This is a genomic window from Brevundimonas sp. TWP3-1-2b1, from assembly GCF_049896165.1.
GTDB classification, from domain to species: domain Bacteria; phylum Pseudomonadota; class Alphaproteobacteria; order Caulobacterales; family Caulobacteraceae; genus Brevundimonas; species Brevundimonas subvibrioides_B.
The window spans coordinates 45,687-98,275 of the sequence record NZ_JAFCTT010000014.1; the positions used below are offsets into that span (position 1 = coordinate 45,687).

At 67.5% G+C, this 52,589-nt stretch carries 47 protein-coding genes and 2 pseudogenes; 32 read left to right on the top strand and 17 right to left on the bottom strand.

Annotated elements, in window-relative coordinates; all coding sequences use genetic code 11:
• Positions 1-168 precede the first annotated feature (168 nt).
• The 5 genes from leuC to ACP7AB_RS13570 all read left to right on the top strand — a co-directional run bounded on the left by leuC (position 169) and on the right by ACP7AB_RS13570 (position 5,882).
• Positions 169-1,581, top strand: coding sequence for a 3-isopropylmalate dehydratase large subunit (leuC, locus tag ACP7AB_RS13550; protein WP_425988324.1), 1,413 nt, complete (start codon positions 169-171; stop codon positions 1,579-1,581).
• 167 nt (positions 1,582-1,748) lie between these two features.
• Complete coding sequence (gene leuD / locus ACP7AB_RS13555; protein ID WP_425988322.1) at positions 1,749-2,354, top strand: 3-isopropylmalate dehydratase small subunit; 606 nt, start codon at positions 1,749-1,751, stop codon at positions 2,352-2,354.
• On the top strand, positions 2,354-3,454 hold the full coding sequence (gene leuB, locus ACP7AB_RS13560; protein WP_425988320.1) for a 3-isopropylmalate dehydrogenase: 1,101 nt from the start codon (positions 2,354-2,356) through the stop codon (positions 3,452-3,454). Before leuD ends, leuB begins: the two co-directional genes overlap by 1 nt.
• 192 nt (positions 3,455-3,646) lie before the next feature.
• Positions 3,647-5,113 carry an ammonium transporter gene (locus tag ACP7AB_RS13565; RefSeq protein ID WP_425988318.1) on the top strand — a complete coding sequence of 489 codons (1,467 nt, stop codon included), beginning with the start codon at positions 3,647-3,649 and terminating at the stop codon, positions 5,111-5,113.
• An 82-nt stretch (positions 5,114-5,195) separates the two neighbouring features.
• A complete protein-coding gene (locus ACP7AB_RS13570) occupies positions 5,196-5,882 on the top strand; it encodes a TorF family putative porin (protein WP_425988316.1) in 687 nt (228 codons plus the stop codon).
• A 58-nt stretch (positions 5,883-5,940) separates the two neighbouring features.
• Here ACP7AB_RS13570 and ACP7AB_RS13575 read toward each other — a convergent pair whose 3' ends face one another.
• The 4 genes from ACP7AB_RS13575 to ACP7AB_RS13590 are packed head-to-tail and all read right to left on the bottom strand — an operon-like array spanning position 5,941 to position 12,900.
• On the bottom strand, positions 5,941-8,388 hold the full coding sequence (locus ACP7AB_RS13575; protein ID WP_425988314.1) for a glucan 1,4-alpha-glucosidase: 2,448 nt from the start codon (positions 8,386-8,388) through the stop codon (positions 5,941-5,943).
• A gap of 11 nt (positions 8,389-8,399) precedes the next feature.
• Positions 8,400-9,323 carry an alpha/beta hydrolase gene (locus tag ACP7AB_RS13580; protein WP_426046161.1) on the bottom strand — a complete coding sequence of 308 codons (924 nt, stop codon included), beginning with the start codon at positions 9,321-9,323 and terminating at the stop codon, positions 8,400-8,402.
• Positions 9,320-10,786 (bottom strand): MFS transporter, encoded by a 1,467-nt coding sequence (locus tag ACP7AB_RS13585; RefSeq protein WP_425988974.1) that lies wholly within the window; start codon positions 10,784-10,786, stop codon positions 9,320-9,322. The genes ACP7AB_RS13580 and ACP7AB_RS13585 overlap by 4 nt, the downstream gene beginning before the upstream one ends.
• 53 nt (positions 10,787-10,839) lie before the next feature.
• Positions 10,840-12,900, bottom strand: a complete 2,061-nt coding sequence (locus tag ACP7AB_RS13590; protein ID WP_425988308.1) for a glycoside hydrolase family 97 protein — start codon at positions 12,898-12,900, stop codon at positions 10,840-10,842.
• A gap of 253 nt (positions 12,901-13,153) precedes the next feature.
• Between ACP7AB_RS13590 and ACP7AB_RS13595 the strand changes: the two genes are divergently transcribed.
• Positions 13,154-14,167, top strand: coding sequence for a LacI family DNA-binding transcriptional regulator (locus ACP7AB_RS13595; RefSeq protein WP_425988305.1), 1,014 nt, complete (start codon positions 13,154-13,156; stop codon positions 14,165-14,167).
• Positions 14,168-14,169: 2 nt separating this feature from the next.
• Here ACP7AB_RS13595 and ACP7AB_RS13600 read toward each other — a convergent pair whose 3' ends face one another.
• Both ACP7AB_RS13600 and ACP7AB_RS13605 read right to left on the bottom strand, forming a co-directional pair.
• A complete protein-coding gene (locus ACP7AB_RS13600) occupies positions 14,170-15,807 on the bottom strand; it encodes an alpha-amylase family glycosyl hydrolase (protein WP_425988971.1) in 1,638 nt (545 codons plus the stop codon).
• Between the two features lie 11 nt (positions 15,808-15,818).
• Complete coding sequence (locus ACP7AB_RS13605; protein WP_425988302.1) at positions 15,819-17,624, bottom strand: alpha-amylase family glycosyl hydrolase; 1,806 nt, start codon at positions 17,622-17,624, stop codon at positions 15,819-15,821.
• Between the two features lie 287 nt (positions 17,625-17,911).
• Between ACP7AB_RS13605 and ACP7AB_RS13610 the strand changes: the two genes are divergently transcribed.
• Entirely contained in the window at positions 17,912-20,698 is a 2,787-nt protein-coding gene (locus ACP7AB_RS13610; RefSeq protein WP_425988299.1) for a TonB-dependent receptor, read from the top strand.
• A 210-nt stretch (positions 20,699-20,908) separates the two neighbouring features.
• Positions 20,909-22,195, top strand: coding sequence for a sugar MFS transporter (locus tag ACP7AB_RS13615; RefSeq protein WP_425988296.1), 1,287 nt, complete (start codon positions 20,909-20,911; stop codon positions 22,193-22,195).
• 157 nt (positions 22,196-22,352) lie between these two features.
• On the opposite strand, the gene ACP7AB_RS13620 is transcribed toward ACP7AB_RS13615, so the two are convergent.
• The 3 genes from ACP7AB_RS13620 to ACP7AB_RS13630 are packed head-to-tail and all read right to left on the bottom strand — an operon-like array spanning position 22,353 to position 24,069.
• On the bottom strand, positions 22,353-22,958 hold the full coding sequence (locus ACP7AB_RS13620; RefSeq protein WP_425992938.1) for a DUF1190 domain-containing protein: 606 nt from the start codon (positions 22,956-22,958) through the stop codon (positions 22,353-22,355).
• 7 nt (positions 22,959-22,965) lie between these two features.
• On the bottom strand, positions 22,966-23,376 hold the full coding sequence (locus ACP7AB_RS13625; protein WP_425992936.1) for a DUF350 domain-containing protein: 411 nt from the start codon (positions 23,374-23,376) through the stop codon (positions 22,966-22,968).
• 30 nt (positions 23,377-23,406) lie between these two features.
• The gene (locus tag ACP7AB_RS13630; protein WP_425992934.1) at positions 23,407-24,069 is read right to left on the bottom strand and encodes a YjfK family protein; all 663 of its coding nucleotides are present in this window, start codon (positions 24,067-24,069) and stop codon (positions 23,407-23,409) included.
• A gap of 94 nt (positions 24,070-24,163) precedes the next feature.
• Between ACP7AB_RS13630 and ACP7AB_RS13635 the strand changes: the two genes are divergently transcribed.
• The 4 genes from ACP7AB_RS13635 to ACP7AB_RS13650 all read left to right on the top strand — a co-directional run bounded on the left by ACP7AB_RS13635 (position 24,164) and on the right by ACP7AB_RS13650 (position 27,796).
• Positions 24,164-24,859, top strand: a complete 696-nt coding sequence (locus ACP7AB_RS13635; protein WP_426046162.1) for a YjfI family protein — start codon at positions 24,164-24,166, stop codon at positions 24,857-24,859.
• Positions 24,860-24,875: 16 nt separating this feature from the next.
• Positions 24,876-25,616 carry a PspA/IM30 family protein gene (locus ACP7AB_RS13640; RefSeq protein ID WP_425992930.1) on the top strand — a complete coding sequence of 247 codons (741 nt, stop codon included), beginning with the start codon at positions 24,876-24,878 and terminating at the stop codon, positions 25,614-25,616.
• 141 nt (positions 25,617-25,757) lie between these two features.
• A complete protein-coding gene (locus ACP7AB_RS13645) occupies positions 25,758-26,918 on the top strand; it encodes a glutathionylspermidine synthase family protein (protein WP_425992928.1) in 1,161 nt (386 codons plus the stop codon).
• 71 nt (positions 26,919-26,989) lie between these two features.
• Positions 26,990-27,796: a metallophosphoesterase gene (locus tag ACP7AB_RS13650; protein ID WP_425992926.1), complete on the top strand. Its 807-nt coding sequence runs from the start codon at positions 26,990-26,992 to the stop codon at positions 27,794-27,796.
• Here ACP7AB_RS13650 and ACP7AB_RS13655 read toward each other — a convergent pair.
• Positions 27,793-28,662 (bottom strand): WecB/TagA/CpsF family glycosyltransferase, encoded by an 870-nt coding sequence (locus ACP7AB_RS13655; RefSeq protein WP_425992924.1) that lies wholly within the window; start codon positions 28,660-28,662, stop codon positions 27,793-27,795. The genes ACP7AB_RS13650 and ACP7AB_RS13655 overlap by 4 nt on opposite strands.
• Positions 28,663-28,790: 128 nt before the next feature.
• Here ACP7AB_RS13655 and ACP7AB_RS13660 point away from each other — a divergent pair, with 128 nt between their 5' ends.
• The 3 genes from ACP7AB_RS13660 (at position 28,791) to ACP7AB_RS13670 (ending at position 32,403) form a co-directional block, all read left to right on the top strand.
• Positions 28,791-30,095 carry a UDP-glucose dehydrogenase family protein gene (locus tag ACP7AB_RS13660; RefSeq protein WP_425992922.1) on the top strand — a complete coding sequence of 435 codons (1,305 nt, stop codon included), beginning with the start codon at positions 28,791-28,793 and terminating at the stop codon, positions 30,093-30,095.
• Positions 30,096-30,100: 5 nt separating this feature from the next.
• Positions 30,101-31,069, top strand: a complete 969-nt coding sequence (locus tag ACP7AB_RS13665) for an SDR family NAD(P)-dependent oxidoreductase (protein ID WP_425992920.1) — start codon at positions 30,101-30,103, stop codon at positions 31,067-31,069.
• A 143-nt stretch (positions 31,070-31,212) separates the two neighbouring features.
• Positions 31,213-32,403 (top strand): TMEM43 family protein, encoded by a 1,191-nt coding sequence (locus ACP7AB_RS13670; protein WP_425992918.1) that lies wholly within the window; start codon positions 31,213-31,215, stop codon positions 32,401-32,403.
• Between the two features lie 170 nt (positions 32,404-32,573).
• On the opposite strand, the gene ACP7AB_RS13675 is transcribed toward ACP7AB_RS13670, so the two are convergent.
• On the bottom strand, positions 32,574-33,005 hold the full coding sequence (locus ACP7AB_RS13675) for a c-type cytochrome (RefSeq protein WP_425992916.1): 432 nt from the start codon (positions 33,003-33,005) through the stop codon (positions 32,574-32,576).
• A gap of 127 nt (positions 33,006-33,132) precedes the next feature.
• Here ACP7AB_RS13675 and ACP7AB_RS13680 point away from each other — a divergent pair, with 127 nt between their 5' ends.
• The 4 genes from ACP7AB_RS13680 (at position 33,133) to ACP7AB_RS13695 (ending at position 37,939) form a co-directional block, all read left to right on the top strand.
• Positions 33,133-34,899 (top strand): alkaline phosphatase family protein, encoded by a 1,767-nt coding sequence (locus tag ACP7AB_RS13680; protein WP_425992914.1) that lies wholly within the window; start codon positions 33,133-33,135, stop codon positions 34,897-34,899.
• 103 nt (positions 34,900-35,002) lie between these two features.
• Positions 35,003-36,436 (top strand): pyruvate kinase, encoded by a 1,434-nt coding sequence (pyk, locus tag ACP7AB_RS13685; protein WP_425992912.1) that lies wholly within the window; start codon positions 35,003-35,005, stop codon positions 36,434-36,436.
• A 142-nt stretch (positions 36,437-36,578) separates the two neighbouring features.
• Positions 36,579-37,613, top strand: a complete 1,035-nt coding sequence (locus ACP7AB_RS13690; RefSeq protein WP_425992910.1) for a DNA adenine methylase — start codon at positions 36,579-36,581, stop codon at positions 37,611-37,613.
• 56 nt (positions 37,614-37,669) lie between these two features.
• The gene (locus tag ACP7AB_RS13695) at positions 37,670-37,939 is read left to right on the top strand and encodes a hypothetical protein (RefSeq protein WP_425992908.1); all 270 of its coding nucleotides are present in this window, start codon (positions 37,670-37,672) and stop codon (positions 37,937-37,939) included.
• Between the two features lie 170 nt (positions 37,940-38,109).
• On the opposite strand, the gene ACP7AB_RS13700 is transcribed toward ACP7AB_RS13695, so the two are convergent.
• The 4 genes from ACP7AB_RS13700 to ACP7AB_RS13715 form a co-directional block, all read right to left on the bottom strand.
• Positions 38,110-38,781, bottom strand: coding sequence for a ribonuclease HII (locus ACP7AB_RS13700; RefSeq protein WP_425992906.1), 672 nt, complete (start codon positions 38,779-38,781; stop codon positions 38,110-38,112).
• 154 nt (positions 38,782-38,935) lie between these two features.
• Complete coding sequence (locus ACP7AB_RS13705) at positions 38,936-39,523, bottom strand: DNA-3-methyladenine glycosylase I (RefSeq protein ID WP_425992904.1); 588 nt, start codon at positions 39,521-39,523, stop codon at positions 38,936-38,938.
• A gap of 80 nt (positions 39,524-39,603) precedes the next feature.
• Positions 39,604-40,596 (bottom strand): ferritin-like domain-containing protein, encoded by a 993-nt coding sequence (locus ACP7AB_RS13710; RefSeq protein ID WP_425992902.1) that lies wholly within the window; start codon positions 40,594-40,596, stop codon positions 39,604-39,606.
• 144 nt (positions 40,597-40,740) lie between these two features.
• Positions 40,741-41,523 (bottom strand): YgfZ/GcvT domain-containing protein, encoded by a 783-nt coding sequence (locus ACP7AB_RS13715; RefSeq protein WP_425992900.1) that lies wholly within the window; start codon positions 41,521-41,523, stop codon positions 40,741-40,743.
• A gap of 83 nt (positions 41,524-41,606) precedes the next feature.
• On the opposite strand from ACP7AB_RS13715, the gene ACP7AB_RS13720 reads away from it, so the two are divergent.
• The 3 genes and pseudogenes from ACP7AB_RS13720 to ACP7AB_RS13730 all read left to right on the top strand — a co-directional run bounded on the left by ACP7AB_RS13720 (position 41,607) and on the right by ACP7AB_RS13730 (position 43,775).
• The gene (locus ACP7AB_RS13720; RefSeq protein WP_425992898.1) at positions 41,607-42,596 is read left to right on the top strand and encodes a glycosyltransferase family 9 protein; all 990 of its coding nucleotides are present in this window, start codon (positions 41,607-41,609) and stop codon (positions 42,594-42,596) included.
• A gap of 124 nt (positions 42,597-42,720) precedes the next feature.
• Positions 42,721-43,020 (top strand): annotated as a pseudogene (locus ACP7AB_RS13725) (dihydroorotase); the annotation flags it as partial.
• Positions 43,017-43,775 (top strand): 3-oxoacyl-ACP reductase, encoded by a 759-nt coding sequence (locus ACP7AB_RS13730; protein WP_425992896.1) that lies wholly within the window; start codon positions 43,017-43,019, stop codon positions 43,773-43,775. The pseudogene ACP7AB_RS13725 and the gene ACP7AB_RS13730, both read left to right, overlap by 4 nt.
• A 3-nt stretch (positions 43,776-43,778) precedes the next feature.
• Here ACP7AB_RS13730 and erpA read toward each other — a convergent pair whose 3' ends face one another.
• Positions 43,779-44,159: an iron-sulfur cluster insertion protein ErpA gene (gene erpA, locus ACP7AB_RS13735; RefSeq protein WP_425992894.1), complete on the bottom strand. Its 381-nt coding sequence runs from the start codon at positions 44,157-44,159 to the stop codon at positions 43,779-43,781.
• A 54-nt stretch (positions 44,160-44,213) separates the two neighbouring features.
• Between erpA and ACP7AB_RS13740 the strand changes: the two genes are divergently transcribed.
• From ACP7AB_RS13740 to ACP7AB_RS13785, 10 genes are all read left to right on the top strand, one after another.
• Positions 44,214-45,401: a deoxyguanosinetriphosphate triphosphohydrolase gene (locus tag ACP7AB_RS13740; protein WP_426046163.1), complete on the top strand. Its 1,188-nt coding sequence runs from the start codon at positions 44,214-44,216 to the stop codon at positions 45,399-45,401.
• 79 nt (positions 45,402-45,480) lie between these two features.
• On the top strand, positions 45,481-46,221 hold the full coding sequence (locus ACP7AB_RS13745; RefSeq protein WP_425992891.1) for an SPOR domain-containing protein: 741 nt from the start codon (positions 45,481-45,483) through the stop codon (positions 46,219-46,221).
• Positions 46,222-46,225: 4 nt separating this feature from the next.
• Positions 46,226-47,299, top strand: coding sequence for a beta-N-acetylhexosaminidase (gene nagZ, locus ACP7AB_RS13750; RefSeq protein WP_425992889.1), 1,074 nt, complete (start codon positions 46,226-46,228; stop codon positions 47,297-47,299).
• A gap of 9 nt (positions 47,300-47,308) precedes the next feature.
• On the top strand, positions 47,309-48,127 hold the full coding sequence (locus ACP7AB_RS13755; protein ID WP_425992887.1) for a segregation and condensation protein A: 819 nt from the start codon (positions 47,309-47,311) through the stop codon (positions 48,125-48,127).
• Positions 48,124-48,780, top strand: a complete 657-nt coding sequence (gene scpB / locus ACP7AB_RS13760; protein ID WP_425992885.1) for an SMC-Scp complex subunit ScpB — start codon at positions 48,124-48,126, stop codon at positions 48,778-48,780. The genes ACP7AB_RS13755 and scpB overlap by 4 nt, the downstream gene beginning before the upstream one ends.
• Before the next feature lie 160 nt (positions 48,781-48,940).
• Positions 48,941-49,066: a type B 50S ribosomal protein L36 gene (gene ykgO, locus ACP7AB_RS13765; protein WP_008263184.1), complete on the top strand. Its 126-nt coding sequence runs from the start codon at positions 48,941-48,943 to the stop codon at positions 49,064-49,066.
• Between the two features lie 208 nt (positions 49,067-49,274).
• Entirely contained in the window at positions 49,275-49,550 is a 276-nt protein-coding gene (locus ACP7AB_RS13770) for a DUF2312 domain-containing protein (RefSeq protein ID WP_303693971.1), read from the top strand.
• Positions 49,551-49,720: 170 nt separating this feature from the next.
• Complete coding sequence (locus tag ACP7AB_RS13775) at positions 49,721-49,981, top strand: hypothetical protein (RefSeq protein ID WP_303694247.1); 261 nt, start codon at positions 49,721-49,723, stop codon at positions 49,979-49,981.
• Positions 49,982-50,364: 383 nt separating this feature from the next.
• Complete coding sequence (locus tag ACP7AB_RS13780) at positions 50,365-51,285, top strand: hypothetical protein (protein ID WP_425992883.1); 921 nt, start codon at positions 50,365-50,367, stop codon at positions 51,283-51,285.
• Between the two features lie 133 nt (positions 51,286-51,418).
• Entirely contained in the window at positions 51,419-51,949 is a 531-nt protein-coding gene (locus tag ACP7AB_RS13785) for a GNAT family N-acetyltransferase (protein WP_425992881.1), read from the top strand.
• 80 nt (positions 51,950-52,029) lie between these two features.
• Here the strand turns inward: ACP7AB_RS13785 and ACP7AB_RS13790 are convergent.
• Positions 52,030-52,589, bottom strand: a pseudogene (locus ACP7AB_RS13790) (TonB-dependent receptor); the annotation flags it as partial.

Genomic DNA, 52,589 nt, shown 5'->3' on the forward strand with positions numbered 1-52,589 from the left:
CGGGCGGGCGGGGCGCCCGGGGCGCCCGGGCGCCGGCGCCCGGCGCCCCCCCCCCCCCCCCCCCCCCCCCCCCCCCCCCCCCCAACCCCGGACACCGGGTTCGCGGCGAGCCCCCTCCGTCGCTGCGCTTCGCTCCGCGCCACCTCCCCCAATGGGGGAGGATTTCGGATGAGCCCCCGCACCCTGTTCGATAAGGTCTGGGACAAGCACGTCGTCACGCCGGAGACCGCCGAGACGCCGGGCGTCCTCTATATCGACCTGCATCTGGTCCACGAGGTCACCAGCCCCCAGGCCTTCACCGAGATCGAGGCGAGGGGCCTGAAGGTCCGTCGCCCTGACAAGACCTTCGCGACGCTGGACCATTCAACCCCGACCCTGCCGGCCATCGACGGAGAGCGGCCCTATGTGACGGCGGAGGCGAAGTCGCAGGTCACGCGGCTGGAAGAGAACTGTGCCCGGCACGGCATCGACCTGGCTGGCTGGGGTTCGCCGGATCGCGGCGTGGTGCACGTCATGGGCCCGGAACTGGGCCTGACCCAGCCGGGCATGACGGTCGTCTGCGGCGACAGCCATACGGCGACGCACGGCGCCTTCGGGGCCCTGGCCTTCGGCATAGGCACGTCGGAAGTCGGCCATGTGCTGGCGACCCAGTGCCTGTTGCAGCGCAAGTCGAAGGCCATGCGGGTGACGGTCACCGGCGCCCTGACGTCGGGCGTGTCGGGCAAGGATATGGCCCTGGCCGTGATCGCCGAACTGGGCTTCGGCGGCGGCACCGGCTTCGTCATCGAATACGCCGGCGAGGCGGTGCGGTCTCTCGACATGGAAGGGCGAATGACCCTTTGCAACATGTCGATCGAGGCCGGCGCGCGGGCGGGAATGATCGCGCCGGATGCCGTGGCCATCGACTGGCTGCGGGGACGCAAGCACGTGCCGCAGGGCGAGGCCTATGAGGCGAAGGCGGCGGAATGGCTGGCGCTGGTCACTGATCCGGGCGCGGTCTTCGACGCGGAGATCGTGATCGACGGCGCCGCCATCCGCCCGATGGCGACATGGGGCACGACGCCGGACGCAGGCTCGCCGATCGGGTCGCGCGTGCCCGAGCCCAAATCCGACAGCGACCGCAAGGCCCTGGCCTATATGGGTTTCGAGGCCGGCGGGACGACGACGACCCAGGCGGTCGACGTGGTCTTCATCGGCTCCTGCACCAACGGTCGGCTGCCCGACCTGCGCGCGGCGGCCGAAGTGCTGCGGGGGCGCAAGGTGAAGCCGGGCGTGCGCATGCTGGTCGTGCCGGGCTCGGAGGCCGTGCGGCGCGACGCGGAGGCCGAGGGCCTGCACCATGTCTTCACCGAGGCGGGCGCCGAATGGCGCATCCCCGGATGTTCGATGTGCATTGCGATGAACGGCGACTTCGTCCTGCCCGGTCAGCTGGCCGTCTCGACCTCCAACCGCAATTTCGAAGGGCGTCAGGGCAAGGGCGCCCGCACCATCCTGGCCAGCCCCGCGACGGCGGCGGCCTCGGCCATCGCCGGGATGCTGACCGATCCGCGTGTTTATCTGTCGGAGGCGGCCGATGCCTGACCACACTCTCTTCAGTGCATCATTCTCCCTCCGTGCACCCCGGCGGAGGCCGGGGTCCAGATGGACGGCGAGATCTTGGACCCGCTTCCCAGGCGCGAAGTCCCTGCGCCCTGAGTCTGTGATCTGGACCCCGGCCTTTGCCGGGGTGCACGGTGTTGGGGGTAAGAATGCCTGAACCCCTGAAAGTCCTGACCTCGCGGACGCTGGTCCTCACGCAAGCAAACATCGACACTGACCAGATCATCCCGGCGCGGTTCCTGACCACAACCGAGACCACGGGTCTGGGTCAGAAGGCCTTCTATGACTGGCGCTACGAGGCCGACGGCTCGGCGCGGCCGGAAGCGGTGCTGAACCGGATCGATCCGGCCGAGCATCGCATCCTGGTGGCCGGCGACAATTTCGGCTGCGGCTCGTCGCGCGAGCATGCGCCCTGGGCTCTGTACGACTACGGCTTCCGGGCTGTGATCTCGACCTCGATCGCCGACATCTTCACCTCCAACGCCCTCAAGAACGGCTTCCTGCCCGTCGTCGTCGATCAGGCGACGTGGGAGGATCTGGTCGCCAATCCCGAGCAGGTCGTGACCGTCGATCTGGAGGCCGGAGAGGTCCGCCGGGGCAACCATGCGCCGGTCGCCTTTGCGGTCGAGCCGTTCGCCCGCCAGTGTCTGCTGGACGGCGTCGACACCCTGGGCTGGCTCCAGAAACACATGCCTGACATCGAAGCCTACGAACGTACCCCGTCTGAACAAGCCTTGGCCCCGGAGCCCACGTGATGCCGAACACCCAGACCTTCAACATCGTCCTGTTGCCCGGTGACGGCGTCGGGCCGGAGGTGATCTCGGCGGCGAGGGATGTGCTGCGCGTCATCGCCGACTTCTATGGCCACAGGTTCGAGTTCCAGGAGCATCTGATCGGCGGCGCCGCCATCGACGCGACCGGCGATCCCCTGCCGCCCGAGACGACCGAAGCCTGTCTGGCCGCCGACGGCGTTCTGCTGGGCGCGGTCGGCGGGCCGAAGTGGGACGGCGGCAAGCGTCGTCCGGAAGAAGGACTGCTTGGCATCCGCAAGGCCATGGGCCTGTTCGCCAACCTGCGTCCGCTGCAGGTCTCGCCGGTCCTGGCGCACCGCTCGCCGCTCAAGAAGGAGATCGTCGAGGGCGTCGACCTGATCGTCTTCCGCGAGCTGACCGGCGGGGTCTATTTCGGCGAGAAGACGCGCACAGATACGATGGCCTCGGACCTGTGCATCTACACCGTGCCCGAGATCGAGAGGATCACGCGCGCGGCGTTCAAGACCGCCCTGCAACGGCGCGGCAAGGTGACCTCGGTCGACAAGGCCAACGTCATGGAAACCTCAAGGCTGTGGCGAGAGGTCGTGACCCGCATCCATGCCGAGGAGTTCCCGCAGGTCCAGCTGGAGCACGCCCTGGTCGACTCCATGGCCATGCATTTGATCCGCAAGCCCCGCGAATACGACGTCATCCTGACCGAGAACATGTTCGGCGACATCCTGTCTGACGAGATCTCCGTGCTGGGCGGCTCGATCGGCCTGTTGCCGTCGGCGTCGCTGGGCGAATCGGGACCGGGCCTGTTCGAGCCGATCCACGGCTCGGCGCCGGACATCGCCGGGCAGGACTTGGCCAACCCGGTCGGAACCATCCTGTCGGCGGCGATGATGCTGCGTCACAGCCTGAACCTGGACGACGAGGCCTCGTCGATCGAAGCGGCGGTCGCGGCCGTGCTGGCGGCGGGCGCCACGACGGCGGATCTGGGTGGCGAACTGGGCACACGGGCGGCGGCGGAGGCGATCATCGACGCAATCCGGGCCATCCACTGGGCCGCCGCGCACCGGGTTCAGATGCACTGGGGTTAACCTTTTTATCGTAGTTGCGGCGCGCGGTACGATTGTGCACTGCAGCCATGGAAAAGGTAATAACTTGCCGTGTATGGGTGTGTAGCCCGCGACACGCACACGAAAATTGCACCGGATACGGTTCAGCCCCTTGCGTCTCTCGCATTTGCGGTAAACAGTTCGCAACTGCGAGATCACACAGGGGATGCATTCATGTCGCAGTTCTTCAATAGGCTACCGGGCATCCTTGCCCTCTGTCTTCTAACCATCGGACTCTTCTACGCGGGGGGCGCCTTCGCCCAGGAAGCCGCTGCGCCGGCCCCGACCACCGAGGCCGTAGTTCCGGCGACGCCGGTCGCGGAGGCCGCCGCTGCGGTCGAAGCCGCCGCCGCCGAAGTGGCCGAGGCCGTCGTTCCCGAGGAAGAAGAAGCCGCGCCCACGCTTCTGGCCCACCAGGCCGCGCTCGAGCTCGACGCCGCCGGCACCAGCTGGCTGGGTACCTCGACCGCACTGGTCCTGCTGATGACCCTCCCCGGTCTGGCCCTGTTCTACGGCGGCATGGTCCGTCGCAAAAACGTCGTGGCCACCATCACCCAGTCGGTCGGCGTGTTCGCCGTCGTGACCCTGGTCTGGTTCATCGCCGGCTATTCGATCGCCTTCAGCGCCAACCCCGACCCGGCGCTCCAGCCCTATATCGGGGGCTTCGACGCCCTGTTCCTGAACGGCATTTCGCTGCAGACGGCCAACGCCCTGCTGCCCGGGATTCCCGAATTCCTGTTCATCTCCTTCCAGATGACCTTCGCCATCATCACGCCCGCCCTGATCACCGGCGCCTTCGCCGAGCGGTTCAAATATTCGGCCCTGCTGCTGTTCACCGCCCTGTGGTCGCTGCTGATCTACGCACCGATCTGCCACTGGGTCTGGGGCGGCGGCTTCCTCGGTTCGGCCGGCGTGCTGGACTTCGCCGGTGGCGCGGTCGTTCACGTCAACTCCGGTGTCGCGGGCCTGGTCTGCGCCCTCTTCCTGGGTCGTCGTAAGGGCTACGGCACCGACGTCATCACGGCTCACAACCCTGTCCTGACCATGATCGGCGCCTCGCTGCTGCTGGTCGGCTGGATCGGCTTCAACGCTGGTTCGGCGGGCGCGGCCAACGAGCTGATGGGCGTCGCCCTGCTGAACACCATCCTGGCCGCCGCCGCCGCCGCCCTGACCTGGAAGATCGTCGAGGTCATCGAGAAGAAGAAGGTGTCGCTGATCGGCATGCTGTCCGGCGTCGTCGCCGGTCTGGTCGCCATCACCCCCGCCGCCGGCTTCGTCGATCCGAAGGGCGCGGTCATCATCGGCCTGATCGCCGGACCGGTCTGCTACATCTCCTCGGTGTGGATCAAGAAACTGCTCCGCTATGACGACTCTCTGGACGCCTTCGGCATCCACGGCGCAGGCGGTCTGATCGGCGCCCTGCTGACCGGCGTGTTCGCCACGACCGCGATCAACAGCCTGGGCGAAGGCGCCAACATCCCGACCCAGGCCCTTGGCCTGGCCTGGACCATCGCCTACTCGGCTGTAGGCACCTTCGTCATCCTGATCATCTGCAAGTTCACGACCGGGCTTCGCGTGACGGATGCGCAGGAAGCCGAAGGCCTTGACACCACCCTCCACGGCGAAGCCCTGGAACACTGAAGACGGACACGCCGGGCGCGGCTCTCCCTCGCGCCCGGCGACCAACTTGACAAACCCAAACAGAAAACACGGGGATACCGAGATGAGACTGCAAGCTTCCTGCGCGGCCCTGGCCGCCGCGATCGCCACCCTGGCCACGGCCGGCGCCGCTTCGGCCCAGGATGCGGAGTTCGCCTTCAACGCGGCGGCGACCAACGACTACGTCTTCCGCGGCGCCAGCCAGTCGAACGAAAACTTCGCCCTGTCGGGTGGTGTCGATATGACCATCGGCGGCCTTTACAGCGGCGTCTGGGCCTCGACCGTCGATTTCGGCGACGACACTTCGGCCGAGATCGACGCCTACGGCGGCTTCCGCTTCGAAGCGCAGGGCTTCGCCTTCGACCTCGGCGCGGTCGGTTATTTCTACGTTCATGACGACCAGGCCTCCGACTACGACTACGTCGAGGTGAAGGCCGCCGCGTCCCGCGCGATCGGCCCGGTGACCGCCGGCGTCGCCGTCTATTACTCGCCGGACTTCTTCGGCGTGGACGAGACCGCCACCTACGTCGAAGGCAATGTGGCGTTCACGCCGATCGACAAGGTCACGGTCTCCGGCGCCGTCGGCAAGCAGTGGCTGGACGTCACCGGCGACTACGTCACCTGGAACGTGGGCGCCGCCTACGCCTTCACCGATAGCCTGGTCTTCGACGTCCGCTATCACGACACCGACGTCGACAACGCGCCGCTGTACGATGGCCGCGCGGTCGCCACGCTGAAAGTCCTGTTCTAGTCTCCCGCTGGACCAGCCTGAAGACGCCGCCCCGGAGCGATCCGGGGCGGCGTTTTCGTTATCGGCCGTAGCGTTCTGCGACAGGCGCGTAGCGATCCCAGACCGCCCGGTCCGCCAGCGACCGCAACAGCTTCAGGTACTCCGCGTGGCTCCAGGCCAGGGGGGTGGCGGAGTTGGTGCCCTGGCCGGGCTGATAACGGTGGGCCGTCGGATCGCCGACCCCGTCCCAGATCTGTTCGGACAACAGGTAGCCGTCGTTGCCCATGGCTTCCATGCCCGCGACATAGGTCTCGCGGATGGCGCGGATCCCGGCCTCCGAGGCGCCGCCCTGAAGCGCCCGCGCCAGCTCGTAGTGACCCCGCTCGCCGGTGAAGATGGGCCAGAGCCGGCCGCGCTGACCCGGCGTCATGCCGCCCAGGCCGTAGTTGCCGCCAGTCTCCATGTTCTCGCCATAGCCGTCATTGCCGTAGCGTCTCCACGCCGGCGCGCCGCCGACGTCGTAGCGGACGCGCAGGCGATCCTCGCGCCTCTGATCGTCGTATTCGGGCAGGCTGGCCAGGACCGACGGCGCGTCAGCCCGGCGTACGCCATACCGCACCAACTCCAGGAAGCCGCCGTCGATGATCTGATCCTCCGGCAGGGCGGCCTGGCCGTTGTTCTCACCCAGCGGGGCGTGGTCGTTCGGGTCCTCGTTGCGGCTCAGGCGGACGAAATAGTCGCCGTCGCCTAGCGTCCCTTCGGTGGTGAACATCCGCGCCTCGACCTTCGACGCATAGTCGTCGGCGGCGGCCTGATACCGGTCGGCGGAGGCGGCGTCGCCGGACGCCCGCGCGATCTCGGCGGCGACGGTCAGGCCGGTGATGACGGCGGCTGTGGTCGAGGGGGAGTAGCCTTCCTGTTCTTCCCAGCGCTCCTGCTGCGACCACGGCGGGGTGATGGTGCGGTCGTTCCAGTCGAGGGCGATCGTGCCGCCGTCCACCAGGAAGTCGGCGGCCGGCTTGATCATCCGGGCGTACATCTGCGCCATCTCTGCGTCGGACACCTCGCCCGCCTTCCACAGCCGCCAGCCCAGCATGATCGGCATGGCGGTCTGGTCCAGCTGGACCCCGACCCATTCGATCTGGCCGTCGACATGGGTCTTCTGCAGGAACCAGCCGGTCGCGCCGGTATTGCCCGGCGTCCCGGCCGTCACCTGAACCTGGGGCAGGTAGCGGAAGGCGGCGACGGGGGTCTCCGCATCGCCCAGCGCCATCAGGGCCATGGCCACCTGATAGAAGTCGCGCGGCCAGACGGCCTTGTAGCCGGTCGAGGCATTGGTCGCATCGACCGTGTCGCCCCACGGATTGGACAGCGACGCGATCAGGGCACCGGCATAGGTGCGATCCTCCTGCACCTTCAGCATCAGTGCCGAGGCATAGGCCAGCTTGCCGCCGTCGGTGGCCTGCTCCGCCATCCGGGGCAGTTCGCTCAGGGAGCCGATCCAGTCTTCCCAGCCCACGGCCCCGCCCTGGCCGTTGTAGTTGACCGAGACAGTGTCCAGTCCCGTGCGGAAGCTGGCCATCGCGGCGTCCGAGGCGGCCTCTGCAGAGGCGCCGAAGCCGATGACCATGTTGTCGTAGTCCGTGTCCCCCTCCGCGACGGTCGGCAGGGCGGCGGTCAGCATGATGTTCCCGGCCGCATCGCCGGTGGAGGCCCAGGTCCAGTCCAGATCGCCGTCCGCCAGATCGGTCAGGCCGTCCGAGCCACCGACGAAGCCCACACTCGTCGCCGTGTACGGCTGCTGCGACACCAGGGCGAGGTGGGTCGATCCCTCGGAGGCGCGCAGGACGTCATATGGGCCGGTGGCGTCGTCGTAGCGCGGCGTGTCCAGCAGGCCGACCTCGCCCCGGTCGTTCACACCCGTGTTGGCCATGTGCGGCTCGAGCAGGACATAGGGGGTCACGGCGCCCTTGATCGCGCGGATGCTGGCGCGGATGATCAGGCTCTGGCTGTCGGGGTCGGTGAAGATGCGCTTGGTAATCTCGAACCGGTTCTGGTTGTCGCGCGTGACGACGAAATACATCGGCGACAGCGGCCGCCCCTCGTCGTCGGTGTGCCAATATTCGATGCGAGATGTGGTGTCGCGGCCTTCAACGGCGAGGCCCGTCTCGGTCATCACGGCGAAGCGGAGTTGCTTGATCTGGGCCTCGTGGATCAGGCCGTACATGGTCTCGGTCAGGACACCGTCGGCGATCGAGAACCAGACGCGCGAGACGTCTCCGGTCGCGCCGCCGTCGCGATAGTGGCCGTCGACATAGGCCTCGTAGGACGCGCCGACGCCCTGTTTGGCGGCATTGGCCCAGGTCGGAGTGTCGCCGGGCGCGCAGGGGGCTACGCCTGCCGGAGCGGCGCGGGGCGCGACAGGCCAGGGGGCCGCGTCGGCCATGACGGCGGGCTCCCGCATCGAGGCGCAGGCGGCCAGCGGCAGGAAGGCGGCGGACAACATCAGGGTGGTCAGGCTACGCATCGGGGTCACTCTCAGACGGGCGGAAGCAGGAATGTGAGGGGAACGTCGAGACGGCTGTTCCAGCTCTTCTCGTTGTGTTCGGCGGTCGGGAAAACGAGCGAGCGGAACCGGTCAGGGCCCCAGCCCTCGGCGCGAATCACGGTGTCGATGCGCGACTGGAAGAAGGCGTAGAACTGGTCCAGCGTCTCGTCGCCGCGATCCATGTAGAGGCGGTGCGTCGCCGGGTCGGGCAGGCCGGCGCGGATCACATCGGACCAGGCCTGGACTACGGCCTCGCGCCAGGTTTCCAATGCGCCGCCTTCCAGCCGCTCCAGCCGCAGCGGCCAGTGGGTCGACAGGCAGCCGGCCGAGCCGAACACCTCGGGATGTTTCATCATCGCATAGAGGGAGATCAGCCCGCCCATGCTGGAGCCGGCGATGACCGTGTCGTCGCGTCCGGGCAGGGTACGCCAGGCGCTGTCGATCATCGGCTTCAGATCATCCACCAGGAAGTGCAGATAGCCGTCGGACAGCGGCTCGCCGCCGTACAGGCCGAGCAGGCTGGAGCGGATCTCGGCGGGCAGGGCGGCGATCAGGTCGGCCGGGACGTATTCGCGCAGCCGAAGCGGCGTGTTCCAGACGCCGACCACGATCGGCAGGCGGACCTGACCGGTCTCGGCCAGCCGCGTCAGATGCTCGTCCACGCCCCATTCGCCGAACGCGGAGCGCGTGGCGTCGAACAGGTTCTGGCCGTCGTGCATATAGAGGACCGGATATCGCCGGGCACTCTCATCATATCCAGGTGGCAGCCAGACGGTGACGTTGCGGGGCGCCGCGTGGGCCGAGGTCATCTGCGGGTATTCGAACAACCGCCCTCCGGCGAGTGCGTCGGCTCGCGCCCCTCCCGCGAAGGGCAAGGCGGCCAGAACGCAAAGGAGGGCGCGCCGATCCATCATGCCGGCTTCGGCTCCCTGACGAACAGGGCGCACACGGCCGCGAGGAAGAAGGATCCGCCGCCGATGACCAGGGCCCAGATCGCCTCGCCGCCGAAGAAGTGTTTCAGCGTCAGGCCCAGGATGGTCGCGGCCAGAAGCTGGGGCACAACGATGAAGATGTTGAAGATGCCCATATAGACGCCCATCTTTCGCCCCGGCACCGCGCCCGACAGGATGGCGTAGGGCATCGACAGGATCGAGGCCCAGGCGAAGCCGACGCCGATCATCGCAACCCACAGCAGGGCCGGGTCGCGGATCACGGCGATGCCGATCAGGCCCAGTCCGCCCAACACCAGGTTGATGGCGTGCGCGCCCCGGCGGCCGGTCTTCCGGGCCAGCACCGGGATGACGAAGGCCGCCAGCGCCGCGACGCCGTTGTAGACGCCGAACAGGACTCCGACCCAGTTCGCCCCGGTGTTGTAGGCCGCCGAGGTGGTGTCGCTCGTGCCGTAGTGGACGGCCGTGACTGCGGCGGTGGTGTAGATCCACATGGCGAACAGGGCGAACCAGCTGAAGAACTGGACCACGGCCAGGCCGCGCATTGCCTCGGGCATGCGGAAGATGTCATCGACGATCTCGGTCACGCCGTTCGAGGCCTGCGCCGCATGCAGGGCGCCGACGGCGATCTGCAAAACCCCGAAGGCGGCGATGCCTCCGGCGGCGATATAGAGTTCCTTCTCCAGCCCGGTCAACGCGACGCCGATGAAGCCCGCGAAGCCGATGGCCGCCCAGATCAGACCGCCGAGGATGTAGGATTTCGAAGACCGTGCAGGGGCCTGTTCACCGTCGGGAAGCTGGCCCGGCAGGGCGCGGTGGGCATCGAAGGCGGCGACCTGTTCGGGGCTGTATTCCTTCGTCGAGAAGACGGTCCACAGCACGGCCGACAACAGGCAGGCGGCGCCGATATAGTAGGCCCAGCGGACGCTGTCGGGGGTGATACCCTCGGGCGCGACGGAGGCGACGCCGAGGTTTGACAGGATCCACGGAAGGCAGGACGCGAACACCGCGCCCGTGCCGATGAAGAAGCTCTGCATCGCATAGCCGGCAGTCCGCTGCTCGTCGGGCAGCAGGTCGCCGACGAAGGCGCGGAACGGCTCCATGGTGATGTTGATCGAGGCGTCCATGATCCACAGCATGGCGGCCGCGAACCACAGGGTCGGGCTGTTCGGCATAGCCACCAGAGCCAGCGACGTCAGCACCGCGCCGACCAGGAAATAGGGTCGCCGACGGCCCAGCGGCGTCCAGGTCTTGTCGCTGAGATGGCCGATGATCGGCTGGACCAGCAGGCCCGTCAGGGGCGCGGCGATCCACAGGATGGCGAGACTGTCGACCTCGGCGCCCAGGGTCTGGAAGATTCGGCTGGTGTTGGCGTTCTGCAGGCCGAAACCGATCTGGATCCCGAAGAACCCCACGCACATGTTCATGATCGCCAGGGCGTTCAGACGCGGGCGGAGCGTCAGGAGGGCGGAGGGGGCGGTCACCGGCGCGCGCTCCCGAGCGGCACGAACCGGATGGCCTGGCCGCCGCCGGGTGCGAGGCTCAGGGTCAGGGTCCCTGCCGAGGTCACCTCCTGCTGCTCGATGACGATGTCGGTTCGGCTTCGGCCGTCCCCGTCGCGCCAGTCGGCGTTGGGGCCGTCGCGGTAGATCTCCGCGCGATAGCGGACCCCGGGCTCAAGAAAGCTCAGTGACGCCTGCAGCACGCGCGAGTTCTCGTCGGTGATCGAGCCCAGGAACCACTCGCGGGTTCCGCGTTCCTTCCTCGCGATGGTGACGAAGTCGCCGACCTCGCCGTTCAGCACCCGGGTCTCGTCCCAGTCGACAGCGACGTCCCTGATGAACTGGAACGGGGCCGGATTGGCCTCGTAGTTGTCGAGCAGATCGGCTGCCATCTGGATCGGGCTGTAGATCGTCACATACAGCGCGAGCTGTTTCGCCCAGGTCGTGGCGATGCCGTCGGGAGCGCGGGTGACCATGCCGAAGATGCCCGGCGTGTAGTCCATTGGCCCGGCCAGCAGGCGGGTGAAGACCAGGTTGACCTCGTGCTCGGGCGGATTGCCCGGCTGGCCCCAGGCGCTGAACTCCGTGCCCCGCGCGCCTTCGCGAGAGATCATGTTCGGGTAGGTGCGACGCAGGCCCGTATCCTTGAACGGCTCGTGGGCGTTGATGGCGACATGGCGCTCGGCGGCCTCGCGCACGACGGCCAGATGGTGGCGGCTCATGGCCTGGCTTTCATGCCAGGCGAAGGTCGGCTGGCCGTCCGGGCCGGTGACCCGCGCTCCGCCGGCATCGGCGACATAGCCGGTCTTGACCGTCGTGATGCCGAGCCGCTGATCCAGATCGAAGGCGGCCTGCATCTGCTGTTCGTAGTGGTAGGCGTTGCCGCCGGTCTCGTGGTGCCCGATCAGCTGGACGCCGCGCTCGCGGGCGTAGGCGGCGAGGCCCTCGATGTCGAAATCGGGATAGGCTTCGGTGAAGGAATAATCCCAGCCGTTGCCGAACCAGTCGCCGTCCCAGCCGACGTTCCAGCCCTCGACCAGCACCCCGCCGAAGCCGTTGTCGGCGGCGAAGTCGATGTAGCGGCGGGTGTTCTCATTGGTCGCGCCGTGACGGGGGCCGGCGTTCCAGGTCTTCAGGTCGAGGTGCATTTCCCACCAGACGCCGACGTATTTCATCGGCCGGAACCAGCTGACGTCACCGATCGCATTGGGCTCGTTCAGGTTCAGGATCAGGGCGGATTCGACCAGGCCACCGGCCGTGTCGGTGATCTGCAGGGTGCGCCAAGGCGTGTTGAACGGCGCCTCGCGCTCCACCGCCGCGTTGGTGAAGCCGGGCGTCAGGTCGGCGACGAAGCGACGGGCCTCGGCGCGGCGCAGGTTCATGCCGGCATAGTCGATCAGGGCCGCTTCGTGGATCGAGACATGCAGACCCGAGTCCAGCCGCATCGTCATCGGCGTCTGGGTGTTCGACGCCTCCTGGATCGAGGTGCGGTGATACAGATATTCCTCGCGGTTCCACTCGTGCGAGGGGATCCACCAGGCCTCGCCGTCCTCGGCGATGTTGAACTCGGTCAGCTCCGAGCCGATGCGGACGGTGGGCAGGGCGTCCTGCTGCGGGAACTCGTAGCGGAAGCCCAGACCGTCGTCATAGACGCGGAAAACCACGTCGAAGACGCGCGCCAGAGCAGTGCGCTCGCGCAGGTGGACGCGCAGTTCGCGGTAGTGATTGCGGATGAACCGGCGCTCGCCCCAGGGCTGCTCCCAGGTATCGTCGTGATCGGTGACGGGTTCGGCCGAAACGACCAGACCACGCTCCAGCTTCGGCGCATCGGTCAGGATGAAGCCGAGGCGCGAGGGGGCGATCACAGGGCGGCCCAGGCGGCTGACGGCGTAGCTCGGGCGGCCGTCGCCGTCGGTCGTGACACTGACCCTCAGCGACCCGTCGGGCGAGGAGACCGTCGCCGGCGCCGGGGGCGGGGTCTGCGCCACGGCCGGCGAACAGAGGGCGACCAGCGCCAGCACAAGCAACGGAATACGCATCGGCTTCACTCCTCTAAAGCTTCTGGATCGAAGCTCTTGCCAAGCGCCGCGCAACGGATGCAGATGCGGCGATGACGTGGTTTGCAGCAAAATTTGCAGTCTCCTCCGTGCGCCGAAGGCGTGGGGAGGTGGCTCGCAGCGAAGCGGAGAGACGGAGGGGCTCTTGCCGCACGAAGAACCCCTCCGTCGGCCCGCAAGGGCTCGCCGCCACCTCCCCATTCGCCAAGCGGCGAACAGGGAGGAGACAAGAGGCATGAGCAAGCGATCCACCCGTCTGGAAGACATCGCGACCCTGGCCGGGGTGTCGATCTCCACCGCCTCGCGGGCGCTGAACGACAGCCCGGCGGTGAACGCGCGCACCAAACAGGCGATCTGGAAGCTGGCGCGCGAGCACGACTATCCGTTCCGCCGCTATATGCCCGCCGGCCCCATCGGCGCCTCGGGCACCATCGCCCTGGTGACGCCGCGACCGCAGGGGCGGGAAGGGCGTCTGAGCGATCCCTTCTTCCTGGAGCTTCTGGCCGGGGTGGGGGAGGCGGCGCGCGAGCGCGGCTGCGACCTTGTGATGAGCCACGTCTCGCCGGCGAACATCGATGATCTGAACGCGGCCATGAACACCAGCCGCGCGGACGGGGTGATCTTTCTCGGTCAGTCGACCCTGCATTCGGCCTTCAACCGGATGGCGGAGACGGACGGCCGGTTCGTGGTCTGGGGCGCCGAACTGCCGGACCAGAACTATTGCTCGATCGGCTCGGACAACATCAACGGCGGACGCCGGGCGACGGCGCATCTGGCGCGGCTGGGCAGGAAGCGCATCGTCTTCCTCGGCGACCTCGAACCGCCCGAGGCGATGCAGCGTCAGCGCGGCTATGCCGAGGCCTGCGAGGCGGCGGGTCTGGGCGTCGATCCCGACCTGATCGTCCCCGCCCATTTCGAGGTCGAGAGTGCGGAGGCTTCGGTCGATTCCATGATCCGTCGTGGGCTGGAATTCGACGGCATAGTCGCAGCGTCCGACCTGATCGCGCTTGGGGCCGTCCGCGCCCTGCTTCATGCCGGCAAACGGGTGCCCGAGGACGTGTCGGTGATCGGCTTCGATAATGTGCCCTTCAGCCGCTACAGCCGTCCGGCTCTGTCGACCATCTCCCAGGACACGATGAAGGCCGGCCGGCTGATGGTCTCCAAACTGCTGGACCACGCCGGCGAGGGCGGCGGGCGCTCCGAACGCATCCCCACCGACCTGATCATCAGGGAGACGTGCGGCGGCTGAGGTCATCCGGTCGGCCCGGAGAAGATCAGCCCCGCCATCGGCGCAAGCTGACCGGATCGTGCGTCCGGCTGGTTGACCGCCTCGACCACGGACCAGCCCGCGGGCGGCGTCCAGGCGATCGGATCGTGCCCCAGGTTGAAGGCGCAGAGCAGGGTCTCGCCGTCGCCCTCGCGCCGGAACAGCAGGAGTTCGCCGGCGTCCTTCAGCATCGTCATTGCGCCGGTGCGCAGCGCCGGATGGCTATGACGCAGGGCGATCAGGCGACGCGCCAGATACAGGGTCGATCCGGGATCCTTCTCCTGCACTTCGACCGCCAGGGCGCGATGACGCGGATCGACCGGCAGCCAGGGCTCGTGCTCCGAGAAACCGGCGAAACCGTTGTCGCTCTTCCACGGCATGGGGGTGCGGGCGCCGTCGCGGCCCAGGGTGTCGGGCCAGTTGGCGATTGCCTCGGGATCGACCAGCCGCTCGAACGGAACCTCGGCCTGGGGCAGGCCCAGCTCCTCGCCTTGATAGACGAAGACGTTGCCGCGCAGGCACATGAGCAGCAGCAGCGCCATCTCGGCGAAGGCCTTGGGGTCGCGACCCTCTGCCCAGCGCGACAGGGCGCGCGGCGCGTCGTGATTGGAGAAGCTCCAGGACGGCCAGCCCTCGCCCTCGGTCCCCGGCCACATTGCCGGGCCGCGATCGACCAGATCGGTCGTCAGCTTGTCGGCATACAGATAGAGGAAGCCATAGGCCGAATGCAGCCGGTCGGCGCCCTCGGTGTAGAGTTTCATCTCCTCGTTGGCCTTCTCGCCCCCGACCTCGGCCACCAGGAACCGGTCCCCGTCATAGGAATCGGTCGTCTGACGCAGCCGGGTCAGGAACGTCAGGATGTCGGGATGCGACTGGTTGTGGTCGTGGTGCTGGAAGTCGAACGATCGGGTGCGCTTGCCGGGCGTCAGGACCGGCGGATTGTCGGTCAGGGCGGGGTCGTGCATCGAGAAATTCAGGGCGTCACAGCGGAACCCGTCGACCCCCCGATCCAGCCAGAAGCGGGCCACGCCCAGCAGAGCCTCCTGGACCTCGGCGTTCCTCACGTTCAGTTGCGGCTGCTCCTTGAGGAAGTTGTGCATGTAGTACTGGTGCCGGCGTGCATCCCAGGTCCAGGCCGGGCCGCCGAACACCGACTGCCAGTTGGATGGTGGCGAGCCTTCCGGCCTGGCGTCGGCCCAGACGAACCAGTCGGCCTTGGGATTGGTCCGGTCCTGGCGGCTTTCCTGGAACCAGTCATGCAGGTCCGAGGTGTGGGAATAGACCTGGTCGATGATGACTTTCAGGCCCAGTTCGTGCGCTCGGGCCACCAGCCGGTCGAAATCCTCCATCGTGCCGAAGATCGGATCGATGCCGACATAGTCGGCGACGTCGTAGCCGAAGTCCTTCATCGGCGAGGTGAAGAAGGGCGACAGCCAGACCCCGTCCACGCCCAGCGAGGCGACATGCCCCAGATGCGCGGTGATGCCGGGCAGGTCGCCGATTCCGTCGCCGTTGGTGTCGGCGAAGCTGCGCGGATAGACCTGATAGATGACGGCCCCGCGCCACCACTCGCGATGCGGCGCGGCCTCGCCCCCGGGGAGGGCGTACAGGTCTTGGCTCAGGGGTTCAGCAGTCAACGCACACCTTCGGAACTACAGATCAGATAATCGAGCGCGGGCACGGTGACCCGGATACTGGCGGGGGCGGTCGCCGACATGGGGCAATCACCCCGCGAAGAGGACCAGTCGGCGGAGGCGGCGTCCACCTCGATGTTCGCCGTGATCGGCGTGGTCGAGGTGTTGTAGACGATCAGGGTCTCGCCCGCCGTGTCCGGGATGCGGCGCGACACGGCCAGAAGGCCCGGCGCCTCGGCGGCGAAACGCACGGTCTGCAGACCCCGGCGCAGGCGAACATCGGCCTGGCGCAAACGAGCCATCTCTGAGATCGCACGGTACAGCGGGGCCTCGGTCGAGAAGGCCGGCCTTTTCCCGCCGACGATGCGGTCGTCGCGGTAGGAGGCCACCTGGGTCTCGAACATGTCCTGACGCGCGCTGCCATAGCCGCCGTCGCCGGAAAAGCCCTGTTCGTCGCCGTAGTAGAGGGTCGGGGCGCCGCGCGAGAACATCATCATCGCGTGGGCCAGGGTCTCGCGCTGGAGCAGTTCGTCATTCGAGATGTCGGGCTTGGCCTTCAGGATGAAGCCGCCGATCCGGCCCATGTCGTGGTTGCCGAGGAAGGTCGGCAGGCCCAGTGCCCCGACCTCTCCGCCTTCGTAGAGGGCGTCCGAGGCGAACACCCTGGCCAGGCGATCGGGCGGCACGTCGCGGGCGACGATGTCTGTCACCGTGTACTGAAAGCCGAAGTCGAGCACGGCCGGATAGCCGTCCACCCGCGTGAAGCGGGCCGTCACCGCAGGATCGACGTCATAGACCTCGCCGAAGATGTGGAAGTTCGGAATGCCATTGGCCTCCGCGCGCGCGATCATCGCCGGGACGAAGGCCTGCCAGAACTCGGGGTTCACATGCCGGGCCGTGTCGATGCGGAAGCCGTCAATCTGGTAGCGGTCGATCCAGTCGCCAAAGATCTCGATCATACCCTCGACCACGCGCGGGTGTTCGGTCATCAGGTCGTCGAGGCCGGCGAAATCGCCGTCCAGAGAACTCTCGCCCCGGAAGGTCGTGTCGCCCCGGTTGTGATAATAGGCCGGGTCGTTGAGCCAGGCCGGCACCTTCACCGTCTCCTCGCCCGCGGGGACGTAGGGGGTCCAGGCGTAGTCGGTGTCGGTCAGCCGGTCGAAATTCCAGCCGGTGAAGCCGTCGTTGATCGCCGGGCCGTCGGCCCCGCCGCGACGCGTGAACGGATAGTCGGCGCGGCTGCGGTAGGCGCAGTCGTTGGCCGGGCATTCGCGGTAGCGGATCACGTCGGCCGTGTGGTTGGCGACGATGTCCATATAGACCTTCATGCCGCGCGCATGGGCGGCCTCGACCAGGGCGCGCATCGCCGCCTCGTCGCCGAAATGCGGATCAACGCGGGTGAAGTCGGTGATCCAGTAGCCGTGCGACCCCGCGAACTCGCGGCCCGGCTCGCCCTGCACCGGCTTGTTCTTGAAGATCGGAGCCATCCAGATCGCCGTCGCGCCGAGGCCCTGTATATAGTCCAGCCGACGCTCGACCCCGGCCAGGTCGCCGCCGTGATAGAAGCCTTCGTGCGTCGGGTCGAAGCCGTGGTCCAGCCGCCCGCCGGAAATGCCGCCCGTGTCGTTGGACACATCGCTGTTGTCGAACCGGTCCGGCATCAGGAAATAGATCACCTCGTCCTGCGGCAGGCGCGCCCGATAGTCCGGCGTCTGCGCAAGCGCGGTGGAGGCCAGCAGCGTCGTCATGAGACCCAGGGTCAGGCCCCGAGCCACGCTCGGGACGCGACGGGATGATGTGGTCATCGCTCTATCTCCTCCCTTCCTGGTCGCCGGATACAAGGCCCGGCAGAACTCTTTGCAAGATTTTGCAGGCCCGGTTCGCCGTGTCAATGCAGCAACGGTGACGCCTCTTCGCTCAGGCTGTGCATATGTTGCGCCGCAATATTGGGCGGAATCGCTGGATTTCGGGTTCGCCTTGTTTCGGACCCTCGCATTACAGGCTTGCAAGGTTGCGCATAGTTTGCATAGATTTGCGTAACAGGTCGGGATCGCTTCGTCAGAAACGCGAGATGGCCGCAGGGAGGAAGACGATGAGGAACCGCTTCAATACGCGTGCGCATCTGATGGCCGGAGGCGCGGCGAGCGTCCTGGCAATGCTGGTCATCACCGGCGGCGCGCAGGCCCAGACCACTCCACAGGACGATGACGCCACCCAGGTGGAAGAAGTCATCGTCACCGGCATCCGTGGCTCGATCGCCAGTTCGATCGCCGCCAAGGCCCGCAACACCTCCATCGTCGAGGTCATCACGGCCGAGGACATCGGCAAGCTGCCGGACGTCTCCATCGCCGAATCCCTGGCGCGCCTGCCGGGCCTGACGGTCCAGCGCCTGGACGGCCGGGGTCAGCTGATCTCGATCCGCGGCCTCGGTCCCGACTTCACCACCGCCCTTCTGAACGGTCGCGAGCAGGTCACCACCGGCGACAACCGCGGCGTCGAATTCGACCAGTATCCGTCGGAACTGCTCAGCGGCGTCACCATCTACAAGACCCCGGACGCCCAGCTGATCGGTCAGGGCCTGGCCGGCACGGTCGACCTGCAGACGATCCGCCCGCTGGCCTACGGCCGTCGCGCCATCGCCGCCAACGTCCGCTACGAGCAGAACGACATCGGCGCGCTCAACTCGGGCACCGAGGACAGCGGCGTCCGCTACAGCGTGTCCTACATCGACCAGTTCGCGGACGACACGATCGGCATCGCCCTGGGCTACGCCCACATCACCAGCCCCTATCAGTCCGAGCGCTACAACGCCTGGGGCTATCCGAACGCTGGGCCCGGCGGGTCCTTCGCACTGGGCGGCGTCAAGCCCTATGTGATGTCGTCGGAGCTGGAGCGCGACGGCTTCATGGGAACGGTCGAGTTCCGGCCGAACGACCGGTTCCACTCCACCATCGACGCCTTCTATTCCGAGTTCTCCAACACCCAGATCCTGCGCGGCATCGAATTTCCGCTGGCCTGGGGAGGATCGTCCGGAGCCTGCGGCACGCCCCAGGTCCAGACCCCGACCTGCCGCCCCGGCCCGACCCTACAGGCAGGCTCCACGGTGGCCAATGGCTTCCTGACCGCCGGAACGGTCAGCAACGTGAAGGGCGTCATCCGCAACGACGTGAACACCCGCGACAGCAACATCACGTCGCTGGGCTGGAATACCGTTTTCGACGCGACCGACGACTGGTCGTTCATGGCCGACCTGAACTACTCCAAGGTCGAGCGCGAGGACGTGGTTCTGGAAACCTACGCCGGCACCGGCCGTGACGTGGCGGGCGCGCTCGACACCCTCGGTTTCCGCCTGGACGGGAACAACGTCCCCGTCTTCACGCACCAGCTGAACTACGCCGATCCGAACCTGATCCGTTTGACCAGCCCGCAGGGCTGGGGCGGCGACATCATCCCGGGTGGTCAGGACGGCTACCTGAACAACCCGTCCATCGACGACGAGCTGAAGGCCCTGCGCCTGGAGGCCCGCCACGAGTTCAATGACGTGGGTCCGTTCTCCTCGATCAAGTTCGGCGTCAATATCTCCGAGCGCGAGAAGAGCTTCGTCAACGACCAGTTCTTCCTCGGCGTTCCGGGAGGCGGTTCGCCCGTCGTACCGACCGCCTTCCTGTTGCCGGCGACCCAGCTGACCTACCTCGGCCTGGGCGGTGTCATCAGCTACGACGCCCTGGGACTGGTGAATTCCGGCTTCTACAACCGGGTCCGCAACCCCAACGCCGACGTGCGTTCGGGCAACTGGCAAGTGACCGAGAAGGTCAATACCGCCTACGTCCAGCTGAACATCGACCACATGCTGGGTTCGATGCCTCTGACCGGCAATATCGGCCTGCAGTACATCGGTACGGATCAGAGCTCGAACGGCTTCGCTGCCTCGGGCAGCGGCGCATCGACCGTCTCGAGGGCCGTGTCCGGCGGTCGGGAGTACGAGGAGTTCCTGCCCTCCACCAACTTCATCCTGCAAGTTCAGGATGACATGTTCCTGCGCTTCGCCGCGGCCCGGACCCTGGCGCGGACTCGCATGGACGACATGCGCGCGTCGCGGAACTTCAGCTTCAACGTGACGAACAACACGCCGGCGGCGCGTCCGGACCTCAACTCGCCCTGGAGCGGCTCGGGCGGCAATCCGGACCTGATGCCGACCATCGCCAACGTCTATGACATCTCGTTCGAGAAATATTTCGCCGACCGTCAGGGCTATGTCTCGATCGCCGGCTTCTACAAGGACCTGGAGACCTTCGTCTTTACGCGGAACCAGATCTTCGACTTCAGCGGCTACCCATCGGGCTCCGTCGTCCCGGTGATCAACCAGGGCGTGGTCTCGGCCCCGGACAACGGCGAGGGCGGCTATATCTCGGGCGTCGAGTTCGCCCTGTCGATGCCGTTCGACATTGTCCACCCGGCGCTGGAAGGCTTCGGCATGCAGGCCTCGGTCTCGCAGACGTCCAGCGAGATCAAGCCGGACGGCCAGGCCGCGACGGCGCTGCCAGGCCTGTCGGAAACCGTCGCCAACCTGACGGTCTACTACGAGGCCAACGGCTTCCAGGCGCGGGTCTCGAACCGCTACCGCTCCGACTTCCTCGGCGAGGTCGCTGGCTTCGGCAACGGCCGCACCCTGCGCAGCGTCGCCGCCGAGAACGTCGTCGACGCCCAGGTCGGCTACGAGTTCCAGTCGGGCATGCTCGAGGGCGCTTCTGTGCTGTTCCAGGTCAACAACCTGACCGACGAGCCGTTCCAGACCTTCCAGAACGGCGACGAGCGTCAGGTCATCGACTATCAGACCTACGGCCGGACCTTCCTGATCGGTGTGAACTACAAATACTGATCCGATCATTGGTCGCCCCCTTCCCTTTGCCCCGAGGGGCGGGAGAGCGGCCGCCGCCTCCTGAGGCGTGAAACTGGCCGTGCGGGTCCGCCTGCACGGCCACTTTTCGTTACGGGCGGAAGTTCGCACTGGACGGCGCGGGCGATCCGCGTGACCCATGAGATGTAAGCGATTACGGGCGACCAACGCCCGACAGGAAACGAGGCCAGGATGACCGAGACGACGACCACCCCCGCCAAAGGCACAGGCCTGGCCTTCGCCTATGTGACGACCCTGTTCTTCGCCTGGGGGTTCGCGACCTCGTTGATCGATCCGTTGGTCGCGGCGGTGCGGCGGGTGTTCGATCTCAGCTTCACCGAGGCCTTCCTGACCACCTTCGCCTGGTTCATCGCCTACGGGGTCGCCTCCCTGCCGGCGGCCGCGGTCCTCGCTCGCCTCGGCTACAGCCGGGCCATCCTGGCGGCTCTGGCGACGATGGTGGCGGGCTGTCTGATTGTGCCGCTCTCGACCATGGCCGACTGGTATCCCGGCATCCTGATCGCCCTGTTCGTCATCGCCTCGGGCGTCACCCTGCTGCAGGTCGCCGCCAATCCGCTGGTCGCAGAGCTGGGGGCGAAGAAGAGCTCGCATCTGCGGCTGACCCTGTCGCAGGCCTTCAACTCGCTCGGCACGACGATCGGGCCGTGGCTGGGGTCGCACGTCCTCCTGACCGGCGGCGTGTTCGCGGCCGGCGCGGTGGTCACCGTCGCCACCCGCGGCGAGTCCATGCGCGCCATCGACCTGGCCTTTGTTGCGTTAGGCGGCTTCTTCGCCCTGGTCGCCGCCTTCATCTTCTCGGCGCGGAAACAGATCAATGCGGCGGCTCCGGCGACCGACGCGGCCGGTTCCAACTTCCTGACCGCCTTCCGCTCGCCCTGGGCGATCTTCGGCGCCGTGGCCATCTTCATCTACGTCGGGTCCGAAGTGGCTATCGGTTCGCTGATGACCAACTTCCTGGCCTCGGAGAGCATCCTCAACCGTCCGCTGGAGGAGGCCGGCAAGCTTGTCGCCCTGTACTGGGGCGGCGCCATGGTCGGCCGTTTCGTCGGCACGCTCCTGCTGCGCTTCATTCCCGCCGGCTGGTTGCTGGCGATGTGCACCGTGGCCGCAGGCATCCTGTGCTTCGTCGTCATCCAGACCGGCGGGACCACGGCCGCCTATGCAGCCCTGTCGATCGGGCTGTTCAACTCGATCATGTTCCCGACCATCTTCACCCTGACGCTGGAGCGGTCCTCAGCCCCGACCTCGGCGACCTCGGGCTTGCTGGTCTTCGGCATCATCGGCGGCGCCGTCCTGCCGCTCCTGGCGGGGCGGATCGCGGACGGTGCGGGCGGGGTGCTGAACCCGGCCTTCTGGGTGCCGCTGCTGGGCTATGTGGCGCTGACGGTGTTCGCCATCGCAGCGGCCCGGACCAAGGTGCGGGGCGAGGTCGCGGCAACGGTGAGCGGCGGGCACTAGAGGGTTCGGCGGTCAAGGGGAATCAAAGGAGCGCGGACCTCCAGGTCCGCTCTTGTCGCCGCCGAAGAGCGGACCTGGAGGTCCGCGCTCCAAGGGCGCCGCAACTCACCCGTCGAAAGCTCTAGAACAAGACCCTCTCCCGCAAGGGGAGAGGGGCCTACCCCCCGTAACCCCGTCCGCCGCCGCCGAAGCCGCCGCGCGAGACGACGGTCGTGCGGCTCTGCACGCGGCTCGGCGCCTGACGCGCGACGTCGGTCCCGTAGTCGCGACCGTTGGCGACCTGGCGACCGGTGCGATAGTCCCTGCTCAGATAGCCGCCGCCGTAGCCGTTCTGGAAATTGCCGTCGCGGTCGCGGTACAGGCCGCCGCCGCCGCGATAGCCGCCGCCGTTCAGCATCTGGCCGATGACGAACCCGGTCAGCAGGGGCATGAAGAACGAGCCGCCGGAGCTGTTCGGACGGCACTGGTCCGGACCCCACTGGCCTTCGCATTCCGACTGGGTCGCATAGCGCGGCGCAGTCGTTTCGGCCTGGGTGCGGGCGTTGGCCTCGGCGGCGTCGCACTCCGTGTCGGTGATGTCATTGGCGGCCTTGCACTCGTCCAGGGACGTATAGGCCAGGGCCGGCACGGGCTCCGGCACAGCGACCTGCGGCGCGCCGCAGGCGGCGAGCGAGAAGGAGGCCGTCGCCATCAGACTGGTGACCTGCAGCGTGCGCGATCGCTTGAGGCGGCGGATGGTGGTGGTTTCGGGAAGGTCGCTCATGTCTCCCTCACGTCGTCATGCAGGCGGCGTTCAGCAAGCCGACGCAGATGGAAATTGAGGCCAGATAGATGGCGGCGGCGATCTCGCCCGCCTCGATCCGCGTCGCGAGGTTTCGGAACGCCAGGCGGCTGATCAAAACGAAAACCCCGATCTGGATCACGCCCGCCAGCGTCGCCCAGGCGGCGAACTCCATCAGGCTGACCGTATGCGACAGGGCCGAGGCCAGTGGCAGGACGTAGCCGATCAGGGCGCCGCCCAGGGCAATGGCCGCCGCCGGATTGCCGTCCCGGATCAGGGTCCGCTCGTGATAGGGCGTGACCCACTGATAGATCAGCTTGAATGCCACGGTGAAGGCTCCCGCCGCGGCGAAGGCGATGACGAAGGCCGTGGCCCCCGTCTGGAATGCAAACCAGTCCATCGTCTCAGTGCTCCATTGTCGTGGGACGGCTCACGCCGTGAACTCGCCGACTTCCAGGGGGATGCCGACCATGATCTCGTGGCTGATGTCGGCGGATTTCCCTGGCGCCTTCTCGGGCTCCATCTCCAGCGCCAGCATCAGTTCGCGTCCGCCCGACAGGTCCCGCGCATACAGCATGCAGGTCTGGAAGATCCGGCCGTAAGGGACGGTCGCGGTGCGGTCGTCCCAGATCGATTCCCACAACGTCACCGGCGGCTGGCGCGCGTCGCTCTCGGCGAACCAGTAACGGGGGTAGGACGGCAGCTCCTCCGCCGTCCCGTCGAACACGGGCTCGCTCAGCCGGTCGGTCCAGATTCGGCGCTCCCGCGGACCGGGCGGATAGGCGCTCGTCCAGGGAATGAACAGGGAGAAATCATAGGCCTCGGCGCCGGTGGCGTCGTCGCTCATGGCCTGCAGCATCACATGGTCGTCGGTGTAGAAGCGGTGCACATGCTGGCCGCTGTCAAGGGCGATCGTGCCCTGCGCCGTGATCTCCAGCGCGTCGGTGTCCAGGTTGAAGACTGTCTCGGGCTGCAGCCGGCGCCAGGCCAGCGGGTCCAGCGACACCGTCCGTCCCACGGTGATGTTGCGCACGACCGCCAGCCGATTGGCGGGTTCTGAGGCAGGCTGTCCGCCGAAGAGACGCTTGAACATGGTTCGGTCTTTACGCCGCTCCGGCGCGGCCACGAACGAAATTCGCATCCTGCTTGTCGCAGGTCAAGTGTTCATGTTACGCGTTACATGCAACATGACCGACGCCGCGCATATCACTGCATCGTCCGGGACCGATCGCATTCGGGCCTGGAGACAGGCGCGCCGCGACGCCGGCATGATCAAGCTGGAGTTCTGGGTGCCCCAGGGCTGCCGGAACGATGTCCGCGCCGCCGTGCACGCCATCGTCACCGACTCGACCCGGGGCCCCGCCTTGCTCAAATCGCGGCTTGCGCCGCGTCGCCCACGTCCCACCTCTACATCAACCGGAGCCGAACCTCACATGGACGCCGTCATCGAAACCGCCTGGACCGTGCCCGCCATCAAGGCGGCGCTGGACCAGTCCGCCCTGGTCCGCGAGGGGGAAATGACCCTGCGCGTGCTGGAGGGGGCCGACCCCGTGCTTCTGGCGACCATGCATGAGTACGGCGACCTGCCGGTCTACCTCAGCGTCGGCGGTGCCCAGATCGTTTGTTCGGTCCTGTTGTGGCCGGTAGCGGAGCAGGCCGACACGGCCCGGTTCAACCAATTCCTGCTGAAGGCGCAGCGGCTGGTGCCCCTGTCGAACTTTGCCATTACGACCGTCGGCGACCAGGACGTCTATGAGTTGATGGGCGAACTCTCGTCCAAGACCACGCTCCAGACCATCCTGATCGAACTGCGCACCCTGGCCGAGAACGCCATCGACGCCACTGACCTGCGCGAAACCTTCGGCACCGAAGCCGCCGCCTGAACCGGAGACCAGACCCATGTCCATGCTCAGCAAACTCTCCGCCCTGTTCCGCGGCACCGCCCATGATACCGCCCAGTCGGTGGTTGACGCCAACGCCCTGAAGATCCTGGATCAGGAAATCCGCGACGCCGACACGGCCCAGGGCAAGGCCCGCGACGACCTTGCCGGCCTCGTCGCCCGCCGCCGCATGGCCGAAAGCGAGATGGGCTCGTTCCGCGACCAGATCGGCAAATATGAAAGCTCGACCCGCGCCGCGCTCGGCCAGGGCAAGACCGATCTGGCCCGCGAGGTCGCAGGCCGGATCGCCGAACTGGAATCCGAGATCGGCACGCGCGGTCCGCTGATCGACAACATGAAGGCCGCCGAGGCGCGTCTGCGCACCGCCATCGCCTCGACCGACCAGAAGATCGAGACCCTGCGTCGCGAGATCGATATCGTGAAGGTCAACGAAAGCGTCCAGCGTGCCCAGACCTCCGTCGCCCTGCAATCGGCCGGCGCCCATTCGCGCATCGGCTCCGCCGCCGACAGCCTGCAGCGCATCAAACAGCGCCAGGCGGTTCAGGAAGAGCGTCTCCGTGTCGGTCAGGAGTTCGAGGACAAGCGCACCGGCGCCGACCTCGACGCCAAGCTGAAGGAGGCGGGGATCCTGCCCGGTCATTCGTCGGCCGACGACGTGCTGGCGCGGCTGACGCAACAGGACGTTACGGTGGTCACGCCGCGCATCGGCCAGTCGACGCCGGATAAAGACCCAGCCTAAATCCTCCCCCTTTGGGGGAGGGGGACCGCGAAGCGGTGGAGGGGGCTGGCCCCAGACACCGCATTCGCGGCTGGCCCCCTCCGTCACGGCGCTGAAGTAGCGCCGCGCCACCTCCCCCGACGGGGGAGGATTGGAGTTAAAATGCAACGCCTTATCCTCCCCGAACGTCCCGACTGGCAGGCCAAGGCCGACAGCCTCGGCTTCACCTGGCACCACACGTCGGGCGAGCCCTACTGGTCCGACGAGGTCGCCTATGCCCTGACGCTCCAGGAAGTGGAGGAGGGGATCGAGGCGCCGACCGCCGAACTGCATCAGATGTGTCTCGATCTCGTCGACGAGGCGGTGAAGTCCGAACGGCTGATGGGCCTGCTCGACATCCCGGAAAAGCTCAGGGACTACGTCGCCGACAGCTGGAAGCGGGGCGACCCGTCGCTCTACGGCCGGTTCGACTTCGCCTACGACGGCCAGGGCCCCGCCAAGCTCTATGAGTACAACGCCGACACCCCGACCTCGATCTATGAGAGCGCGGTGTTCCAGTGGCTGTGGCTGGAAGACCGGATCGCCGACGGCTCGATCCCGGCCGCCGCCGACCAGTTCAACAGCCTGCATGAGAAACTGGTCGCCCGCTTCCGCGCCATCTTCCCGATGGGCGGGTTCGTGCATTTCTCGTCGGACCCCGATTTCGTCGAGGATCGCCAGACCGTCCGCTTCCTTGAGGATATCGCCAGACAGGCCGGTCTCGACCCGAAATTCGTGGCCATCGGCGACATCGGCCTGAACGCCGACGGGCGGTTTGTGGACGAGCAGAACTGGCTGATCCAGGCCATGTTCAAACTCTACCCGTGGGAACAGATGCTGCGCGACGACTACGCCGAGCCTCTGCCCCACGCCGATATCACGGTGCTGGAGCCGGCGTGGAAATCGATCCTGTCCAACAAGGGCATCCTGCCGCTGCTGTGGGAACGCCACGCCGGTCACCCTAACCTGCTGGAGAGCTGGTTCGAGGACGATCCCGGGGCCTCGGCCCTGTCCTCCGCCCACGTCCGCAAGCCGCTTTTCTCCCGCGAGGGCGACAACATCTCGATCATCGAGCCCGGCGGTACGGAACAGGGAAAGGACGGCGGCTACGACGGCCGCGCCATCCTCCAGGCCGTCCACGCTCCGCCCGTGTTCGACGGCCGTCACGCCATCATCGGCTCATGGGTGGTTGGCGAGGAACCGGCCGGCATGTCGGTGCGCGAGGACGAAGGCCGGATCACGCGAAACGTCTCGCGCTTCGTTCCCCACTTCATCCACGACTGATCCTCCGGCGTTAAGGTCGTCGCCCCCGGGTTCGGCTTGAACGTGGGGAAGCGAGGAGGCATGTGATCGGCATGCTCTCCCGCCTGTTCCCCAATCGGCCTGCACGGCCGGCGTCGCGCACGCCGCCCGACTGCGTGATCTGGGCGGTGGGCGACATCCACGGGCGTTCCGATCTGGCCGATCGGCTGATCCAGGCCATCCGCGCCGACCTGTATGCGGCCGAGGTCAAGCGCAAGGTCGTCGTCTTCCTCGGCGACTCTGTCGATCACGGTCTCGACTCAAAAGGGGTCCTGAATCAGCTGATCAATCTCGCGGCCGATCCGGGGCTGGAGGTTCGCTTCATCCGCGGCGCCCACGAGGACCGGATGGAGGCCTTCCTGCGCGATCCCCAGGTCGGCCCGTCCTGGTGCGACGACGGCGGTCGCGACACCCTGGTGTCCTACGGCGTCAGTCCGCCCCCGATGCGCGGCGATACGCTGGCCTGGGCCGATGCCTCGCGAGCGCTCGACGAGGCGTTGCCGGACTCCCACCGCGAGCTGCTGGCCAGCCAGGAGATGTCGACCTCGATCGGCGACTATTTCTTCACCCATGCCGGCGCCCGGCCTGGCGTCGCCCTGGCAGTCCAGTCGCCCCAAGATCTGATGTGGATTCGTGAGCCGTTCCTGGATCACGCAGGCCTGTTCGAGCAGGTGGTCGTGCACGGCCACAGCCCCGCCGAGACGGTCCATTCCGATGCGCGCCGGATCGGCGTCGACACCGGCGCCTATGCGACCAATGTGCTGTCGGCGGTCCGGCTCGAGGGCGAGACGCGGACCCAGGTGCAGGCGACGGGCCGTGCGGGCCGCGTCGCGATCACCACCTCGCCCCTGGCGGTCTAGGCCCGGCCGAACCGTTTCGTCCGGATCGCCGTCCAGACATCGGCGACGATCAGATGGCTCAGGCTCCACGGCTCGATCAGATAGCGGCGCGCCAGCCGCCTCGGGTCATGGACCAGGCGAAACAGCCATTCGAGGCCCATCCGACCCATCCAGCGCGGCGCGGCCTTCTGCTCACCGGCCTCATAGTCGAACGCGGCGCCGACCGAGAAAACGGCGCAGTCGGGCAGGGCGTCCAGATTGTCGAGGATCCACAGCTCCTGACGCGGCATGCCCATGCCGACGAACAGGATGTGCGGATCGAAGGCCTTCACCTCGGCGACCACGACCGCATTGTCGCGCGAGCCCGGGGTGGCGACGAAAAAGCCGTCACGCGCGCGAATGTCGGCGTTCGGGTACTCCGAAGCCAGACGGCCGCGCGCCCGCTCGACCACCGGCGGCGCACCGCCGATGTACATCACGCGCCAGCCCTTGCGGTCGACCAGGCTCCAGAAGTGGTCGCGCCAGTCCAGATAGGTGCAGCGGTGAAACGCCTTGCCCTGAAGGCCCAGCAGCCTTGCGAAATGGATCAGGGGCGTGGAATCGACCTCGACCAGATCGGCCCTGTCGTAGAAGCGCTGAAGCCTCGGGTGCTTCTGAAGCAGGGCGAGGCTGTTGAGGTTGTGATTGGCGATGAGGACCTTGCGGCGCGCCTCGACCCAGGTCTCGACGTGGTGCAGAACCTCCTCTGGCCTGACCAGGTCGACAGTCTGGCCCAGCAGGCGGACGCGCTCGTGCTCACGCCGCGCCTTGCGAAAGGGTGCCCGCGCCTGCTGGCGGCGATCGGTCGCAACAGCTTCGGGCAGGGAGAAGCGGGAGGCGTCGGTCATGCGCCTACCCTGACGGGTCCGGCTCAAGATCGGGTAAGGGGACAGGCTTAACAGGGCGTATCGCCCGCCTTTTGCGCCGCCGGGATGACTGGGCTAAGGCTGCCCGCGCTCTCGCTGGGAATGTTTTGATGCGCGTCACGATGATTGGCACCGGCTATGTCGGCCTGGTGTCCGGAGCCTGTTTCGCCGACTTCGGCCACACCGTGGTCTGCGTCGACAAGGATCCCTCGAAGATCGAGCGGCTGAATCGGGGCGAGATCCCGATCTTCGAGCCCGGCCTGGAACAGCTGGTGGCCGACAACGTCAGGGCCGGCCGTCTGGAGTTCACCCTGGACGGCGCCGAGGCGATCCGCTCAGCGGATGTCGTCTTCATCGCCGTGGGCACGCCGACGCGGCGCGGCGACGGCCATGCGGACCTGTCCTACGTCTATGCGGCCGCCGAGGAGATCGCGGGCCTGATCCAGGGCTTTACCGTCATCGTCAACAAGTCGACCGTTCCCGTGGGCACCGGCGACGAGGTCGAGGCCATCATCCGCCGGGTGAACCCGAACGCCGACTTCGCCGTCGTCTCGAACCCCGAGTTCCTGCGCGAAGGCGCCGCGATCGAGGATTTCAAACGCCCGGACCGCGTCGTGGTCGGTACGGACGATGATCGTGCCAAGGCCGTGATGGCCGAGGTCTATCGTCCGCTGAGCCTCAACGATTTCCCCGTCATCTATACCTCGCGCCGGACGTCCGAGCTGATCAAATACGCCGGCAACGCCTTCCTCGCTTTGAAGATCACCTTCATCAACGAGATCGCCGATCTGTGCGAAAAGGTCGGCGCCGACGTGCAGCAGGTCGCCAAGGGCATCGGTCTGGACGGAAGGATCGGCTCGAAATTCCTCAACGCCGGCCCCGGCTACGGCGGCTCCTGCTTCCCCAAGGACACCGTCGCCCTGGTCCGCACGGCCCAGCAATACGGCGCACCCGTCCGCTTGGTGGAGACGACGGTCGAGGTCAACGACGTCCGCAAGAAGACCATGGCGGAACGCGTCATCAAGGCCCTGGGCGGAGACGGTCGCGGCAAGACCGTCGGCATCCTGGGCCTGGCGTTCAAGCCCAACACCGACGATATGCGCGACGCCCCCAGCCTCGACATCGTGCCCGCCCTGATCGCCGCCGGGGTCAAGGTCCAGGCCTATGACCCCGAGAGCATGCACGAGGCGCGGAAGCTTCTGCCTGACGTCGACTACCGGGACGACGCCTACAGCGCGACACAGGACGCCGACGCGATCGTGATTCTGACGGAATGGGATCAGTTCCGCGCCCTGGATCTCGACCGGATCAAGCTGATGGCCAGGGCACCCGTCATCGTGGACCTGCGGAACATCTATCGTCCGGCGGAAATGCGCGCCCGCGGCTTCGCCTACACCAGCATCGGACGGGGCTGAGCCTCATGACTGTCGTTGTCACCGGAGCGGCCGGCTTCATCGGCATGCACGTGGCGCAACGCCTGCTGCAACGCGGAGAGACCGTCGTCGGCGTGGACGACTTCAACGCCTATTACGACGTCGCCCTGAAAGAGCTGCGGGCAGGGCGGCTGGCGACCTATCCGGGCTTCCGCATGGTGCGCGCGGATATCGCCGACGCCGAGGCCATGGCCGAACTGGTCCGCTCATCGGGCGCGAAACGGGTCGTCCATCTCGCCGCCCAGGCCGGGGTCCGCTACTCGATCGAGAACCCCTTCGCCTACCAGCGCTCGAACCTGCAGGGGCACCTGTCGATCCTTGAGGCCTGCCGCCACAACAGCGTCGAGCACCTGGTCTACGCCTCATCCAGCTCGGTCTATGGCGACCGGCCGCTGGCCGGGCAGGGCTTCCGCGAGGACGATCCGACGGTCAGCCCCGTCTCGCTCTACGCCGCCACCAAACGCTCCTGCGAACTGATGAGCCAGAGCTACGCCTCGCTCTACGGCTTCCCCCAATCGGGCCTGCGGTTCTTCACCGTCTATGGGCCGATGGGCCGGCCTGACATGGCCTATTTCAGCTTCACCGAGAAGATCATGGCGGGCGAGCCGATCCAGGTCTTCGGTGAGGGCCGGATGGCGCGCGACTTCACCTTCATCGACGACATCGTCGACGGCGTCATGGGCGTGCTGGACAGGCCGCCTGCCCGGGGTGGGCACGAGATCTACAACATCGGCGATTCCAGCCCGGTCGGCTTGATGGAGATGATAGCCACCCTGGAGACGGCGCTGGGTCGCGAGGCGGTCAAGGTCATGCGCCCGATGCAGGCGGGGGACGTCACCGCCACCTGGGCCGACGTGTCCAGGCTCACCGCCCTGACCGGCTATGCGCCCAGGGTCGCCCTGGCCGAGGGGCTGGGCCGGTTCGTGACCTGGTGGCGGGACTGGCGCGGCGTGTAAAAACACCGTGCTCCCTGCCTTCACGGGGATCGAAAGCTCTGTCAGCTTCCGTATGCGCGCCATCGCTATCTCAGCGATGAAGCGGTGCTATATCTGCGCGCCTGACGGCCGGGTTTCGGCCGGATAGCTCGTGGGGGGCTCACATGCCGGATCAAGTCACAGTCACCACCAAGAAGGGCTGGTTCAGCCGCATCGGCTCGGCCTTCGCCGGCGTTCTCGTCGGCATCGTCCTGATCTTCGCCTGCGTCTGGGGCCTGGCCTGGAACGAGGGCAACGCCGTCAAGGTCGCGCGCGGCCTGACCGAGGGCGCCGGCGCCGTGGTCGAGGCGCCTGCCTCTCCGATTGATCCCGCCAACGACCAGAAGCTGGTCCACGTCACCGGCCAGACCGTCGTCACCGCGCCGCTGGAGGACAATCAGTACGGCGTCGCCGCGACAGGCCTGAAGCTGTCGCGCACAGCCGAGATGTACCAGTGGCAGGAGGAGTCGAAGTCCGAGAGCCGCACCAAGCTGGGCGGCGGCGAAGAGACCGTCACCACCTACACCTACACCAAGGCCTGGTCCTCGACCGCGATCGATTCCAGCGCCTTCAACACCCCGGCCGGTCACGAGAACCCGGAGATGTCGGTCGAGAGCGCCGACATCTATGCGACTGACGCGACGCTGGGTGATTATCGGCTGGAAGAGAACGTCCTCAGCCAGGTCGGCGGCGCCGAGGCCGTGGACCTGACAGAACAGACCGACGCCATCGAGGCCGCCGCCGGCGAGGCTTCGACCCTGACGGTGTCGCAAGGCACGATCTTCTTCGGCGAGACCCCGCAGACGCCCGGCATCGGCGACACCCGCGTCTCATACGAGGTCACCCCGGCGTCGGAGATCAGCGTCGTCGCCCGTCAGAACGGTGACAACTTCCTCGACTACCGCGCCCGCAACGGCTCGGAATTCCTGCTGGTCGCGGACGGCGACGTGCCCGCCGGCGACATGTTCCAGTCGGCCCAGGACGCCAACAACATGATCGCCTGGATCATCCGCGTCGTCGGCATGGTCCTGCTGATGGTCGGTTTCGGCCTGATCCTGGCGCCGTTCGGGGTGCTGGCCGACGTCCTGCCCTTGGCCGGAACGATCGTGCGGATGGGCACGGGCCTGATCGGCTTCGTGCTCGGCCTGATCGTCGGCACGGTGACCATCGCCCTGGCCTGGCTGGCCTTCCGTCCGATCACCACGATCATCATCCTGGCCATCGGCGGCGGTATCGCCTTCGCCGTCTACCGGTTCGGTCGCGGGCGTTCGAAGAAGAAGCTCGCTGCTGAAGCCGAAGCCGCACCTGCGGCCTGACGTTTCTACTGCCTCATGCTAGGCGGGGAGGACCATGTCCTCCCCGTCCGTTCTCCGGCTTCATCCCGACGACGATGTCGCCGCCCGCGCCTTGACCGTCGCCGGCGGCGGCCAGGTCCGCAAATACCGCCAGGTCATCGGCGCGACGATGTAGGCCCCGACAGGCGGACCTAGTCCGCCTGGGTCTTCAGATACGCAATGATGTCGGCGCGGCGCTGGCCGTCCTTGATGCCGACGAAGGTCATCTTCGTGCCTGGCACATGCTCGCGCGGGTTCTGGAGGAAGTCGTACAGCCGCTGTTCGTCCCAGGCTCCGCCCGCTGCGGCCATTGCGGTGCTGTAGCGATAGTCCGCCACCATCCCGACCGGTCGCCCGACGATCGCGTGCAGGCTCGGCCCGACCCGGTTCACCCCGGCCTCGACCGCATGACAGCTGCGGCATTGGCCGAAGCCGATCCGCCCCGCCTCGGCATCGCCCGTCAGTCGGGTTACATCGGCGACCTGAACGACGGGCGCCTCAGGCTTGTCCGGCCTAGCGGGTTCGCCGGAACAGGCCGCCAGCAGGCTGGCGCCCAGCAGCATCAGGACTTGAAATCTATTCATGGACGCCCTCGTTTCGCAGCGGACCTAGGCTGTGGCCCACAACCCTGTCAACGCGGCGCGACGCGCGTCTTGGAGACGTAACGATGTGGGTCTAAGCGGGGCCATCGCAACTGCTCCGGTGTCCTTGATGTCCCGACTGTCCGCCCCCCTGCTGCTGACCTTGGCGACCTGCCTGATCGCCCCGGCGGCAATGGCCCAGACTCCATTATCGGCGACTGCCGGCCCTCCGCCCGAGCGCCCGTCGCTGGTCGTGACGATCGTCGTCGATCAGCTCAGTTCGAATCTGTTCAACCAGTACCGCGACCGCTTCACCGGCGGCCTGCATACCCTGGCCTCGACCGGCCTCGTCTACGCCAATGGCTTCCAGCAGCATGCGATGACCGAGACCTGCCCGGGTCACGCCACGATACTGACCGGCGTCAACCCGGCCAGCGCGGGTATCCCCGCCAATGACTGGATCGACCGTGCGACCGGCGCGGAGGTCTATTGTCTTGCCGCGCCGCAGAACACGCTGGCGCATGGCCGCATCACCGACAACGGCCCGGTCGGCCCGGATCAGCTGCTCGCCACGACCCTGGGTGACTGGCTCAAGGCCGGGAGCCCGACCAGCCGCATCTTCGCGGTCTCCGGCAAGGACCGCGGCGCCATCAACCTGGCCGGCCACCATGGCGACGGCGCCTTCTGGATGACCGACGGCTTCGGCTTCACCACCTACGTCGAACCGGGCCAGACGGCCGAGGCGAAGCTGGCGCCCGTCGCCGCCCTGAACGCCCGCATCAACGCCCGTCTGGCCGCCTCTCCGCCGACCTGGACCTACACCCACGCCGAGTGCCGCGCCCTCGAAGGTGACTGGACCATCGGAACCCAGACCTTCCACGCCACCCTGCCGCCCGCCACGGGCTTCAAGCTGGATACCTCGCCGATTCTCGACGAGCTGACGCTGGAGGCCGCGACCGAGTTGCTGGACACCCAGTCGCTGGGGCGTCGCGGCGTCACCGACGTCCTGGGCGTCAGCCTCTCGGCCACGGATCGCGTCGGCCATGCCTTCGGCGCCCAGGGGCCGGAGATGTGCGAACAGATGTACCGGCTCGACGCCGCCCTGGGCGTCTTCCTCGATCGCCTGTCCCAGCTGCCGGGCGGCGTTGTCGTCGTTCTGACCGCCGACCATGGCGGCTCCGACTTCCCCGAGCGGATGCATGAGCGCGGCTACGACGACGCGGTGCGCGGCGACCCGGCCCTGCTGGGCCGCATCAACACGGCGCTGAAGACGCGCTTCAACCTGACCGTCGATCCGCTGTCCTATGGCGGCTCCGGCCTGATGGTCGTGGGTGCGGGCAACGTCGAACTGGCCGACCGTCGCCGGGACCAGATCGCCGCTGCCGCCGTCGCCCTGCTGCGCGCCGAGCCCAATGTCGCCGGCGCCTGGACGATCGAGGATGTGCTGGCCTCGCCCCTGCCGCCGCGCAACCTGAGCCCTCAGGAGCTGACCCTGCTCCAGCGCCACCGCCTCGGCGCCGTCGAAGGCCGCTCGCCCGACATCGTCGTGGCCCAATGGCCCAACACCACCACGGTCCCGGGCCGCGTCGGCGGCACCCTGTCCACCCACGGCACGCCCTGGGACTATGATCGCGGCGTGCCGATCGTCTTCTGGTCTCCGAACATGCAGGGCCAGGAGCGGTTCTTCCCCATCCGCACCATCGACATCGCCCCGACCCTGGCCAATGTCGTCGGCGTCGAGGCCCCGACAACGGTCGAGGGTCGCTGCATGGATCTGGGACTGTTCGGGGCCGGCGCTTGCCCTGTCGTCGCTCCGGCGGCGTCGGCGGTCGAACGTCGCCCCTCCGCCCTCCAGCGCACGGTCAGCGGGATCGCTCGTCGCCTCGGCGCCAGGTAACAGAGACTCACTTCTCGTTTCCCGTGAGGGAGCCGTCCTTCCTCCCGGCGCGTTTCGTGGCACAACGTCGTCTCAGGAAACGCGACCGGCCAACGGGACCATCATGAACAGAGCACGCCGCGCGCGCATCGTCGCCACCCTGGGACCGGCCAGCCGGGCTCCAGGCATGGTCAAGGCCCTGGCCCAGGCCGGGGTCGATGTCTTCCGGCTGAACTTCAGCCATGGCTCGCATGAGGATCACGCCGCCAACCTGAAGGCCGTGCGCGGCGCCGAACTGGCGCTGAAGCGTCCGCTGGGCGTCCTCGCCGACCTGCAAGGCCCCAAGCTGCGCCTCGGCCGCTTCGCCGATGTCGAGATCTCGGTGAAGCCGGGCCACACGATGCGCTTCGACCTGGATCCGACGCCCGGCGACGAGACGCGGGTTCAGATGCCGCACCCGGAAATCTTCAAGGCCCTCCGCGAAGGCATGCTGCTGCTGCTCGACGATGGTCGGGTCCGTCTGCGCGTGGGCAAGCGCACCGACGAATGGGCCGACGTGACCGTCGAGAGCGGTTCGAAGCTGTCGGATCGCAAGGGCGTCGCCGTGCCCGAGGCCGTGGTCCCCGTCTCGGCCCTGACCGCCAAGGATCGCGAGGATCTGGCCTTCGCCCTGCGCATCGGCGTCGACTGGGTCGCCCTGAGCTTCGTTCAGAAGGCCGAGGACATGGCCGAGCTGAAGTCGATCGTGAAGGGCCGCGCCGCCTGTCTCGCCAAGATCGAAAAGCCCCAGGCGCTCGATGCCCTCGAAAGCATCCTCGACTACTGCGACGGCGTCATGGTCGCGCGGGGCGACCTGGGCGTCGAGATGGAGCCGGAAGAGGTGCCCGTCGCCCAGAAGCGCATCATCCGCGCCGCCCGCCAGCGCGGCGTGCCGGTCATCGTCGCGACCCAGATGCTGGAATCGATGACGACCTCGCCCGCGCCCACCCGGGCCGAGGCCTCCGACGTCGCCAATGCGGTCTATGAAGGCGCCGACGCCCTGATGCTGTCGGCCGAGACGGCGTCAGGCGATTATCCGCTGGAGTCGGTGGGGATCATGAACCGGATCATGGAGCGGGTCGAGGCCGACCCCCTGTGGCCCAGCCTGATGGACGCCGAACACACCGGCATGGACGATTTCGACGCCGACGCGCTTGTCGCCGCCGCCCGCAAGGCCGGCGAGGCCCAGTCCACCGCCTGTATCGTCGTCTTCACGACGCTCGGCGGCACGGCCCGGCGCATGTCGCGCGAACGCCCGCTCCAGCCGGTGCTGGCCCTGACCCCCAACCCCGACACTGCGCGTCGCCTGTCGCTGGTCTGGGGTCTGGAACCGCGCCTCGGCAAGGAGCCGACCAGCCTTGAGGATGTCACCGACGACGCCGTCAACTCCGCCATGGAATACGGCCTCGCCGAACCCGGTCAGCGCATCCTGATCCTGGCCGGCACGCCCTTCGGCGCCCCGGGGGCTGCGAATCTCCTGCGACTGGCGCATGCTCCGATGAAGAAGGCGAAGCGCTGATCCTCCCCCGTCGGGGGAGGGGGACCACGAAGTGGTGGAGGGGGCCAGCCCCGGACACCGTCCTCTGAGGTGAGCCCCCTCCGTCACGGCGCGAAGATGCGCCGCGCCACCTCCCTCGACGGGGGAGGATTAGCGAGGGCGAATGATCAAATACCTCGGCTCCAAGCGGGCCCTGCTGGATCCGATCGTCGCCGCCGTCCGCACTCTGCTGCCGGGGGGCGGCCACGTCTGCGACCTGTTCTCCGGCACGGCCCGCGTCGGCCATGCCCTGAAGGGCGCGGGCTTCCGGGTCTGGTCCAACGATCACAACGCCTATGCCCACGCCCTCGCAACCGCCTATGTCCAGGTCGACCGCGACGTCTGGGCGGACAGAGCCGAGGCCGTCCTCGCCGACCTCTCCGCCACGCCCCCCGCCGCCGGCTGGTTCACCAAGGCCTTCTGCGAGGACGCCCGCTATTTCAAGCCGGAGAATGGCGCCCGGATCGACGCCATGCGCGACCGGATCGAGGTCATGGGGCTGGAGCCCGAACTCAAGGCCATCGCCCTTGTCAGCCTGATGGAGGCCGCCGACCGGGTCGATTCCACCGCCGGTCTGCAGATGGCCTATATGAAGTCCTGGGCCGCGCGGGCGCTGAAGCCTCTCGAACTGCGCATGCCGGCGCTTCAGCCCGCCGTCGCCGCCGGTCCCTGCCACGCGACACAGGCCGATGCGCTCGAGATCGCCTCGGCCTTCGACGGCGATCTCGTCTATCTCGACCCGCCCTACAACCAGCACTCCTACCTCGGGAACTACCATGTCTGGGAAAGCCTGATCCTGTGGGACCGGCCCGAGACCTACGGGATCGCCAACAAGCGGATCGACGTGAAGACGAGGAAGAGCGCGTTCAACTCCCGCCCCGGCATCGGCCCGGCGTTGCAGGCGGTGATCGAGGCGATCCGCGCGCCCAACCTGATCGTCTCCTTCAACGACGAAGGCTATCTGAGCCGCGATCAGCTGGTCGAGATGCTGTCGGCGCGCGGCCATGTTCAGGTCGTGGAAATCCCGCGCCCCCGCTACGTCGGCGCCCGCATCGGCATCCACAATCCCAAGGGCGAAAAGGTCGGGGCCGTGGGGCGTCTGCGCAATGTCGAATACCTGTTCGTGGTCACCGAACGGCCCGTCGCGCTCGCAGCTTGACCATTGGTGGAACGAGGGTCTCACTGCGTCGTTAAGTCGGCATGGAAGAGATGATCGTGACCCAGGGCCCAGGCCATCGCATGCGTCCGTGTGCCGTTCGCGACGCCGTGACCGCCTACCAGACCGCCGCCTGGCGCGCGCCCGGCGCCACCCGGTTCGACAGCCGCCCGGCCAACGACTTCCTGTCCCGCACCGACGCCATTGCCCCCACGACCTATCGCGTCCAACCCGAGGTCGAGGAACTGCCCCGGTGGATCATTGTCGTAATCGGCGCGGTTGCCGCCGCGCTGATGGGCGCTCTGCTCGGCGCCATGATGGCGGTATAGCCGCCGACAACCTTGTCATCCCGGCCGAAGCGAAGCGGAGAGCCGGGACGGGAAGGTCGTATCTTCAACGGTCCCGGGCGGCCCGCAGGGCTGAACCGGGACAAGGTCGCCAGATCGCGTATCGCCCCGGATGAGCTTCGCTCTCCGGGCCACCGCCGAGAATCAGCGACTCACGTCCCGGCTCTCCACTTCGCTTCGGCCGGGATGACAAGGCCAGCGGGCGACGGGGAAAGCAGCGCCCGGATCGGCGCCCAGCTGCGCCGGTGGATGGCGCAGGGTCCCATGGCCTTCAGCGCCGCCTGGTGGATCGGCGCATTGTAGCCCTTGTGCGAGGCGAAGCCGTAGCCGGGGTATTTAGCGTCCATCTCGATCATGATCCGGTCCCGCGCCGTCTTGGCCAGGATCGAGGCCGCCGCGATCGACAATGACAGGCCGTCGCCGCCCACCGCCGTCTCGACCTCGCAGGGCAGTTTGAAGCGGTAGTTGCCGTCGACCAGCGCCGCCTTCGGCTGCACGCTCATCGTCTCGATCGCCCGGCGCATGGCCAGGCCCGTCGCCTGCAGAATGTTCAGCGCCTCGATCTCTTCCGGCGAAGCGAACCCGACGCCCCAGGCGACGGCGCAGCGCTTGATTTCGACCGCGAGCCCCTCGCGCCGTCCAGCCGTCAGGGCCTTGGAATCGTTGATGCCCTCGGGGATGTTGTCGGCCGAAAGGATCACCGCGCCCGCCGAGACCGGCCCGGCCCATGGTCCGCGTCCCGCCTCGTCCACGCCGCACACGAGCCCGCCGACCCGCTGCGACAGCAAGGTCTCGAGCGTCAGGGTCGGGAACGCCTTGCCCATGCCCCTCACCGTGCACCCCGGCGAAGGCCGGGGTCCAGTTGGAACACCCGGTCTTCCGATCTGTGGAAACGGCGCCCGATCCCGATCGCCCGTGATCGTGATCTGGCCCCCGGCCTTCGCCGGGGTGCACGGGGTGATTGTTGGATCACCAAGGTCACGACGCGCCCATGGCCCGGACCTCCTCGCAGCGCAGGCAGCCGGCGACATGGTCGTTGACCATCCCGGTCGCCTGCATGAAGGCATAGACGATCACCGGGCCGCAGAAGTTGAAGCCGCGTTTCTTCAGCGCCTTCGCCATGGCGACCGACGCGGGGGTCTGGGTCGGGACATCGGCGAAGGTGGCGGGGCGGGTCTGGATCGGGTGACCGTCCACGAACGACCACAGCCAGGCGGAGAAGTCCTCGCCGTTGTCCCGCATCTCGACGAAAATCTGCGCGCCCCGGATCGCCGCCTCGATCTTGGCGCGCGAGCGGATGATGCCGGGATCGGCCATCAGCCTCTCACGGTCCGCATCGTCGAACTTCGCCACCAGGTCGGGATCGAACCCGGCGAAGGCGGCCCGCAGGCTCTCGCGCTTCCTCAATATCGTGATCCAGGCCAGCCCGGCCTGGAACCCGTCCAGCACCAGTTTCTCCCACAGCGCCCGCGCATCATACTCGGGCACGCCCCATTCGGTGTCATGGTAGTCGACATACAGCGGGTCGGTCCCGCACCAGGCGCAGCGTCCGGGGGATTCGGTCATGCCCGCAGCTTACCACGCCCCGGACAAGCGAAACCCCGCCCGTGTTTCCACGGGCGGGGCTCCTTGGGTCTCTACAGCGATCAGGTTGTGCGGAAGCCGGCCGGACCGTTCATGCCTGCGGGGAAGAAGCCGCCGCCGGTCTGGCCTGTGCCGGACTTCAGATAGACGATGTTCAGGCCCTGTTGCACGGTGCGGCTGAACGCCAGGGCGTTGGCATCGCCCGGGAAGATGTTCGACGCCTGCGCGTTGCCCGTGCCGGTCGGGCTGATGCCCTGATCCAGATCGGTAGCGCCGTCGAGGCTGTCGCGCGCGTTCGAGATCGCATCCGCGCTGGTCAGTAGCGTCGGAGCAGCAACACCCTTCGCCGACAACACTGTGCGGATTAGACCCGCGTGGTAGGCTTCGGCGGCCAGCAGGCCGGCTGCAGCTTCCAGAAACACCTTGCTGGTGACCAGCGGCGATGCGCCCTTATAGAGAGTCACACCGACGTCTTCGAAGATGAAGGCGCCCAGCAGGAAGTTGTTGTCGTTCAGGTACGGGTCGAAGGCCTGACCCGGCCCGACGAGGCCAGCGGCGCGGGCCGCGCTGGAGAAGGCGCCGTTGGGATCGGTCCCGCCGACGTCGATCGCCGGTTGTGCCACGGCCGCGCTGCCCAGGGCGGTGCGCAGGAAGTTGACGTGGGCGACCTCATCGGCCGCGATCTCGTTGGCGTAGCGGCGAACGAGGGGATCGGAGAAGGCGACCTGACGGCCGCCGATGACCGCGCCCTGGGTCCCAGTGCCGCTCAGCGAGCTCTGCGGCAGGCCGGTCCCGAAAGCGGCGAACGAATAGAACTGGGCTTCCAGATACTCGAGCTGCAACGCGAAGTTCAGAATCTCGACATCCAGGTTGGGCGAACCTGCGGGCGGGTTCTGGGCCACGGCCGTGTCACTGGAGCTGGAACAGGCGCCCAGAACTGCGCCGCCGACGGCGCCGACAGCGAAGCCGCCGCCCCATTTGAAGAATTTCCGCCGCTCGTTGCGGCGTTCGACCCGCTGGTCGAGGGCGTCGATGATGAGGTCTGTCTTGGACATGCCGAAAATCCTGCGTCTGTGAGCCCGTTCCGCAGGAAGATACTCGTGACCGTGACGTTTGGTTGCGTCCGGCCTTGGGCAATTGCCTAAATCTTTCCATCATTTAGCCGGACTTATCGTTTCAGCTTTGGCTGAATACGCGTGTCAGACTGGAAAGTAAGCTGGACGGTAGACCGCTGCCTGACGCCCATCGACGGACAGATTTCCGTCCAGACGGTCAAGCCGCACCAGCGCCATCGCAGCCCCATCGCGACCGGTCAGGACCTCGCCAGCGCGCAGTTCGCCGTTCAGCACCTCTGTCCCGGCCGCCGGCGCCGGGCCGTCGAAAGTCAGCGGCAGCATCCTCTTCTTGATCTCGCCCCGCCGCTTCATGCGCGAGGTCGTCTCCTGGCCGACGAAACACCCCTTGGCGAAGTCTATGCCGTTCAGCAGGTCGAAATTGGCCTCGATCGGATAGGTCCCGTCATCGACGTCCCGCGTCGGGTCGGGGACCCCGACCGCCAGTCGGTGCGCCTGCCATTCATGCTCGCTCGCGTTCGCGCCACACTCGCCGACGGCACGCCCGCCGAGCCCCGCCGTGCGCGGATCGGCGGTGAAGCCGGCCGCGACGCCCGGCCAGCTGACCGACACCGGCCGCTGATCGGCTGCGACCTCGACCTTCGCTCTCAGCCTGTACATCGACAGCCGCTGGATCAGGGCGTCGCGTTTCTCCGCCGCCACGTCCAGCACCACCCCATCCTCGTCGCCCCACAGGAACAGGTCGAACAGCAGCCGCCCCGGTGGCGACAGCATCGCCCCGAACCGCAGGGCGCCCGGCTCCAGCGTCTCCACGTCCTGGGTCAGCAGATTGTGCAGGAACGGTTTCGCGTCCGGTCCGCTCACCTTCACAAGGGCGCGACTGTCGAGGCGGGCAATGCGATCGGTCATGGGCATCAGATAGGGAGAGGCGGGCGAAAAGGGGAGGGTGACGCCTCACGCCCGCCACGAGAGAATCCGTATACGGTGCGCCTATGAACGTGCGTTTCCCCATTCTCTATATCGCCGAGGCCGACGCGGAAGCCGCCGTCCTGTCCTCCGGCGCGCTCGCGCATCTCGTCGACGCCGTGCCGCACGCCGACTTCACCATCGTCGGTTCGGCCGCCTCCGCCCCCCTGTTCGCCGACACCCCGCGCCTGCGCCGCCTGATCGTGCTCGACAGGACCGGCCGCTGGGACTGGATCGCCCTGTGGAACCAGGTCCGCGACACCCGCTGGGGCCTCGTCGTCGACATGCGCGGGACGAGATTCTCGGAACGCCTGCGTCGCCAGAGGCGCGCCGTGCGCGGCTCCGACCTGCCGGGCCTGCACGCCGTCGAACAGGCCGCTCGCATCCTCCATCTGGACGACATCCCCGCGCCGCGTCTGTTCTTCAGCGAGGCGACCCATGCCGCTGCCGACGCCCTGATCGGGCCCGACACGGCCCCGCTTCTGGCGATCGGCCCCGGCGCCGACTGGATCGGCAAGCGCTGGCCGGCCGAACGGTTCGCCAAGGTCGCCGCGCCGCTTCTGGCTGATGACGGCCCGCTCGCGGGCGGCCGTCTGATGATCGTGGGCGAGGAGGCCGATCGCGACGCCGCCCACGCCATCCGCCTCGCGGTTCCCCGCAAACGGGTGATCGAGCTCCAGGGCAAGCTGACGCGGCTGCAGACGGCCGCCGCCCTGTCGCGCGCCTCCCTCTATGTCGGCGGCGACTCGATCTGGACCCAGCTGGCGGTCGCGGCGGGCGTGCCCTCGGTCGCCGTTTTCGGCCCATCGGACGACAGCCTCGTCGGTCCCTGGCAGGGCGTCTCGATCCGGGGCGAGCGGTCTCTGGAGGAGTTCAAGGCCGTCGATCCGCGCCTGAACCAGGCCATCCACCACATGCTCGGCCTGCCCGCCGACCGGGTGCTGCGCGCCGCGCGCGGCCTGCTGGCGAAAAAAAATCCGGTTCCGAACCCGGCGCCCCTCAAACCTGACCTATAATGGCAGCGAAAGCTCCGATGATCCGGACGCTTCGGACGGTGTTTTTGATCGGTTCTATCCGGGCTCTTCGGACGCTTCGGACTATGTTTTTCACGACCGGACCGCGCCCATGACCCAGACCTGTGACCTGACCTCGGCCGGCGCCCCGCGCATCTTCAACATGGCGAACAAGGGCCGGATGGCCGAGCGCTGGGACGCCGACCTGACCCTGATCGACCTCAAGGCCAGACGCGTCATTCGCCACGAGCACATGTCCAGCCGCTGCGGCTGGACACCCTTCGACGGCTTCGAGGCGACTGGCTGGCCCATGGCCACCATCGTGCGCGGTCGCGTGGTCATGTCGGATGGCGAACTGGTCGGCGCGCCACACGGTCGTCCTGTCCGCTTCCAGGACACTCTCCCGGCCCGGGGCGCACAGGGATGAGGGTCAGCGAGCAGGTCGTTCTGGTGACCGGCGGGGCGAGGGGCGTCGGCGCCGCCGTCGTGCGCGCCTTCGCCGGCCAAGGCGCCCGGGTCGTCATCAACTGGCGCGCCAGCGGCGACAGGGCCGAGGCGCTCGCCGCCGAACTCGGGGATCGTGCGATCGCCATTCAGGCCGATGTGAGGGACCGCCCGGCGGTGGACGTCATGGTCGCGACGGCCGAGGCGGCGTTCGGTGCGCCCGTCAGTACCGTCATCAACAACGCGCTCGACTACAGCTTCAACGGCGATGGCCGCTCGCTGCTGACCGACATCGCTTGGTCCGAGATGGAAAGCCAGTTCTCGACAGTGGTGCGCGGCGCCCTCAACCTGATCCAGGCCTGCGTGCCCGGCATGGTCCGCGCCGGCTGCGGGCGGGTGGTGAATATCGGCACCAACCTGTTCCAGAACCCGGTGGTGCCCTACCATGACTATACCGCCGCCAAGGCCGCGCTCCTTTCCCTGACCCGGACGGCCGCGGGCGATCTCGGACCCTTGGGGATCACCGTCAACATGGTCTCAGGGGGATTGCTGCGGACGACCGACGCCAGCGCGGCCACGCCGGACGCGGTGTTCGACCTGATCGCAGGCATGACGCCGCTGCGCTCGGTGACAACCCCGGAGGAATTCGCCGACGCCGTCCTGTTCTTCGCCTCGCCCTGGAGCCGGGCCGTGACGGGCCAGAATCTGGTCGTCGACGGCGGTCTGGTCAGGGACTGACGTCTAGAGGATCGAGAAGCTGACGCCGCAGCCGCAGCTGGTCGCCGCGTTCGGATTGCGGATCACGAACTGGGCGCCCGCCAGTTCATCGACCCAGGCGATCTCGGAGCCCTTCAGGAAAGGAACCGAGATCGGGTCCACGAGCGCTGCCTGACCGTCGGTCTCGATCCGCAGGTCGTCCGCCTCGCCCGTCTCGACGAGGTCCATCCGGTACTGGAAGCCGGAGCAGCCGCCGCCGTCCACCGCCACGCGCAGCAGGACGGGATGGCCCTCGACCTCCGCCAGCCGGGCCAGTCGCCTTGCGGCGCTATCGGCCAGCACGATGCCCTCCGGCGCGCGTTTCGCGATCTTCAGTTCAGTCGGGGCCGGTTGGACGCTGGTCATGCCTGCCTATATGAGGCTGCACAGGCCCGTTCGCAAAGGCCATCCGTGAGAACATTGCGCTTGAGCCAGACCGACGCCCGCGCCCCCTACGCCGAACTGGCCGCCAACTCGCGCGGACGCCTTGTTCCGGAGGCGCCGAGCCGCACGCGCAACGCCTTCGCCCGCGACCGCGACCGGATCATCCATTCCACCGCCTTCCGCCGCCTGAAGGGAAAGACGCAGGTCTTCGTGGCGCACGAGGGTGGCCACTACCGCACCCGCCTGACCCACTCGCTGGAGGTGAGCCAGATCGCCCGTTCCCTGGCCCACGCCCTGCGGCTGGACGGCGAACTGGCCGAAACCGTCGCCCTGGCCCACGATCTGGGTCACCCCCCCTTCGGCCATGCGGGCGAGGACGAACTTCAGGCCCGGATGGAGCCCTGGGGCGGCTTCGATCACAATGTTCAGACGTTCCGCGTCGTCACCAGGCTTGAGACCCGCTACCCGGCCTTCGACGGCCTGAACCTGAGCTGGGAGACGGTTGAGGGGGTGGTCAAACACAATGGGCCGGTCTCGCACAAGCTGGGCGAACCCGCCTGGCGCGCCATCGCCGACTTCGCGCCCGGTTGGGGCCTGCGCCTGGACAGCTTCGCCTCCCTGGAAGCCCAGGCCGCCGCCATCGCCGACGATATCGCCTACAACAACCACGATGTGGACGACGGAGTTCAGGCAGGTCTGTTCACGCTGGCCGACCTCGCCGACGTGCCCCTGATCGGTCCGGTGCTGCACCAGACCCGCCGCGACTGGCCCGATCTGAACGAGCGGATGATCCGGCTGGAGGCCGTGCGACGCATGATCGGGGTCATGGTCGAGGATGTCCTGGCAGAGACTGAACGGCGCCTGGTCGACGATAACATCCGGTCCGTCGAGGCGGTTCGGACCGCCCGCCGGACCCTGGTCCAGTTCTCGGATCCGATGATGGCGGACCTGGGCGTCCTGCGCCGGTTCCTGTTCGAGCGGATGTATCGTCACTACCGTGTCAACCGGACCCGCAGCCAGGCGCGGCGCATCCTGGCCGACATGTTCCAGCTGTTCATGGCCGAGCCGGAGGTCATGCCGACGGAATGGGGCGAGCTGGCCGCAACCGGGGACCTGCAGAAGCGCGCGCGCGCCGTCTGCGACTACATCGCGGGCATGACCGACCGCTATGCGATCGAGGAGCACCGAAAGCTGTTCAACCTCGACCTCGCCCTCGATCTGTGATTCGAAAGAGACGCTGCAGGGGCTAGACTGTCAGGCTGGAGCGTCGATTCGCGCTCTGGTCCCCGAGAAGGCGACGACCATGTCCTATGACGACGACCAACGCCCCCGCGATCGCGGCGCCTATACGCCGCCGACCGATGACGACCTGCCGTTCAACCGCGGCGGCTTTGACGCCCGACGCGGTCCGCCCGCCAAGGCCCCGCCGGTGACCCTGATCGTCAGCGCCGGGGTCCTGCTGGTGCTGATCATCGCGGTGGTGCTGTTTTATCGGTCCGGCCTGCGCTCCTCGACGGATGCGCCGCCGGCTGTCGGCACCCCCATCGCCCAGCTGAAGGTCGAGGCCCCGCTGGAGGCCCAGCCTGTCGATCCGGAAGCCGGCGTCGGTCTCTACGACCAGGGCGAGGATAATGCGGCCGCCCCGGCCTTCACGCCGCCGCCCGAAATCCCTCTGCCCCGCCCCGCCCCGCGCCCGATCGAGACCGCCGAGGCCCTGCCGCCCGCGCGTCCCGCGACGCCCGCGCCCACGCGCCCTGCGGCCCCGGCCGCCACGACCCCGGCTCCGGTCGCCAACGGCGCCGGAGGAGCGGCTGCGGTCCAGATCGGCGCCTTCTCCTCGACGGCCATCGCCGACCGGGAGTACGCCTCGGTCGCCGCCCGTTTCCCGCAGTTCGCCCGCAACGCCACCAAGCGGGTGCAGGAAGTGACCGCGTCAAACGGCTCGACCGTCTATCGCACCACCTTCACGGGCCTCAGCCGCGAAGACGCCCGCGCCTTCTGTTCCGCCATCGAAAGCGGTGGCGGCGACTGCCTGGTGCGATAGGGATTTGAACAGCGCCGCCATCTATGGCTGCTCGGGGCCCGTGCTGACGGAGGAGGAGCGCGCCTTCTTCGCTGACGTCCGGCCGTGGGGTTTCATCCTGTTCCGGCGCAACGTCGACAGCCCGGAGCAGGTCCTGCGCCTGACGTCGGACCTGCGCGACGCCGTCGGCTGGGACGCGCCTGTGCTGGTCGATCAGGAGGGTGGACGGGTCCAGCGTCTGGGGCCGCCGTACTGGTGCAAATACCCGCCGGGTGATGCCTATCTGAAGGCGACCAACGATTGGCTCGCGGCCCGCGAACTGGCGCGGCTGGGCGGACGGCTGATGGCGCACGACCTGAAGGCGGTGGGCATCAACATCGACTGCGCGCCCGTGCTGGACGTGCCGACGCCGGGCGCCCACGACATCATCGGCGACCGCGCCTACGCCAGGGATCCGGCGACCGTCGCCCAACTGGGCCGGGCGGTGGCGGAAGGTCTGCTGGCCGGCGGCGTCCTGCCGGTGATCAAGCATATGCCCGGTCATGGCCGCGCCTTCGCCGACAGCCACAAGGAACTGCCGACCGTTCATGCGGATCTGGATGCGCTCGACAATTGGGACTTCGCACCGTTCAAGGCCCTGTCGGACATGCCCATCGGGATGACGGCCCATATCGTCTTCACGGCCATCGACCGGAAGCGTCCCGCGACCCAGTCGAAGAAGGCGATCAAGCTGATCCGCGAGCATCTGGGTTTCGGGGGCCTGCTGCTGTCCGACGATCTCTGCATGAACGCCCTTTCGGGGACGCTGACGGAGCGAGCGGAGCGGTCGCTGAAGGCCGGATGCGACCTCGTCATCCACTGGACCGGCGACATGGCCGAGATGCGTCAGGTGGCCGAGGGCGTGCACCGGCTGAAGGGCGGGGCGGCGAAACGAGCGGAGGTAGCGCTGGCCCGGATCGTTCACACGCCGGAGCCGCTGGATGTCCGCGAGGCGCGCGACCGGTTCGACGCCCTGCTGGGCGGTCGGCTCGACGCCTCGAAGGGACCGGACGTGGGCGAGGCGCAGGCCCCCGCCTCAAGTCGCGCGAACGCGCGGTAGGCAAAGAGAATGTCGGAAGCCTTCCAGCCCAATCTGGACTTCACGGCGGCGCAGGAGGTCGATGCGCGCGACGCCTTCGTGGTCGATCTCGATGGCTACGAGGGACCGCTGCATGTCCTGCTGGCCCTGGCACGGACGCAGAAGGTCGATCTGCTGAAGCTGTCGATCACCCGGCTGGCGGAACAGTATCTGGCCTTCGTGCATGAGGCCCGGCGGCGGAACTTCTCCTTGGCCGCCGACTATCTGGTGATGGCGTCATGGCTGGCCTATCTGAAGTCTCGGCTGCTGTTGCCCCGGACCGAGAAGGGCAAGGGCGACGAGCCGCCGGCGGAGGAAATGGCCGCCGCCCTGGCCTTCCGGCTGCAGAAGCTGGAGGCGATGCGGAAGGCCTCCGACGCCCTGCTGGCCCGGCCGCAGCTGAAGCGGGACGTGTTCACGCGGGGGGACCCGCAGGCGACGGTCATCGTGCCGTCCGACCGGATCGACGCCAGCCTGTACGAGCTGATGGCGGCCTATGTCGGTCAGCGGCGGCGGGAGCAGGCCCGGCACTACAATCCCGGCCAGAGGGTCGAGGCCTATGCGTTGGAGGCGGCGCGGGACTGGCTGCGCGAGATCCTGCCGCGTATGGCCGACTGGACGCCTCTGGAGCGGGTCGCGCCTGTCCGTGACGGCGAGGGGCCGAGCCAGGCCAGTCTAACCGCATCGACCCTGTCGGCCAGCCTCGAGCTGGTCAAGGAGGGCGCGATGGATGTGCGTCAGGAGAAGGCCTTCGACGAGGTCTGGCTGAAGCGGCGCGGGCAGGGCCAGCCGCTGGAGCTGACGCCATGAGCGGCGTCCAGTTCGCGCCCGACGAAGGCGAGATCGAACGGCGGGTCGAGGCCCTGCTGTTCGCGGCGGCCGGGCCGTTGTCGGCGGCGGATATCGCTCGAAGGCTGCCCGAGGGCGCCGAGGTCGGGCGGGCCATCGCTGGCCTGCGGGCGCGCTATGAGGGGCGGGGGGTGGAGCTGGTCTGCGTCGCCGACCGCTGGAGCTTCCGCACGGCGGGCGACCTCGGCTTCCTGATGACCGAGGAGCGGGAAGAGCCGCGCCGGCTGTCCAGGGCGGCGCTGGAGACCCTGGCCATCATCGCCTACCACCAGCCCGTCACCCGGGCCGAGATCGAGAGCGTGCGAGGCGTTTCGATCTCCCGGGGGACGCTGGACCTGCTGCTGGAGATGGGGTTCGTGCGGCTGAGGGGCCGTCGGCGGACGCCGGGGCGGCCTGTGACCTATGCGACGGCGGACCGGTTCCTGGAGCATTTCGGCCTCGCCAGCCTCTATGACCTGCCTGGCGCGGCGGAGATGAAGGCGGCAGGGCTGCTGGACCTGTCCCTGCCCGTCGGGTTCGAGGTTCCGGACCCGTCGCGGTCGGGACCGGAGGAGGAGGACCCGATCGAGGATGGGGATGCGCCTGAGTTCGCCCAGGACTTCGTGGGCGACTGATCCGGGACCGACTCGGGTTGACGTCCGGGGGGTGTCTGGCTATACGCACGCCTCCGCCGCCGGGCTTCCGCGCGGCTTTTCTATTTCTATTTGCCCCTAGCCTGCACTGAGCAGCGAGCCGCCGAGCGGCAAGCGTCAGCGCCACCAAGGATTTCCGACCATGAAGGTCCGCAGCTCGCTCAAGTCGCTCAAGACCCGTCACCGCGACTGCAAGGTCGTTCGCCGCAAGGGCGTCGTCTTCGTGATCAACAAGACGGACCCGCGCTTCAAGGCGAAGCAGGGCTAAGGGCATTCCGGTTCGCTAACGGCGACGACGCGGTCGTCGCCTGCTTGAGCTGAGAACTACCCACAGGTCGCGGACTTTGTCCGCGACCTTTTTCGTGCCCGGCGTTGAGCCTGTGCCTCTGGCATGGTTAGCGTCCCCGCTCTTCTTTGTTGCCCTGCCGCCCCCTGGGCGACCCGAGGGCGGCCAGCCTGATACACGGAGACCTCCCATGGCCGACGACGCCACTTTCGACGCCTCGCCGGACGTCATGAACGCCACGGCCCAGGGTCGTCTGCGGACCATCATCGAGCGCATCGAGCGTCTCGAAGAGGACAAGGCCGCGATCATGGCTGACATGAAGGAGGTCTTCCTCGAAGCCAAGGGCGAGGGCTACGACGTCAAGATCCTTCGCAAGGTCATCCGCATCCGCAAACAGGACAAGGCCAAGCGTCAGGAAGAGGACGCGATCCTGGACCTGTATCTGTCGGCGCTCGGCGAGATCTGATCCTGAAGCGGACGCCCCTCTCGGGCGGTCCGAAGACCCAACCCCGAAACAAGGGGGCAGGGTCACTCAAGCGCTCGACCGGGATCAAGCCCGGGGCGGGCTTCCAGACGAAGAACCAGCCCTCGCCCAGCCCGTTCGAGGCCGAGCGTGAGGCTGCGCGTCGCAAGGCGCTGAACGCCCTCAAACGCGCCAAACGCGCCGCCGACAAGGCGGGGATCGCCCTGTCCGACTGGGAGGGTGAGTTCATCGAGGGCGTCTCTGACCGCATCAAGACCTATGGCCGCGCCTTCGGCGATCCCGAGAAGGGCGCGCCGGGCCAAGCCCTGTCGTCGATGCAGGGCCGCAAGCTGAAGGAGATCACGGCCAAGGCCAACGGCGAGGAGCCGAAGCGGCGATGGAGTCGCAAGACGCCGCCGGCCGACGAATCCTGATCCCCGACGTCCGGATCGTCCGGACGAAAACTGGCGGACGAAACGGACGAAACGGACGAAACGAGAGAAACGTCGTTTCGATTCAAAAATCTGACGCGACCCCTGTTTCGTCCGGTCGACAGGGAGGCGGGCGTTGGCCCGCTCGCGGCGCGATGATTGTCAAAGACCCGACGGACAGGTGGGGAGCCGGTCGCGAGGTCGCAAGACGTGATTAGGAATAAACTCATATTTACATTGCCGCGACCCCGTCCTGGGGGATGATCGCTTTCGACCCGTTGCAGACGGTCGGCATGTCCACAGCCAGGAGAAAGACACCCCGCGGCCCAGCTTGACGAAGGTTGGCTGGCGAGAGCTAAGTGAAGCCGCCACAACCGGAGCGCGCTATGTTGTTGATCTCCCTTTTGTCCGCGATGGTCTTTCAGGACGCGCCTGTCGCCCATCCTGAGACGCCGCAGCAGTTTCGAAACCGGAGCTCCACTTACGTCCAGGGAACGCTCAATGTCGCCTCAGGCGAGCGGGCTATCCTGCGTCAGAACGCTGACGGAACCTATGACCTGATCCGGGTCGACCGGATCCAGATGCGAGACGTCTTGCCGCCGACGGACCGATCGACTGCGGCCGTCAACGATGCGGACGCCGGAACCCTGAGGTTCGCCCTGCAAAGTCGCCAGGATGTCGGTTCCATACTGAAGGTTGAGAACGGCCAGTCCCAGGGACTCGCCTATTCAGGGTTCATCGTGCGCTACGTCGGCGGACAGGCGCGCGGTCCCGACCCGACTTCGGTCTGTACCGTGCCGCCAGGAATGGCCAATTATGAGCACTGGCCGGAGCCCATCATCCAGGTCGTGATCGGCGGGCTCCAGCGCTCCGACGATGCCGTGCCGACCTGCCCCCCGCACCTCGATAACCCGCCCGACGCTGCGGCAGATGCCCTTACAACGGAGGGTGAGCACCTCGGGCGGCTATCGACCCTGTTCGCGCTGTGTGAGCCCTACTACACCGTCGATATCGCTGTCGGGCACCGCCTCGCCGACGATTTCGAGCGGCGCTCACGAGAAGCCGGTTGGACGGACGAACGACAGACCGCAGCCTATGACCGGGGCCGCGAGGTGGAACGCGCCGAGGTGGGTATAGTCATGAATGCGGCCGGCGTGACGCCGCAGGAGGCGCGTCGCCTACTGCGCGACATGTACCCGCGCCTGAAGTCCCGGTGCCAATATCTGTCGCAGCAGGTCCCAGGCGCGGTTTCGGGCCTGGAGACCGGTGACCGACGCCTTGACGCTGCCGCCCGTCGCTACCGCTAGGTGAGATGGGCTGGAACCCTGATGAGTGAGGCGTCCGCTCTCCACCCACTGCAGTATTGGACGCATGCGATTGCGGTCCGTTTTGATCCGCCGAACGGTATGATCACGCGGTTGAAGTTCGAGGGACCTCAGTATGGTGCAAAAACCTGTGACCGGGCCGACTCTGGTCGTGGCGGAAACCCCTGAGGACTTCGAGGCTTTTGGAAGCGTCTGCCGGGCGTATGTCGAATGGTGCCGCGAGCGTTACGGCGACATGCCCTGGTTCGTCGAAGAGGTCTTCGGCTATCAGGCTCTGGAAGAAGAGCTGAAGGAGCTGGCGCACAAATACGGTCAACCCGCGGGGCGCACCCTGCTGGTCATGGGCAAGGATGGCGTCGTGGCGGGTGGCGCTTACCGGCGTCTGTCCGACACGGTTTGCGAACTCAAGCGGCTGTTCGTGACCGATGGGGCAAGAGGCTTGGGTCTGGGCAGAAAACTGTCGGACGCCCTGATCGGCGCGGCGATCGCCGATGGCTATTCCACCATGCAGTTGGACACCGGCAATCGCCTCACCGAGGCGATCGCCATGTATCAATCGATGGGGTTCAAGCCCATCGAGCCGTACCAGACGTATCCAGAGCGCTTGATGCCCTATCTGGTTTTCATGGAGAAACCACTCGATTGAGCGGCGATCAAGGTCTGCTGGCGGACCCCACCCCACCGTGCACCCCGGCCTTCGCCAGGGTGCACGGTGGGGTGGGGTCGCTAGAACAGGATCTTGCGCAGGCTGATCGAGAAGACGCGGCCCACCGGGTCGAGGAAGTCGGGCTGGTAGTTCAGCGGGACCGTGCCGGTCGAGGAGGTCACCTCGGTGCGGCTGTCGAGCAGGTTCTGGATGCCGAAGGTGACGCGGGTGCCCTTCAGGATCGGGAATTTCTCGACCCAGCTGGTCCGCTGGGTCAGGTCGGCGAAGACGGTCAGGTTGACCGTGGTCTGGTCGCTGAAGGCCAGGTCCGAGCCGCCCGTGCCGCCGTCGACGCGAGTCGCCTGACGCCAGTTGGCGTTGAGGAAGGAGCCGAAGCCGTTGCGGAAGACACCGCCCTGGACCTGGATTTCGTTGCGGGAGGTGCCGCCGCGGGCGCCGGTGGCATCCCCGTCCAGCAGGTCCAGCTCGGGCAGGCTGTCGCGGATGCTCACCGTGTCGGTGAACCGGACCGTATGATAGATGGACAGGTTGAAACGGCCCTGGCCCGGCTGCATGCCGCCGCCCCGGCCGCCGCCGGCGCCGGCGGGCGGGCCGCCCGCGCGGACCTGCGGCCCGCCGG

Coding starts and splice junctions, on each gene's coding strand:
- leuC (WP_425988324.1), top strand. CDS start 169: ATGAGCCCCCGCACCCTGTTCGATAAGGTCTGGGACAAGCACGTCGTC.
- leuD (WP_425988322.1), top strand. CDS start 1,749: ATGCCTGAACCCCTGAAAGTCCTGACCTCGCGGACGCTGGTCCTCACG.
- leuB (WP_425988320.1), top strand. CDS start 2,354: ATGCCGAACACCCAGACCTTCAACATCGTCCTGTTGCCCGGTGACGGC.
- ACP7AB_RS13565 (WP_425988318.1), top strand. CDS start 3,647: ATGTCGCAGTTCTTCAATAGGCTACCGGGCATCCTTGCCCTCTGTCTT.
- ACP7AB_RS13570 (WP_425988316.1), top strand. CDS start 5,196: ATGAGACTGCAAGCTTCCTGCGCGGCCCTGGCCGCCGCGATCGCCACC.
- ACP7AB_RS13575 (WP_425988314.1), bottom strand. CDS start 8,388: ATGCGTAGCCTGACCACCCTGATGTTGTCCGCCGCCTTCCTGCCGCTG.
- ACP7AB_RS13580 (WP_426046161.1), bottom strand. CDS start 9,323: ATGATGGATCGGCGCGCCCTCCTTTGCGTTCTGGCCGCCTTGCCCTTC.
- ACP7AB_RS13585 (WP_425988974.1), bottom strand. CDS start 10,786: ATGAACATGTGCGTGGGGTTCTTCGGGATCCAGATCGGTTTCGGCCTG.
- ACP7AB_RS13590 (WP_425988308.1), bottom strand. CDS start 12,900: ATGCGTATTCCGTTGCTTGTGCTGGCGCTGGTCGCCCTCTGTTCGCCG.
- ACP7AB_RS13595 (WP_425988305.1), top strand. CDS start 13,154: ATGAGCAAGCGATCCACCCGTCTGGAAGACATCGCGACCCTGGCCGGG.
- ACP7AB_RS13605 (WP_425988302.1), bottom strand. CDS start 17,624: ATGACCACATCATCCCGTCGCGTCCCGAGCGTGGCTCGGGGCCTGACC.
- ACP7AB_RS13610 (WP_425988299.1), top strand. CDS start 17,912: ATGAGGAACCGCTTCAATACGCGTGCGCATCTGATGGCCGGAGGCGCG.
- ACP7AB_RS13615 (WP_425988296.1), top strand. CDS start 20,909: ATGACCGAGACGACGACCACCCCCGCCAAAGGCACAGGCCTGGCCTTC.
- ACP7AB_RS13620 (WP_425992938.1), bottom strand. CDS start 22,958: ATGAGCGACCTTCCCGAAACCACCACCATCCGCCGCCTCAAGCGATCG.
- ACP7AB_RS13625 (WP_425992936.1), bottom strand. CDS start 23,376: ATGGACTGGTTTGCATTCCAGACGGGGGCCACGGCCTTCGTCATCGCC.
- ACP7AB_RS13630 (WP_425992934.1), bottom strand. CDS start 24,069: ATGTTCAAGCGTCTCTTCGGCGGACAGCCTGCCTCAGAACCCGCCAAT.
- ACP7AB_RS13635 (WP_426046162.1), top strand. CDS start 24,164: ATGACCGACGCCGCGCATATCACTGCATCGTCCGGGACCGATCGCATT.
- ACP7AB_RS13640 (WP_425992930.1), top strand. CDS start 24,876: ATGTCCATGCTCAGCAAACTCTCCGCCCTGTTCCGCGGCACCGCCCAT.
- ACP7AB_RS13645 (WP_425992928.1), top strand. CDS start 25,758: ATGCAACGCCTTATCCTCCCCGAACGTCCCGACTGGCAGGCCAAGGCC.
- ACP7AB_RS13650 (WP_425992926.1), top strand. CDS start 26,990: ATGCTCTCCCGCCTGTTCCCCAATCGGCCTGCACGGCCGGCGTCGCGC.
- ACP7AB_RS13655 (WP_425992924.1), bottom strand. CDS start 28,662: ATGACCGACGCCTCCCGCTTCTCCCTGCCCGAAGCTGTTGCGACCGAT.
- ACP7AB_RS13660 (WP_425992922.1), top strand. CDS start 28,791: ATGCGCGTCACGATGATTGGCACCGGCTATGTCGGCCTGGTGTCCGGA.
- ACP7AB_RS13665 (WP_425992920.1), top strand. CDS start 30,101: ATGACTGTCGTTGTCACCGGAGCGGCCGGCTTCATCGGCATGCACGTG.
- ACP7AB_RS13670 (WP_425992918.1), top strand. CDS start 31,213: ATGCCGGATCAAGTCACAGTCACCACCAAGAAGGGCTGGTTCAGCCGC.
- ACP7AB_RS13675 (WP_425992916.1), bottom strand. CDS start 33,005: ATGAATAGATTTCAAGTCCTGATGCTGCTGGGCGCCAGCCTGCTGGCG.
- ACP7AB_RS13680 (WP_425992914.1), top strand. CDS start 33,133: ATGTCCCGACTGTCCGCCCCCCTGCTGCTGACCTTGGCGACCTGCCTG.
- pyk (WP_425992912.1), top strand. CDS start 35,003: ATGAACAGAGCACGCCGCGCGCGCATCGTCGCCACCCTGGGACCGGCC.
- ACP7AB_RS13690 (WP_425992910.1), top strand. CDS start 36,579: ATGATCAAATACCTCGGCTCCAAGCGGGCCCTGCTGGATCCGATCGTC.
- ACP7AB_RS13700 (WP_425992906.1), bottom strand. CDS start 38,781: ATGGGCAAGGCGTTCCCGACCCTGACGCTCGAGACCTTGCTGTCGCAG.
- ACP7AB_RS13705 (WP_425992904.1), bottom strand. CDS start 39,523: ATGACCGAATCCCCCGGACGCTGCGCCTGGTGCGGGACCGACCCGCTG.
- ACP7AB_RS13710 (WP_425992902.1), bottom strand. CDS start 40,596: ATGTCCAAGACAGACCTCATCATCGACGCCCTCGACCAGCGGGTCGAA.
- ACP7AB_RS13715 (WP_425992900.1), bottom strand. CDS start 41,523: ATGACCGATCGCATTGCCCGCCTCGACAGTCGCGCCCTTGTGAAGGTG.
- ACP7AB_RS13720 (WP_425992898.1), top strand. CDS start 41,607: ATGAACGTGCGTTTCCCCATTCTCTATATCGCCGAGGCCGACGCGGAA.
- ACP7AB_RS13730 (WP_425992896.1), top strand. CDS start 43,017: ATGAGGGTCAGCGAGCAGGTCGTTCTGGTGACCGGCGGGGCGAGGGGC.
- erpA (WP_425992894.1), bottom strand. CDS start 44,159: ATGACCAGCGTCCAACCGGCCCCGACTGAACTGAAGATCGCGAAACGC.
- ACP7AB_RS13745 (WP_425992891.1), top strand. CDS start 45,481: ATGTCCTATGACGACGACCAACGCCCCCGCGATCGCGGCGCCTATACG.
- ACP7AB_RS13755 (WP_425992887.1), top strand. CDS start 47,309: ATGTCGGAAGCCTTCCAGCCCAATCTGGACTTCACGGCGGCGCAGGAG.
- scpB (WP_425992885.1), top strand. CDS start 48,124: ATGAGCGGCGTCCAGTTCGCGCCCGACGAAGGCGAGATCGAACGGCGG.
- ykgO (WP_008263184.1), top strand. CDS start 48,941: ATGAAGGTCCGCAGCTCGCTCAAGTCGCTCAAGACCCGTCACCGCGAC.
- ACP7AB_RS13770 (WP_303693971.1), top strand. CDS start 49,275: ATGGCCGACGACGCCACTTTCGACGCCTCGCCGGACGTCATGAACGCC.
- ACP7AB_RS13780 (WP_425992883.1), top strand. CDS start 50,365: ATGTTGTTGATCTCCCTTTTGTCCGCGATGGTCTTTCAGGACGCGCCT.
- ACP7AB_RS13785 (WP_425992881.1), top strand. CDS start 51,419: ATGGTGCAAAAACCTGTGACCGGGCCGACTCTGGTCGTGGCGGAAACC.